At 33.0% G+C, this 57,671-nt stretch carries 44 protein-coding genes and 2 pseudogenes (1 of these 46 only partly in view); 31 read left to right on the top strand and 15 right to left on the bottom strand.

Going from position 1 to position 57,671, the window contains the following annotated elements; genetic code table 11:
• Nucleotides 1-1,153, bottom strand: partial view of an autotransporter domain-containing protein gene (locus tag ACQH1V_RS07895; RefSeq protein WP_425360397.1) — the 5' portion only. The gene continues 2,273 nt to the left of window position 1, outside the view; 1,153 of the gene's 3,426 nt are visible here — the first part of the coding sequence; the start codon lies at nucleotides 1,151-1,153; the stop codon falls past the left edge of the window.
• Between the two features lie 315 nt (nucleotides 1,154-1,468).
• Between ACQH1V_RS07895 and ACQH1V_RS07890 the strand changes: the two genes are divergently transcribed.
• The 7 genes from ACQH1V_RS07890 (at nucleotide 1,469) to ACQH1V_RS07860 (ending at nucleotide 6,453) form a co-directional block, all read left to right on the top strand.
• Nucleotides 1,469-1,867: an ATP-binding protein gene (locus ACQH1V_RS07890; RefSeq protein WP_425360908.1), complete on the top strand. Its 399-nt coding sequence runs from the start codon at nucleotides 1,469-1,471 to the stop codon at nucleotides 1,865-1,867.
• Nucleotides 1,868-2,058: 191 nt separating this feature from the next.
• Nucleotides 2,059-2,442, top strand: a complete 384-nt coding sequence (locus tag ACQH1V_RS07885) for a helix-turn-helix domain-containing protein (protein ID WP_425360396.1) — start codon at nucleotides 2,059-2,061, stop codon at nucleotides 2,440-2,442.
• A complete protein-coding gene (locus tag ACQH1V_RS07880; protein ID WP_425360907.1) occupies nucleotides 2,427-2,561 on the top strand; it encodes a winged helix-turn-helix domain-containing protein in 135 nt (44 codons plus the stop codon). Before ACQH1V_RS07885 ends, ACQH1V_RS07880 begins: the two co-directional genes overlap by 16 nt.
• Nucleotides 2,555-2,968, top strand: a complete 414-nt coding sequence (locus tag ACQH1V_RS07875) for an IS630 family transposase (RefSeq protein WP_425360395.1) — start codon at nucleotides 2,555-2,557, stop codon at nucleotides 2,966-2,968. The genes ACQH1V_RS07880 and ACQH1V_RS07875 overlap by 7 nt, the downstream gene beginning before the upstream one ends.
• Before the next feature lie 194 nt (nucleotides 2,969-3,162).
• Nucleotides 3,163-4,422 carry a recombinase family protein gene (locus ACQH1V_RS07870; RefSeq protein ID WP_425360394.1) on the top strand — a complete coding sequence of 420 codons (1,260 nt, stop codon included), beginning with the start codon at nucleotides 3,163-3,165 and terminating at the stop codon, nucleotides 4,420-4,422.
• Nucleotides 4,423-4,696: 274 nt separating this feature from the next.
• The gene (locus ACQH1V_RS07865; protein ID WP_425360393.1) at nucleotides 4,697-5,620 is read left to right on the top strand and encodes an AAA family ATPase; all 924 of its coding nucleotides are present in this window, start codon (nucleotides 4,697-4,699) and stop codon (nucleotides 5,618-5,620) included.
• Nucleotides 5,621-5,700: 80 nt separating this feature from the next.
• Nucleotides 5,701-6,453, top strand: coding sequence for an IS5 family transposase (locus ACQH1V_RS07860; RefSeq protein ID WP_425360906.1), 753 nt, complete (start codon nucleotides 5,701-5,703; stop codon nucleotides 6,451-6,453).
• Nucleotides 6,454-6,650: 197 nt separating this feature from the next.
• On the opposite strand, the gene ACQH1V_RS07855 is transcribed toward ACQH1V_RS07860, so the two are convergent.
• The gene (locus ACQH1V_RS07855; protein WP_425360392.1) at nucleotides 6,651-6,896 is read right to left on the bottom strand and encodes a transposase; all 246 of its coding nucleotides are present in this window, start codon (nucleotides 6,894-6,896) and stop codon (nucleotides 6,651-6,653) included.
• Nucleotides 6,865-7,101, bottom strand: a complete 237-nt coding sequence (locus ACQH1V_RS07850; protein WP_425360391.1) for a transposase — start codon at nucleotides 7,099-7,101, stop codon at nucleotides 6,865-6,867. The genes ACQH1V_RS07855 and ACQH1V_RS07850 overlap by 32 nt, the downstream gene beginning before the upstream one ends.
• A gap of 24 nt (nucleotides 7,102-7,125) precedes the next feature.
• On the opposite strand from ACQH1V_RS07850, the gene ACQH1V_RS07845 reads away from it, so the two are divergent.
• The gene (locus ACQH1V_RS07845) at nucleotides 7,126-7,476 is read left to right on the top strand and encodes an IS630 transposase-related protein (protein ID WP_425360020.1); all 351 of its coding nucleotides are present in this window, start codon (nucleotides 7,126-7,128) and stop codon (nucleotides 7,474-7,476) included.
• Nucleotides 7,461-7,979 carry an IS630 family transposase gene (locus tag ACQH1V_RS07840; RefSeq protein WP_425360021.1) on the top strand — a complete coding sequence of 173 codons (519 nt, stop codon included), beginning with the start codon at nucleotides 7,461-7,463 and terminating at the stop codon, nucleotides 7,977-7,979. The genes ACQH1V_RS07845 and ACQH1V_RS07840 overlap by 16 nt, the downstream gene beginning before the upstream one ends.
• Before the next feature lie 14 nt (nucleotides 7,980-7,993).
• Here the strand turns inward: ACQH1V_RS07840 and ACQH1V_RS07835 are convergent, their stop codons facing one another.
• Nucleotides 7,994-8,467: a transposase gene (locus tag ACQH1V_RS07835; RefSeq protein ID WP_425360390.1), complete on the bottom strand. Its 474-nt coding sequence runs from the start codon at nucleotides 8,465-8,467 to the stop codon at nucleotides 7,994-7,996.
• Between the two features lie 125 nt (nucleotides 8,468-8,592).
• Between ACQH1V_RS07835 and ACQH1V_RS07830 the strand changes: the two genes are divergently transcribed.
• The gene (locus ACQH1V_RS07830; protein WP_425360389.1) at nucleotides 8,593-8,964 is read left to right on the top strand and encodes a hypothetical protein; all 372 of its coding nucleotides are present in this window, start codon (nucleotides 8,593-8,595) and stop codon (nucleotides 8,962-8,964) included.
• Here the strand turns inward: ACQH1V_RS07830 and ACQH1V_RS07825 are convergent.
• Complete coding sequence (locus ACQH1V_RS07825; RefSeq protein WP_425360388.1) at nucleotides 8,961-10,766, bottom strand: AAA family ATPase; 1,806 nt, start codon at nucleotides 10,764-10,766, stop codon at nucleotides 8,961-8,963. The genes ACQH1V_RS07830 and ACQH1V_RS07825 overlap by 4 nt on opposite strands.
• A gap of 590 nt (nucleotides 10,767-11,356) precedes the next feature.
• Here ACQH1V_RS07825 and ACQH1V_RS07820 point away from each other — a divergent pair.
• The 7 genes from ACQH1V_RS07820 to ACQH1V_RS07790 all read left to right on the top strand — a co-directional run bounded on the left by ACQH1V_RS07820 (nucleotide 11,357) and on the right by ACQH1V_RS07790 (nucleotide 24,142).
• Nucleotides 11,357-11,881 carry a hypothetical protein gene (locus ACQH1V_RS07820; protein ID WP_425360387.1) on the top strand — a complete coding sequence of 175 codons (525 nt, stop codon included), beginning with the start codon at nucleotides 11,357-11,359 and terminating at the stop codon, nucleotides 11,879-11,881.
• A gap of 4 nt (nucleotides 11,882-11,885) precedes the next feature.
• On the top strand, nucleotides 11,886-13,727 hold the full coding sequence (locus tag ACQH1V_RS07815; protein WP_425360386.1) for an ankyrin repeat domain-containing protein: 1,842 nt from the start codon (nucleotides 11,886-11,888) through the stop codon (nucleotides 13,725-13,727).
• Nucleotides 13,728-14,023: 296 nt separating this feature from the next.
• Entirely contained in the window at nucleotides 14,024-21,199 is a 7,176-nt protein-coding gene (locus tag ACQH1V_RS07810) for a hemagglutinin repeat-containing protein (protein WP_425360385.1), read from the top strand.
• 168 nt (nucleotides 21,200-21,367) lie between these two features.
• Entirely contained in the window at nucleotides 21,368-22,237 is an 870-nt protein-coding gene (locus ACQH1V_RS07805) for a hypothetical protein (protein WP_425360384.1), read from the top strand.
• On the top strand, nucleotides 22,238-22,531 hold the full coding sequence (locus ACQH1V_RS07800; RefSeq protein ID WP_425360383.1) for a DUF6980 family protein: 294 nt from the start codon (nucleotides 22,238-22,240) through the stop codon (nucleotides 22,529-22,531).
• Nucleotides 22,532-22,630: 99 nt separating this feature from the next.
• Entirely contained in the window at nucleotides 22,631-22,888 is a 258-nt protein-coding gene (locus ACQH1V_RS07795) for a hypothetical protein (protein ID WP_425360382.1), read from the top strand.
• Between the two features lie 81 nt (nucleotides 22,889-22,969).
• Nucleotides 22,970-24,142 (top strand): hypothetical protein, encoded by a 1,173-nt coding sequence (locus tag ACQH1V_RS07790; RefSeq protein ID WP_425360381.1) that lies wholly within the window; start codon nucleotides 22,970-22,972, stop codon nucleotides 24,140-24,142.
• A 359-nt stretch (nucleotides 24,143-24,501) separates the two neighbouring features.
• Here the strand turns inward: ACQH1V_RS07790 and ACQH1V_RS07785 are convergent.
• Nucleotides 24,502-25,443, bottom strand: a pseudogene (locus tag ACQH1V_RS07785) (IS481 family transposase); the annotation flags it as partial.
• A 635-nt stretch (nucleotides 25,444-26,078) separates the two neighbouring features.
• Between ACQH1V_RS07785 and ACQH1V_RS07780 the strand changes: the two are divergent.
• Nucleotides 26,079-34,139 carry a MobA/MobL family protein gene (locus ACQH1V_RS07780; RefSeq protein WP_425360380.1) on the top strand — a complete coding sequence of 2,687 codons (8,061 nt, stop codon included), beginning with the start codon at nucleotides 26,079-26,081 and terminating at the stop codon, nucleotides 34,137-34,139.
• 41 nt (nucleotides 34,140-34,180) lie between these two features.
• On the top strand, nucleotides 34,181-34,342 hold the full coding sequence (locus ACQH1V_RS07775) for a hypothetical protein (RefSeq protein ID WP_425360379.1): 162 nt from the start codon (nucleotides 34,181-34,183) through the stop codon (nucleotides 34,340-34,342).
• 396 nt (nucleotides 34,343-34,738) lie between these two features.
• Here the strand turns inward: ACQH1V_RS07775 and ACQH1V_RS07770 are convergent, their stop codons facing one another.
• Complete coding sequence (locus ACQH1V_RS07770; RefSeq protein WP_425360378.1) at nucleotides 34,739-35,110, bottom strand: helix-turn-helix domain-containing protein; 372 nt, start codon at nucleotides 35,108-35,110, stop codon at nucleotides 34,739-34,741.
• A 215-nt stretch (nucleotides 35,111-35,325) separates the two neighbouring features.
• Nucleotides 35,326-35,520: a hypothetical protein gene (locus ACQH1V_RS07765; protein WP_425360377.1), complete on the bottom strand. Its 195-nt coding sequence runs from the start codon at nucleotides 35,518-35,520 to the stop codon at nucleotides 35,326-35,328.
• Here ACQH1V_RS07765 and ACQH1V_RS07760 point away from each other — a divergent pair.
• Nucleotides 35,513-35,983 (top strand): hypothetical protein, encoded by a 471-nt coding sequence (locus tag ACQH1V_RS07760; protein WP_425360376.1) that lies wholly within the window; start codon nucleotides 35,513-35,515, stop codon nucleotides 35,981-35,983. The two genes, ACQH1V_RS07765 and ACQH1V_RS07760, sit on opposite strands and share 8 nt — an antisense overlap.
• A 706-nt stretch (nucleotides 35,984-36,689) precedes the next feature.
• A complete protein-coding gene (locus ACQH1V_RS07755; RefSeq protein ID WP_425360375.1) occupies nucleotides 36,690-37,424 on the top strand; it encodes an HD domain-containing protein in 735 nt (244 codons plus the stop codon).
• Here the strand turns inward: ACQH1V_RS07755 and ACQH1V_RS07750 are convergent.
• The gene (locus ACQH1V_RS07750; RefSeq protein ID WP_425360374.1) at nucleotides 37,315-38,661 is read right to left on the bottom strand and encodes an MFS transporter; all 1,347 of its coding nucleotides are present in this window, start codon (nucleotides 38,659-38,661) and stop codon (nucleotides 37,315-37,317) included. The two genes, ACQH1V_RS07755 and ACQH1V_RS07750, sit on opposite strands and share 110 nt — an antisense overlap.
• A 299-nt stretch (nucleotides 38,662-38,960) precedes the next feature.
• Here ACQH1V_RS07750 and ACQH1V_RS07745 point away from each other — a divergent pair, with 299 nt between their 5' ends.
• On the top strand, nucleotides 38,961-39,704 hold the full coding sequence (locus ACQH1V_RS07745) for an HD domain-containing protein (protein ID WP_425360373.1): 744 nt from the start codon (nucleotides 38,961-38,963) through the stop codon (nucleotides 39,702-39,704).
• Here the strand turns inward: ACQH1V_RS07745 and ACQH1V_RS07740 are convergent.
• Entirely contained in the window at nucleotides 39,631-40,944 is a 1,314-nt protein-coding gene (locus ACQH1V_RS07740) for an MFS transporter (protein WP_425360372.1), read from the bottom strand. The genes ACQH1V_RS07745 and ACQH1V_RS07740 overlap by 74 nt on opposite strands.
• Before the next feature lie 723 nt (nucleotides 40,945-41,667).
• On the opposite strand from ACQH1V_RS07740, the gene ACQH1V_RS07735 reads away from it, so the two are divergent.
• Complete coding sequence (locus ACQH1V_RS07735) at nucleotides 41,668-41,946, top strand: RC1041 family protein (protein WP_425360371.1); 279 nt, start codon at nucleotides 41,668-41,670, stop codon at nucleotides 41,944-41,946.
• 615 nt (nucleotides 41,947-42,561) lie between these two features.
• Nucleotides 42,562-43,254 carry a hypothetical protein gene (locus ACQH1V_RS07730; protein WP_425360370.1) on the top strand — a complete coding sequence of 231 codons (693 nt, stop codon included), beginning with the start codon at nucleotides 42,562-42,564 and terminating at the stop codon, nucleotides 43,252-43,254.
• 238 nt (nucleotides 43,255-43,492) lie between these two features.
• On the opposite strand, the gene ACQH1V_RS07725 is transcribed toward ACQH1V_RS07730, so the two are convergent.
• From ACQH1V_RS07725 to ACQH1V_RS07715, 3 genes are all read right to left on the bottom strand, one after another.
• Nucleotides 43,493-45,064 carry an AAA family ATPase gene (locus ACQH1V_RS07725; RefSeq protein WP_425360369.1) on the bottom strand — a complete coding sequence of 524 codons (1,572 nt, stop codon included), beginning with the start codon at nucleotides 45,062-45,064 and terminating at the stop codon, nucleotides 43,493-43,495.
• A 138-nt stretch (nucleotides 45,065-45,202) separates the two neighbouring features.
• Nucleotides 45,203-45,403 (bottom strand): hypothetical protein, encoded by a 201-nt coding sequence (locus ACQH1V_RS07720; RefSeq protein ID WP_425360368.1) that lies wholly within the window; start codon nucleotides 45,401-45,403, stop codon nucleotides 45,203-45,205.
• Between the two features lie 268 nt (nucleotides 45,404-45,671).
• A complete protein-coding gene (locus tag ACQH1V_RS07715; protein ID WP_425360367.1) occupies nucleotides 45,672-45,941 on the bottom strand; it encodes a hypothetical protein in 270 nt (89 codons plus the stop codon).
• A 240-nt stretch (nucleotides 45,942-46,181) separates the two neighbouring features.
• On the opposite strand from ACQH1V_RS07715, the gene ACQH1V_RS07710 reads away from it, so the two are divergent.
• Nucleotides 46,182-48,683, top strand: a complete 2,502-nt coding sequence (locus tag ACQH1V_RS07710) for a hypothetical protein (protein ID WP_425360366.1) — start codon at nucleotides 46,182-46,184, stop codon at nucleotides 48,681-48,683.
• 120 nt (nucleotides 48,684-48,803) lie between these two features.
• Here the strand turns inward: ACQH1V_RS07710 and ACQH1V_RS07705 are convergent, their stop codons facing one another.
• Entirely contained in the window at nucleotides 48,804-49,037 is a 234-nt protein-coding gene (locus ACQH1V_RS07705; protein ID WP_425360365.1) for a hypothetical protein, read from the bottom strand.
• A 396-nt stretch (nucleotides 49,038-49,433) separates the two neighbouring features.
• Here ACQH1V_RS07705 and ACQH1V_RS07700 point away from each other — a divergent pair, with 396 nt between their 5' ends.
• Nucleotides 49,434-52,610, top strand: coding sequence for a hypothetical protein (locus ACQH1V_RS07700; RefSeq protein WP_425360364.1), 3,177 nt, complete (start codon nucleotides 49,434-49,436; stop codon nucleotides 52,608-52,610).
• 307 nt (nucleotides 52,611-52,917) lie between these two features.
• Here ACQH1V_RS07700 and ACQH1V_RS07695 read toward each other — a convergent pair whose 3' ends face one another.
• Entirely contained in the window at nucleotides 52,918-53,142 is a 225-nt protein-coding gene (locus ACQH1V_RS07695; RefSeq protein WP_425360363.1) for a hypothetical protein, read from the bottom strand.
• A 397-nt stretch (nucleotides 53,143-53,539) separates the two neighbouring features.
• On the opposite strand from ACQH1V_RS07695, the gene ACQH1V_RS07690 reads away from it, so the two are divergent.
• The 5 genes and pseudogenes from ACQH1V_RS07690 to ACQH1V_RS07670 all read left to right on the top strand — a co-directional run bounded on the left by ACQH1V_RS07690 (nucleotide 53,540) and on the right by ACQH1V_RS07670 (nucleotide 57,555).
• Entirely contained in the window at nucleotides 53,540-53,728 is a 189-nt protein-coding gene (locus ACQH1V_RS07690) for a hypothetical protein (protein WP_425360362.1), read from the top strand.
• Between the two features lie 16 nt (nucleotides 53,729-53,744).
• Nucleotides 53,745-54,287, top strand: coding sequence for a helix-turn-helix domain-containing protein (locus ACQH1V_RS07685; RefSeq protein ID WP_425360100.1), 543 nt, complete (start codon nucleotides 53,745-53,747; stop codon nucleotides 54,285-54,287).
• A complete protein-coding gene (locus ACQH1V_RS07680) occupies nucleotides 54,239-54,796 on the top strand; it encodes an IS630 family transposase (RefSeq protein WP_425360101.1) in 558 nt (185 codons plus the stop codon). The genes ACQH1V_RS07685 and ACQH1V_RS07680 overlap by 49 nt, the downstream gene beginning before the upstream one ends.
• Before the next feature lie 17 nt (nucleotides 54,797-54,813).
• Nucleotides 54,814-55,095: pseudogene (locus ACQH1V_RS07675) on the top strand (hypothetical protein); the annotation flags it as partial.
• Between the two features lie 93 nt (nucleotides 55,096-55,188).
• Nucleotides 55,189-57,555, top strand: coding sequence for a hypothetical protein (locus ACQH1V_RS07670; protein WP_425360361.1), 2,367 nt, complete (start codon nucleotides 55,189-55,191; stop codon nucleotides 57,553-57,555).
• The last annotated feature ends 116 nt before the right edge of the window (nucleotides 57,556-57,671 follow it).

Raw genomic sequence — 57,671 nt, 5'->3', positions numbered from 1 at the left:
TTTTTTGCTTAAACTGAGCAGTTTCGTTATTCAATTGTTGTTCAAGTTTTTGTTTAGTTTGTTGCTCTGTATTGAGCTGCCCTTGTATATTTTCTATTTTTTGCTTAAACTGAACAGTTTCGTTATTCAATTGTTGTTCAAGTTTTTGTTTAGTTTGTTGCTCTGTATTGAGCTGCCCTTGTATATCTTTTATTTTTTGCTTAAACTGAGCAGTTTCGTTATTCAATTGTTGTTCAAGTTTTTGTTTAGTTTGTTGCTCTGTATTGAGCTGCCCTTGTATATCTTTTATTTTTTGCTTAAACTGAGCAGTTTCGTTATTCAATTGTTGTTCAAGTTTTTGTTTAGTTTGTTGCTCTGTATTGAGCTGCCCTTGCATATTTTTTATTTTTTGCTTAAACTGAACAGTTTCGTTATTCAATTGTTGTTCAAGCTTTTGTTTAGTTTGTTGCTCTGTATTGAGCTGCCCTTGTATATCTTTTATTTTTTGCTTAAACTGAGCAGTTTCGTTATTCAATTGTTGTTCAAGTTTTTGTTTAGTTTGTTGCTCTGTATTGAGCTGCCCTTGCATATTTTTTATTTTTTGCTTAAACTGAACAGTTTCGTTATTCAATTGTTGTTCAAGTTTTTGTTTAGTTTGTTGCTCTGTATTGAGCTGTCCTTGTATATCTTTTATTCTTTTCTCAAACTGAGTAGTATTAATAACTGCACTCTGTTTTACATCCTTTAATTGTTGTTCAAAATTACTTTTTTCTGCCTTAATATCTTCTATTCTTTTCTTAAACTGAGTAGCTTCGTTACTCAATTGCTGTTTAAGTTTTTGCTCCTTGCTTTGAGCCGTCGCCAGCTGTCCTTGTATATCTTTTAGTTTTTGTTCAAACTGAATAACCTTATTAGTTGCTTTCTCTCTTTCATCATTCAGTTGTTGCTCAAGTGATTTTTTGCTTTCCTGCTCTTCCTTAAGCTGCTTTTCTGTTTTTCTTAGATTGTTTAACGTGAAGTTAAATAGCTGCTCATATTCTTCGTCAAGTTCCTTGTCACTTAATCCTTCTAAGTACTCATTATCAAGACTCTTACCAGGTAGTGGCATTGCTATAATATCAACATTTGTTACAAGTAGCAGTGCCATAAATACAATATTATTTTTTGATATCATAATCTATCTCCAATCATTTTGTACATTTAGTTAGCAGAAAATATCGAGTTTCCCTGTTAATTACATGAGTAACTAATGTCTACTCGAATGATTCCAAGAATTAGATTTGAAAATGAATAGTGAGTACCTGAATCTATGATATTTTTACAAAACAATTCTTGGAAGCATAAAAGCATAACAAACATAAACGACATTGAATAGTAAAAAGATACAAATAATGGCTAATGTTAAAGATTTAAATTTTAAACATCTAAATTAATTACATTCAAGGCATTTGCTTGAATAAATTGTCTTCTAGGTTCAACAATATCTCCCATTAATGTTGAAAAAATTACTTCAGCACTATCTTGTTCATGTACTAGAACACTCAGAGCTATTCAAAGTAGAATTCGAGCTGCAAAGTTTCCAGAGAAGAAAGATATAGATAATTTTATTTTTACTGATACCCCAATAAGCCAAGAGCAAATTATGCATTTATATAGTTGTGAGTTTGTTAATAGTTCTAGAAATATAGTGTTAATTGGAGGGACTGGTACCGGCAAAACGCACCTTGCTATAGCCATTAGTGCAAGGGCAGTAAGAAAGGGTTATAAATCAAAGTTCTTTAACCTTGTAGATTTAGCAAACCAACTAGGGTGTGTCGTCACGAGATTTGAGTCCACATTAGTAAAGCCCTTAAACAAAGACCCGCCATGTATGATTTTGTATTTTTAGCATATCTTGTTGCTATACCACGCCATTCTTTAAATTTTTGAAATGTATTTTCAATAATGTGCCTTAGCTTATATAGATATTTATCTATCTCTCTTTGAATCTTCCTGTTTCTTTTTGATGGTATTATACCAATTGAAATAGTTAAGGAGGTATATTATAATATGGGAATATAAACTTGAGCAGGTAGTAAAATGGCAAGAACATTAATATTACCAAAAGGTTTTCATGAGCATGATTTCATATGCCTAATGAAAAACGAGTCGCACGGAAGAAATCGCATACGCTTATTAGCAATGCATCACCTGCAATCAGGCAAGTCATTGAAAACTGTATCGATAATAGTTGGATCGCACTGGAAAACAGTACAATCTTGGCTTAGAAGATTTAGAAACTCTAGCTTTGATGGATTATTTGAATCGCATAGGAGTGGTGCGTTTAGAAAATTCAATAGCTTACAAGAATCTTTTTTGTCTGATAAAATAAATATGTTGAGTGAAAGTAAGACAGGTGGTTATATAATAGGAAAGGAATTACATAATATGTTATTTGAACATATGGTATTAAATGTAGTTTAAAAACAGTTTATAACACTATACATCGACTTGGTTTTAGCTGGATTACTTCTCGTTCAGTACACCCAAAATCTAATCAAGCAACTCAAAATACATATAAAAAAACTTCGCCAATATGCTAAAAGTATTATTACCAAAAGATATTGATTGGAGTAAGGTTGACATTTGGTCACAGGATGAAACTCGAATTGGGCAGCAAGGTAGTTTAAGTCGCATATGGGCTAAACGTGGGAGCAGACCTAGGAAAGTAAGGCAACAACAATTTATCTCAACATACATCTATGGAGCTGCTTGCCATGATACGGGCGAATCTTTTGCGTTAATTTTACCATATACCAATACTGATTCAATGAATAAGTTCTTAGATGAATTTTCTTTAACTATTGATTCTGGTAGGCATGTTGCATTATTAACAGATAATGCCGGGTGGCATGCAGCGAAAAAATTAATTATTCCAAGTAACATTACCTTGGTACCGCTTCCGCCATACGCACCGGAATTAAATGCGATGGAACAAATTTGGCAGTAGATCAAAAATCACTTACTATCTAATCAATGTTACGGTGTATACGAAGATATCGTTGCTAATGCTTGCTATGCCTGGAATCAACTTAGTAGAAATGCAACTTTAGTAAAATCAATTATGTATAGAGAGTGGATTAATATACCGCGTTAATTATTTCAATTGGTATTATTCATAGATACTCTACATCTCAAGAAAAAATGGTATGGAATCTTTTTGTGATGATGGCTCAATCTTACGTAGATAACCTTAGAGATAATGTAAATCGTAGTATTGCTCAAAAGCTCCGTCAAGGAGAGTGGATAAGTACAGCCCCTATAGGCTATTTGCATATAAAAAGCAATAATAGCAGAGATAGAGGCAAAGGTAAAATAATAGTTGACCCAGATCGTGTTCCTTTGATAAAAAAAGTATTTGAAACATATGCTACAGGTACTCATACTCTATCTGAGATGCTAGAGAAGACAAAAGAATGGGGATTACGTAATGCTAGAGGTAATCAAGGTCAGTTATGTCAATCGCATATTTATTCGATTATTACCAATCCATTTTACTATGGAGTAATGAGAATATTAAAAACTAAAAAAGAATACCCACATATCTACCCGCCTATTATTACCAAGGAGGTATTTGATGCTTGCCAGGCAGTGAGACTTGGTTGGAACAAAAAACCATTTAAATATGGAGAAAAAGAGTATATATTTAGAGGATTAATAAAATGTGTAGCTACTGGTAGGCTAGCTACTACTGAAACTAAAAAGAAAACATATGCAAATGGTAAAACTGAAGAATGGATATATTTAAGAACCTGGGATTCTAATAACCATAATAGGAGAATATACGTGAAAGAAGAAATAATATTAAAAGAAGTAGAAAAGGTTTTTGAAACACTAAGATTAGAGCCTGAGTTACTGAAAGAAGTAATATCTTATATAAAAAGCTCAGCTAACATTGAACAAGATTACCATAAGAACCGTATATCTGAATTACAATCTGAACACACAAAGATAAAAACTCGCATGGATAAGCTAACAGATTTATTTTTGGATGGCGATATTACAAAAGCAGAACATGAAGAGAAACGTGAACAGTTAATACAAAAACGTGAAGATATTGCCAGAGAAATAGCAAGTCACGACAATGCCGATGATAAATTTTCAGAATGCCTGATCAGCTTAGTAGAATTGGCTTCCGGAGCGGCAGAAGCTTTCAAAGGTTCGACTACTGAGGGAAAACGTAAATTGGTAAATTTAGTATTTGCGAACCTGGAATTGAAAGACGGGAAGCTAGACTTTAAGCTACGTCCACCGTTTTATATGTTCGTAAAATGTACCAAAATCGAAGAATGGCGCCCCCTAGTGTCTAGTTTGGTAACCTTGACAGAGTTAAGAATGGCTACCATCCAATGTTTTTACCCCTATCACTTTCACTCGATAACAATTATACATAACTTCACTTAATATAAGCCATCCCAACATTTTTATTACAAAATACTATACTAATTTTAAAAATTTCGTCTAATAGTAGGTAACTTATTTTAGTTTTCTATCATTTTTTTATTTTGAATTTTCTTTAACTATTGTAATTTTGATTAATTGCTACAATAATTTAGATTAACCCTATGTACAATGTAAGAATTTTATTTTCTGTAAATCTACTCGCTAGATTAGCTTGTTTGTGCTATTATTTACTTAATAAAGTTTATAATATATTTTCTAATATAATGAAATTAATATGACAGTAGAACTTTCTGATAATATATCAAACAGAAAAACTAATATTGTTAAAGGTAACAATAAACCACCAAGAATGAGGATAGGTACCGATGAATTCTATGACTTAGTAGTAAATAGTGATGTATTTGTTGATAAAAGCCTGATGATCAAAGATTTGCTAAAAGATAGTGGTAAAGTTATCCTAATCACCAGACCAAGGCGTTGGGGTAAAAGTTTGAATATGAACATGCTACAGAAATTTTTTGAGATAGAGGTGGATGAGAGAGGTAAGCCTTTACCTGAAGAGGATAGAGTAAATAACAAGCTATTTACCGGTGGTACAGTAGATTTAGGGTTTGACGAAGCTAAAGAGCTAAAACCTTTGAAAATTGCGAGTGATGCAAATAGCATGAAACGTCAAGGTCAATTTCCTGTGATTTTGCTCAATTTTAAAGATGTTAAAGGTAGTAGTTATAAGGAAATAGAACTGGGTATAAAGGATCAAATTATAGAATTATTTGCAAGTCATCATTACTTAAATTATCATGTGACAGAAAATACAGGATTATTAAATAATGTAGAGAAAGAAAAGCTAAGGCGATATTTTGATGGGAAGCTTAATAAAAATGATTTAAAAAATAGTTTACGCTTTTTAAGTAAGTTACTCTTTAAGTATTTTAATCAAAAAGTGTATATATTGATCGATGAATATGACACACCAATCAATAGTGCTTATATCGAATTTGGTGATAAACTAAAAGAGTTTAATGATGTACTAAAAATATTCCGTGGAATTTTTGGTAGCAGTTTAAAAACTAATACTTGTGTGGAAAAAGGGGTAATAACTGGCATATTACGGATTGCTAAAGCTAATTTATTTTCGGATTTGAATAATGTTCGTGAATATACCTTACTAGGTTCTGTTGACAAAATTTTATGTTAAGTTATCAGAGTAGAATAAAGAAGTTGCAATAGTAAGAAGAAATGGTAGTTTCTAGTTATCGAAACCAAGAAACTACCGATATGAAGTATTACATAGAAGACCAAGCATGGGAAGCAATTTTATCATTTTTTAAGAAAAAAAAAGCTATACACAACAAGAATGAGGAAAAAATAAGACAGTTTATTGAAGCAATATGGTTTATTGCTAGAACAGGTTGTCAATGGCGTCTTCTGCCTGATTATTATGGTTGTTGGTACAGTGTTTATCGCAGATTTAAGAGATGGGTTGACAAAGGTATATGGGAAGCTTTAATGGATCATGTTAAAGTAGATGTAGATATGGAATCAATGATGATTGATGCAACTATTGTAAGAGCACATGCTTGCTCATCTGGATATATTAAAGGTAATCAAGAGGAAGCAGCTTTAGGTAGAAGCAAAGGTGGTTTTAGTACTAAAATTCATGCCCTCGTTGATGCATTGGGTAACCCACTGAAGTTTATACTAACTGCTGGGCAAAGAAATGATATCACTCAGGCTGAAAATCTTACTAAAGATGTTCAGAATACGACGGTGATAGGCGATAAAGGATATGATAGTAGTGCGTTTGTAGAAAGCTTAGAAAATAAGGGGCGTGAGGTTGTTATCCCACCAAAATCTAATCGTAAAGTACAACGTGAATATGATAAACATATTTATAAAGAACGCCATTTAATTGAATGTTTCTTTGGTAAAATCAAACATTTTAGGCGTATATTTTCTAGGTTTGATAAAGCCCCAGCCACCTTTTTAGCCTTTCTAAATTTTGTTGGAGCTTTAATATGGTTACGTTAAAAATTTTGTCAACAGAACCTAGCCTGAATATTGCATGAAGGAGGTATTTATAAAAATAAAATGGCAATATCGCTTAGTGGTCATGGATATGTTAATTTTCACTTAAATTATGTCTAGATATGCAATTTTTCCTGATTTAAGATAGAATCCCCCCTTACCCCCATTTTTTATTGTACCGGGGACAGTACCATATTAGCTTATTCTATAGCTAATTTTTTCATAACACTATCCCATATATGTTGGTAAGGATAAGATGAAGACAACAAGAATTTAATGCTCCTAGTACTACGAATAATTACAGCACCAATTTTGAACAATTTTAAACGCACCGTTCCTACCAAGGCTTTAGCTAATTCAGTACCTTGTAAAAACTTATCACGTATATATTCTACTATAGTTAAACCCATAAAATTAGGTGACAAAGAACATAGTAATAATTTCAAATAATTTGCTGGTTTCTGTTACCTTATTTTTAATCCATCGTTTCATATTAGCCCAAAACTTCTCTATGGGATTTAAGTCTGGTGAATATGGCGGTAAAAAAATAAGCTTGCAACCAACTGATTCTATTAATTCCTTTGTTTTCTTTGATTTATGGAAACTAGCATTATCCATCACTATAGTTAAACCCGTTGAATTAGATGACATTATATGGTATAAATAAGAGAAAAAATGTCAACAAGCCCATATAGTAAAGATTTAAGAAAAAAAGTAATAAGTTATATAGAAAAAGGTAATAGTCAAAGAGCGGCTGCCAAGATATTCGATATACATAAAAATACAATTAGTCGCTGGAACGTAAGGAAGAGAAAGGAAGGAACGATATTAGCAAAAGCTAGAGTAGGTTTTAAAAGTAAAGTTGATAAGCAAAAGTTAGCAAATTTTGTAAGAAATAATCCAAATATGAGATTACAAGATATTGGTAAAGAGTTTGGAATTGCGAGGTCTCAAACTGGAAGGATATTAAAACAGCTAGGTTTTAGTTATAAAAAAAAACCTTTACCTACATGGAGTCAAGTGTAGACAGACGAGCTGAATATTTAGAAGAGATCAATAAATATGATAAAGGGCAAATAGTGCATATTGATGAAAGCGGTATAGATACAGGTATTTGCCAAGATAGAGGCTGGAGTAAAACAGGAGAATTACTGATTGGAAAGAAGAGTGGGAAACACTATCAAAGAACTAATATCATAGCTGGCTTGGTAAACAATCAATCAATAGCTCCTTTTGTTTTTAATGGAACGTGCAATACAGAGTTATTTAATAATTGGGTTGAGAAGTTTTTAATTAAAGAGTTAAAAGCAGGACAAGTTGTAGTGATGGATAATGCTAGTTTCCATAAATCAAAGAAAACAAAGGAATTAATAGAATCAGTTGGTTGCAAGCTTATTTTTTTACCGCCATATTCACCAGACTTAAATCCCATAGAGAAGTTTTGGGCTAATATGAAACGATGGATTAAAAATAAGGTAACAGAAACCAGCAAATTATTTGAAATTATTACTATGTTCTTTGTCACCTAATTTTATGGGTTTAACTATAATTGTTTCGGCACGGTTTTATGAGATTCGACAAACTTGTCAATCATCACCTTATGAGCTTTAAGAGCAAATCCACGATCTGCTTTATTTTCTAAACGACATAAAGTAGAGCTACTAGCCATATCGTCCAGTGTGTCTATACTTGTTTGCAAAGCTGGACATTTTCTTAAATTATCGTGATCATTTAAATCTTCATAACCAAGAGCAATACCATAAATACGCTGTTTGAGCATTGTTAAAATAGTATGAGTAATTTTATCAGAATCTCGCTTATCAGGAAAAATCTTAGCCAGTTCATTAGTTAGACCAAGTCTTTTATCTGCTTCTCTTAGCAATAATACACCTCCATCGCTACTAATATTACCTCCTGCAAAATTTATTTCTATTTGACGATTTTTTACTTTCGATTGGTAAATTAATCCTGTACAATTTGTCATGGCAAAACCCTCTGTGTAATGTTCTTTTAACACTTATATTATATAGTATTACAAGGGTTTTGTCTCTATTCTTTCATGCAATATTCAGGTTAAAGAAAGAACATACTGAAAACGAAAAAAGATTGAACTCGTTAATAGATTTATGACTTAATGGTGAATTGAGTACAGAAGAATTTCAAGCAAAAAAACAACAATTAAAAGATCGTCAATATGAAATTAATCGATTATTGAAAATTTATGATGAAGCAGATGACAAATTTACTGATACCGTCTCAACCTTGATAACTCTAGCTTCTGAAGCCTATAAAACTTTTCAAGGTTCTGAAATGCCTCAAAAACGCAAAATGATAAAATTCGTATTTCAGAACCTGAAGCTTAGAGGCAAAAAACTTGAGACCTCTCTACGTTTCCCGTTCGATATTTTTGAAAAAACGACAACTTGTACCGAATGGCGGAGTGTAGTGAACAATTTCCGAACCCAATCAGATACTAAATTGCTCATAATTCAAACGCTTACGCTCTATTATTAGAGCTTCGTTACTTCATATTCTAACTCCATATTTTTTCCGCAAAATGCCATCGAAATTTTTAATATTTGTTTTACATGTGAATGCTCTTTTATTTTACTATCATATTTTTTATTAATAATTTGTTGTAAACCAGATTTAGCTATATCTGCTAGCTCTTCTGAGGATTTAGCGATTTTATACTCGATAATCATCGCTTTATCACCTTTACCAATTTTTGGAATCATTACAACGTCAGCTCTGCCATCCCCTGATTCTTGTTCACTCGATATTATATAATTAGAACCTAGCATATTAATAAAGCCGAGCATAAAGCCACTATAAAATAATTCGGCTTTTTTCTCTCCTGTTTGATGAAAACTAGTAGAATTAAGTAACAATTCCTGCAGACGCTCCTTAAACTCCTCTATTCTACCATCTGGTAATAAAGTAACGAAAGAATAATATCCCGAATTATCAATATCTAATTGTTTACTAACCCATTGCACCATTCTTTTTTGGTAGATATATTTTACCTCATAATTAGGGATAGATAGTTCGTAAATATCTTGTTCTGACATCTTGGCTGTAGGATTTAGATAACCACTAAATAATAATAAGCTAAATAACCCTTCTGGTTGGTTAATATCAGCAAAATTTATATGTTTAGTAATAGAAGAAGTAATCGTTTCACCTGCAACTAAAGCCTGAATATCTCTTTGTCTCTCATCTGAGAGTAACACATGATCAATCCAATCAGTTCCACCACTATCAATCCAATAATGATCAAGCTTGCCCTTCTGAGCTAAACATCTCATAATTGACCAAGGATTATAAATGACTTCTCCACCAAAATTATAGCCATTATACCAATTTTTAATTTGTTCTGGATTGGTTTCAAGAGGTACTTTGGTTAATAATTCATCAATTTCTGCTTGAGTAAAGCCATAGATGTCTGTAAAATTCTCATCTAGTAAACTACATTCAGTTAAATTATTCAAATCTGAAAACAAATTAGCCTTAGCAACACGCAATATGCCGGTAATAACACCTTTTTGTAATGAATCATTGGTTTTAAGACTATTACCAAATATTGCCCGGAATAGTTTAAGTACCTGATTAAATTCTTCTTTATGACCAAATTCCATGTAGGAACTATTAATTGGTGTATCATATTCGTCGATTAATATATAGACTTTCTGATTAAAATGTTTATAAAGTAAGTCGCTTAGAAATTTTAAACTATTTTTAATGTCATCTTCTATTAACTTGCCTGTAAAATATCTTTGTAATATTTCCTTTTGTGCATCAATCAATAATTTTTCATCTTGTTTTATATAACGCTCTAAATAACGATGCTTGGCAAATAAATTAATTATTTGACTTTTAATTCCAACCTCAATTTCTTCATAACTACTACCCCTAACGCCCTTAAAAGTTATAAGAATAACTGGGAATTGACCTTGACGTTTCATAGAGTTTGCTACATTAGCAATTTTTAATGGCTTTAGTTCTTTAGTCTCATCAAAGCCTAAATCCACTGCTCCTCCACTAAACAGTTTATGATTAACTCTTTGTTCTTGCAGCAAGGGTATCCCATACTCATCCACCTCTATCTCAAAAAATCTCCGCACCATATCCATATTCAAGCTCTTCCCCCAACGCCTTGGGCGAGTAATGAGCGTGACTGCTCCACTATCTTCTAATAATTCTTTGATCATTAGACTCTTATCAACAAATACATCACTATTTAGCAATAATGTCTTGAAGTCATCGGTACCAACAAACATTCTTGGCTGATAATTATTGTGGGTTTTTTCTTTCATATTTTACTCAATCAACTAAAATTCACTCTTATGTCTAATAATTTATAACAACTCATGAACATGGTATTTAATCATAACTTGCTTATATATTTCATTATAACATAATAATAACTTGCACTAACTATTTATCAGTAAAAAATTATAAATTTTTTAACTTCTTATCCAAAATTCGCGTAATAAAGTATTTTAGGGATTTTTTTGCCTAAGGAGTCGTAAGAAAATAATGTGTATAAATTAAATTCTACCTACAACTAAAATTATATAATCATTGCATAATTGCCACTAAACTAAATATTTCACTAATTTTTTATAAAATATACTTTACATACCAAAATATATTTTATACCTTATTAAAATATATGGATTTTTAGAAATAATATAGCAACCACAAATTAGTTTCTTGATATTGTTATAAGTTCCTAAATGTCATTGCAAGGAGGGCATAAGACCGACAAAGCAATCCAGGAAAATGGTTAAAAATGGATTGCTTCGCTACTGCTTGCAATGACGGAAAAGCTATCTAGAACTTTAACGGGCAGCTATATAAGTAGTTTCGGAGATTATTGAAGTAAAAAAATTAAAGAGGTTTTATGGCAAAAGAAAGATTAAGTGAATACGAATTAAGCACAAGAAAAGAAGTATTAAGAAGATTAGAAATAGTAAAAAATAAATTTAATAGTTTAAGCGATGCTCCAGTGATGGATATTGATGGAGATTACCGTACTTTACAAAATATGGAGGATAATGCAATATCTTCTTATGGTAAGCATTACTCACATTCTCGTAAGTTGTCTTCACAATTCTCACAAGCTTACAAGGCTCTTGCTAATGAGGAAAATAATCTTTATTATGCTCAAAAGGATCTTGCTAGTAAGCAAAGTACTCTTAATAGTACTCAATATAGTCTTAGTAATATTCAATGTAATCTCACTAGTAAGCAAAATAATCTTGCAACATTACAAAGCAAACTTAATGGTCAACAGGCTTTAGTAAGTAAAATACATGGATATTTGAGCGATTATCAAGAGAATTCAGCATCTACCACAGGAATGGTGGAAAATGATCAGCTAGCTGCTAAGCTGATTGGTGAATTAGCACAATTAAATTTGGAGTAAATTTATGAAAATACGAGATCTTATCAACAAAAAAATTCAAGAGGTTGAGAAAGGGGCTGAGAAGTGTGAATTATTAACACCAAATTCCCGCCTGCTGGACGAGATTTTATATAACATCACCGCAATGCTTGACATGGTTTCGGATATTACTAGATATCAAAATGATAGAGATGAGTTGGTAACACGCAATTCCCAAGATAGCCAGCAGCTTGCTCAGGTGAATCGGGAAGTTTCTCAAAAAAGCCAAGAGGTTTCTTGGAAGAATCAGGAAGTTTCTCAAAAGAACCAAGAAATCGCTCAAAAGAATCGGGAGATTACCGAAGTACAGCAAAAAATAGCAGGGTTGCAGTCACAGGAGAATAGTTTGCAAAGCCAGATAAATAGTTTCCAAATTGGTGATAATATTAAGGCATTAAATGCTAAACAAAAAGCTCATATTCTACAGAAACTTTGGGGCAATGGTGATGCAGATTCTGTTTCAGTAATTAATGCTATCAAACAATATGGTTTTGATCCGCATTATGTACATAAAAATGGTCAATCTCTGACCCAATTGGCTTTGAGCAGGAATGATGTTGCTTTATTTGATTTGTTAATAGCTAATAAAATTGATTTCAATATTAGCAATGCCAATCTAACTATCTTCAAGTTAGTGTTAAATTCAGGTAATAGCAATTTCATTAATAAAATGTTTGCCACAGGGCAAGATTTTACTAAATCGCTCTTAGATGTGGTACTAAAAGATGATGCAGTGATGCTTGACAAAATATTTAGTCATAAAGCAGAATTAAGCCAGGTTAGCTATTCAGGTTACAGCCTATTACAATTGGCATTAAAGCATGGTTGCTATAAATCAGCAGAACAAATATTACGATCTAATCCTCAGGCGATCAATCAACTAACAACCAAGGGGTTGTCTGCGTTACAACTAGCTGTGCTAACGGATGATAAGCCAGGGATAGAGTTGTTGAAAAAGTTTGGAGCAAATTTTGAGCTTGAGTTAAAAAATGCTATTAGCAAAAATTATGGAAAGAACGTTACTAAGATATTAGAGGCTAACCCGGAATTGCTAAATAAATTAGAAGCCCAAGGTAATAGTCCTTTATACCATGCTTTGTTACAAAATAAGCTGGCAATAGCAGAGTCTTTGTTGAATAAGGGAGCCGATAGTAAAATAGTTATGCAAAAGGCTTTGGTAGAAAATAATTCACAGATGATTAAGGATTTAATTGCTTTAAATGCTGATAGTACACAACTAATAATAAATGACAATAAAACTGCCCTATATCTTGCATTAGAACAAGATAAAACAGAGATTGCTAAATTGTTGTTAAAAACCAGCGATTTAATGTCAGTGGTCAAATTGTCAGCAGATAAGGCACAAGCTAATATTGCCGTAAAATTAATTAAGTTGCAACCTAGTTTATTAGCCAATTTAGCCCAAATAGAGAATAGTAAGGTAATCGAGAAGTTGCTTGAGGATTCTGGGTTTATATCGCTTGTAGAATCTTTAGCAGACAATAATGGTAATAATTTACTGCATCTTGCTTGTCAAAATAATAACCATCAATTAGCTATACAGATTTTAGAAAAAAATCATATTGATGTTAATAAACAGAATAGTGAAGGTAAAACAGCTTTCCATATATTGTTAGAGAGTTCAGCAAGTTTTGCAGAAAAAGCCCAGTTAGCTGAGGCTCTTTTAAACCACCATCCTGATATTCATTTATCAGATACTAGTGGGCATACGTCAATCGACTTAGCTGTAGAGCATGATGCAGGGGTACTAGCTATGTTCTATCAGCAAAATTTGATGGGGGATAGTGTTCACACAGAGCTTAATTAAATTTATAACTCACCTTACGCATAAACTCCGTGGTGATTTAAAAATTGTGGAAAAATAACCGGCGTCTATTAGCGAGGAGCCACACTACAATACACCGTCATTGCGAGACCACGTAGTGGTTGAAGCAATCCATTTCTAATCATTTTCTTGGATTGCTTCGTCGGCTTATGCCTCCTCGCAATGACGCTAGTTATTTTTCTGCAACCTTTAAATGCAATGTGTAAGGTGTATTTACAATTTATTCGTATCTCAATAAGTAGTTTTAATAACTTTTGAGATAGTGGGGTAGTAGCGAGATGTTTGATTTCTATGTAAGCAGTGATAAAGCAGTTTTAGAGTTACATAATGAAGATATTGATTATATAAGGATTTATAATAATTTAATAGACCCTACTGATACTATTTATTGTATCTTACCTTTCTCACGAGATAATAAGCCATTATATTGGCATAGTACTACTACGCTTACAGGTCCTCCTGCCGATTTAGTAATTCTTACCCAAAACCTCAATCGTAGTAGTTTATCTGTTGAAGATGCAGATTTCAGGCAGTTTCGTAGTATTACAGTTAGTGATAATAAGTTTTATCGGGATGGTGATAGGTTTTTGGTAATTCAACAAGACGAACATAATAACAATTCTGTTACTTTTAGAAATTGTCAGGCTTTGAATGCTGATTTTTTCTGTAATAAACTTACCTGGATAGGTGGTAGGGTAAAAAATAATTTATCTGTTGAATTACATGGTTTAAATAGTGAGCTAACAATAAAAGGTAATGATGAAACAAGAGCGGTCATCGGCACTCTAATTATACCAGAAAATATTAAGCCACTAAGAGTTTGTTTAGAAAATGTTGCTATTATAACTAATTTTTCTTGCGAAAATGTAAAAACCCTATCGCTTAAGAATGTTAAGTCTGGTAGTGGAGTTTGTAAATTAATAGCTGAAGAAATAGAAGAATTATCTAATTTTCAGAATCTCAGTACTGAGTTTATTGTTAAGTCAGAAATAGCTAATATTGGATCATTTATCTCACCGATAGGCAAGGTCTATATTGATGTTTATTCATTCATTGAATTTAGGGCTGATGGTGATGGTAGGTTTCAAGGGCTAGACCTAAATATTGATGTGAGTCGAGCAATCGAGAAAAAGATCGAAATGCCCTATGGTATCGTTAAATTTGACAAGATCAATATTAAAGGAGCCAGCGTCATTGATATTCCAGGCATTTTAATAGCTGAGCAGATGGAAATCATTAATTGCCTACAATTAAATCTCAACGAATCAAGAATAGGACATTTAAAATATCAAGCGGCTCAAGGAAAAGTATTTTTTGGTAAACATTCTGCTAAAACCACAACAATTGATAGTTTGTGGTTAATAGGTAATATCGTAGCTAATTTTCAAGGACCTACCGAACTATTTGATCTAGATAGTGAAGGAAGGAGTCATATAGTTATCTTCAGCGATTATAAAGGAAAATTTATCAAACTAAACCTTAATCTTGATGCCAGACGAGATAATATTAGTTCTGATAGGGATGGTTATTTTGGTTTGCACATCCAGAATGCTGGTAATAAGAAAGTTGAAATAGATGCAATTTTAGCCAAGTTAAATAGTTTTAATATTAGTGGTAGTGTGAAACTCGGACAGATTATTTGCCAGCCTATTGATAGTAAATATAACTTAATTCAAATTAATGTTCAGTATCTATCTCACATTAGCATTGATGGTTTTTTTGCTGGATTTGATCATAATATAGTTATTGAAAAAGCTACTGGAAAAATTAGCTTAGTTCAATCAATGGATAGAGCTTTATCTACTAGCCAAATTATTGCTGGTATTAATTGTGCAATGCAAGATTTTTTAACTATCAGGGCTGGTCAAGGTTTAAGCTTTCATGGCAATATTAAAGTTATCGATGGTAATATTGAGTTATATAGCCTCTTTGGCGTATTATCAGCAAGAGGCTCACTCACAGCTAAACAAATCAAACTTTTAGCTATTGAAGGAAGTCTTGATATTAGTGCTCATTTTAATACCAATAGTTTAGTTACTTATTCTAAGACAGACTCTTACATACGAGATACTATCATCAATGCTATTCAATTTCTAGCTCACACAATAGGACATTACATCCAAACTGGTAGTAATGTTACCACCAGTAAGACTGTGATTGTCAGTGAGAATGGTGATATTATGCTGAGAGCTTCATCGATGCAATCGGCTCTATTAGAAATGACCAGTGGTAAGGATATTGGAGTAGATAAATCTAATATCCAAGCAACTGATCAAAGGTATAGAAGTGATAATACTTATATAATGGATAGTAATATTTCTGGACAGACTAGTAGTATCCAATCTCAGAAAGATATTGGTATTATTAGAACTAATATTATTGTTCAACAAGTTACTAATCAAACTGCTCAAGACTTAATGGTAGTGGAGTCTAATGTTACCAGTCGTCAAATGGCAAATGTAGCGGGTAGAGATATTGCGGTTAGTGATTCACAGGTAAGTAGCCGCCTGTTAAAGGTTGTCAGTGATAGAGATACTAGAGTAGATAGCTCTAATATCCAAGTAACTGACCAAAGCTATAGAACTGATAATATTTATATAACCGATAGTAGTATTTCTGGACAGACTAGTAGTATTCAATCTCAGAAAGATATTGATATTGTTAGATCTAATGTTATTGAACAGCGAGTTACTAATCAAGCTGGTCAAGATTTAAGAATAGTGGAGTCTAATATTACCAGTAGTCAAATGAAAAATGTGGTGAGTAGAGATACTAGAGTAGATAGATCTAATACACAGGTAACTGATCAAAGCTATAGAAGTGATAATATTTATATAACCGATAGTAATATTTCTGGACAGACTAGTAGTTTCCAATCTCGGAAAGATATTGCTATTGTTAGATCTAATATTATTGAACAGCAAGTTACTAATCAAGCTGGTCAAGATTTAAGAATAGTGGAGTCTAATATTGCCAGTCGTCAAATGGAAAATGTGGCAGGTAGAGATATTGGAGTAGATAAATCTAATATTATTGGTCAGCAAGTTACTAATCAAGCTGGTCAAGATTTAAGAATAGTGGAGTCTAATATTGCCAGCCGTCAAATGGAAAATGTAGCGGGTAGAGATATTTCGGTTAGTGATTCATCTATCATTAGTAGATTATTAGTCAATTATGCTGAGGGTAATGTAATGTTCAGTAACTCTCAAGTCTTTGCCTCTCAAATGTTTACCGATGCTCAGAAAAATATTACTATTGATGGTAGTAAAATCTTATCTGATAATAATTTATTTTTTAGAAGCATAGCTAATTATTTAGCAATTAATAGTGATATATCATTAAGCCAGTTTCCAACTAATTTATTCTTATATAATTCTAGTGCTAGAGATAGTAATGGCAACTTGCTAGTAAGATGTGGCTTCCCATTTAAAGAAATAGAAGCACTTGGTTTAGTAGATTCTAGAGGTTACAGTAGCCCTTCTTCTAATGAGTTTCAGTACCATTTAATTAATAGTAGTAAAATTGATCTTAGCATTTTTCAGGCAATAGCTGAGCAAAACCCTCAAAGCATTATTATTGATGCCCATACTGGAGCAATAATTGGTAGCAGGTTAAGTGCTAAAGATCATCAGGTAATTATTAAGACGAAAGATGGTTTAGAATTACTGCCATTATCATTATACAATGCTACGATGTTTAGTGGTGGATTTAATGATCTTGGTATCAAATCCGTCATTAGCAAGATTGAAGCTGGAGCAATAGATATTGATGCTGGAAGTTATCTCAAAAGCGTAGGGGCATTATTAAGAGCTAATTCAGGTAGCTTAAAAGCAGATTACATAATGGATCAATCGTTTATTAAGGAATCGGCTGCTCGGCATGCTAGTTTACAAGCATTAAAACCATGGCTTAAGGCACCAGAATTATATGATATGATTGTAAATGACCAAATAGTGCCTACTAGGTTAGAATTCTCAGAAATCACTAAAATTGATCTTGGTAAGGGTAAGATTGATTTATTCTATCCTTATAGCAGCAAGCGAGTAGATTTAAGGCAGAGAGAAGGTGATGTAACCATAGATCGTGACGTAGATTTTCCTTATGAAGTAATGGCAGTGCATGTGGATTCAGGGAAGATATTCTTTGGTATTCCTAAGGTAGAGCAGTATTTTATTAGAAAATTTAGTTGGTTTGGCAGTAAGACTAAAATGTATGAACGCCATGTTACTGATCATGTGCATGTTACTGGACAAAATTTATTTTTCGGGGCATCAGGTGACATTGAAGTACATGGTACAATTCAGGCAAGTGGTGAGTTGGGGCTAAAAAGCAGTGATGGTGATATTAAGCTATCAGCTGACGAGATAGAGGTCAATAAAACTATCAAATGGAAATCCTTTTTTGGGAGAGATTTAACCTTTAACTTTAAAGAACCAGTCATCAAACAATCAGTTCTGAGAGCAGAAAATGCTTATATGATGGCAAATAATATTGAAGTTATCGGTAGCTTAATCACTATAAAAGATCATTTGCAAATAGTCAGTCAGAATAATATCAAGGTACTACCTATTGCCTTAATGACCAGCTATTGTCATCATGCTGGTAAAACTACTACCAGTGAGGTCGCTATAAAGCATGTAGTATCGGAAATTAATGCCGGCATATTAAATATAGACGCAGGTAGAGCTGTGGAATTTATTAGCACCTTAATTGAAGCGGAAGAGATGAATCTGCATGCTAAGGATCTAAAAATTGGTCATGTGAAAGATATATTTGATAAGCAGGTGGAATTTAAAGGTAAAAAGAAATTTTTTGGAGGTAGAACTCACTGGAGTAGTCACGATCACACTGAAACAGTTCTGCCAACAGTGATCAATGCTGGTAATCAAAGAATTGTTATTGATCAGGATGCTACTATAGAAACTGCCCAGATTTTTGCTGAACAGGATATATTAATGCAAGTTGGCGGTAACCTAACTGTCAAAGATGGTTATAATCTGCATATCCATGACTATCACAAGAAATCCTATAGTCTATGGTCATCTGATGGTAATTCGATGACATTTAATAGCACCAAAAATGTCAGAGAGTTTAATGAAGGGCATGATAGCGTACCAACTATTATCTGTGCTGGTGGTACTTTCTATGGAATAGTTGGTGGGCAAATGCATATTCTAGGCAGCAAGATTATTGGGCAGGATATTCATCTAGTAGTACCCAATGGTTTAAAGCTAGAAGCCTCAAAATATACTGATAAATCACTAATTTTCTGTAGTGAATCTGGTTTTAAGGTTGGTTTTTACCACAAAGGTAAGAGTGAAGGTGGGTTTAGAGCAGCGGCAACTGTAGATAGTGATCAGCAAAAATTATGGGATCAGCATTTAAACTCTTCTGAATTAGTAGCCTCTAATGCCCTAACTATTATGGCAAAAGACGGAACATTTGAGCAAATTTCTTCGGATATATCTGCTAAAATTATTCAAGTAGAAGCACGTAACTGGCAAGCAAAAACCTATGATACTGAGACTATCACCAAACATATTGAGCAGCATGCTGAATTAGGAATAAAGCTTGCTGTTAAGCAAAATGTCACCAACGTTATAGATAAAGTTAAAATGTTGGTTACCAAGAAAGGTAGCCATGTTGTTGATAATCTTGATCGAGTTTTTAAAGCCTACGATGCATATAAATCATTAGCCATGTTACCAACTAATGCAGTAAATGTTGGGTTGTATGCATATTTATCTGCCAGTCAGAGTGAAGAAATGACCTGTTCTACCGTAGCCGTAGATAATATTATTAATGGTGAAACGATCATTGCCCATGTTAAAGATGATATTCGTTTTCAAGGCGTGAAGATGACAGCGAAAGATGTCGATTTTGCTGCTACTAATTTTACCTTTGAAACTAGTAGTGATAAATATAACTATCAATATGATTTTAGCTCTATTGATCTTGAGATTGATTTAGATACTGGGGTAAATAGCAGTTTATCGGCATCTACTCAAAATGTCGAATCAACTAGTACTATCCACCATCCTAATTACATCAAAGCCAGTGGTAATTTAAAAATCACCCTGTCAGGTGATGGCAAATTCAAAGGTGTCACTTTAGAAGGGATGAAAGTTGATATCAAAGCTAATAATCTAGTTGTTGAATCAGTACAAGATATAGTATCTGAGAGATTAATGGGAGCTAACCTAAATATCGGTTTTAACAAAGAATATAACTTTACAGGATTTGGCGGTGGAGTAGAAAGCGGGTTTAAGGAAAAAGCTTGGACTAGCCAAGTAGCACGTATCATCGGCTCACAACTAGTAAATATCATAGTAAAAGAAACATTAGAAATTGCTGGTGGTTTGATTGCTAATGGTGAAGAAGATAAAAATGGTAAGCTGACTGATAAAGGTAATTTAAGTGTCAATTGTGGCAGGATGGTGGTTAAAACTATCCATGATTATGATCAAGGATTGACCCTGGGCATTGGGGCAAATTTTCAAGTAAAGCACACTGAGGAAGAAACTGGTAAAGGTAAAAGAGATGTTTCTTTTCATCATGCACCGGTAAAAGTTCAGTTTAAAGATCATCAGCAAGTTGTCAGCAGCACCATAAGTAAGGGACAAGTTACTAGTGGCTCTATCAGCGGTGATCAGTTAAACCGTGATATATCTCAACATAAACAAATTACCAAAGAAGAGCAAGCCAGTTTTGATAGCACAGTGCATGGTGATATGTTGGAAACTGTGCTTGGTACCAAAGAAGCAGCAAAGAGACCACCAGATATTACAAAAATCCCTAAAGATGAATTAAGCAAGACTCTACCGAAAATGATAGGGCATTATTTTTCTGGTATATTTGATAATATAAAACAAGCAGCTAAGGATGTGATCATCAAAGGGGCAAAAACGGCAAATATCTTTGGTGCTGAAATAAATACCAAACAATTAGGAAAAAACCTTGATAGAGGTAATGACTGGCATTTTGGTTCAAAGCTCAGTCCAGCTGAGATTCAAGAGTTTGAGAAGCAATTTGCAGCAAACTACCAAAATCTGGAAGGATTGGAAGAGCTGGCACAAGATGGAGAAGATGAGCAGGTTACTAAAAATAAACAGAAATATTTCATTTTCTTCCAAAATTTAAAAGACGAAGTAACCCAGGCTGAGGCAAATGGTGGTAGTAAAGCTGATTTGCAAGCGATGTTACATATTTCGCAAGTACTTTACAAAAAAGAACAAAGTGATGCCATCAAAGAAGGTAGACCAATAAAAGATTTTGGGGAATTTGCTCAGCATCTAAACCAACATATCTACAACGATTCAATCTTTGCTGGCAAAGTCCACGATAATATAGTTAAAATTTTACTAAAAACCCAATTAGTGGTCGAACAAAAATATGCTATAATAGGTGGGGGAGACAAAATTGAACAGGCTAATGGGGCTGAAGGTAAGGAATAACAAGTTGCTAAAACTAGAGACCACCCTGAACTACCAATTCATCCAGAACGTAGTGAAGAACCTAGTCAAACTAAGGATAATCAACCATTCGACTCAGACATACCAGCTAGCAACAAGTCAGCTGCTGAATCAACTGAGTTTAAATGGACTGAAGATGGGATAACAAAGTTGCTTGCCACCAGTCAAACTAAGGATGAGCTAGATGTTAAGTTACAGAAGATTATTCAAGATAACCCAGAAATCAACCAGAAAATAGAGGAGCATGGAGGATATGATAATTTAAAACAACGATTGGTAGAAATAGCGATAGCCACCAATCAACAGCAAAATGAGTCTAAAGATTCTGGTTGGTGGTATGGTATTAAGGAATTATTTGGTATATCGGAAGCTGAGGCAAGTTCTGTTGCACGTCGTGGTATAGGGCTTCTTGGTAGTGCAGAAATTGGTAAGAATGAGGCAGTTGTAGATGGTACCCCTGCGTTTAGTAGGACACCGGCTAATCCTAAAGACGAGGCTATTAAATGGCTAGTTGAACACATGGATGGTGGAATGCTGTTAACTACACTTATTGCCCTTACTGCACCGCCAATAAATGAGTTTAATGTATCAAATGACTTTGAAAAAAGAAAACATGATGATAGTAGTAATAAACCATCTACAAGCAAACAACAGCAGAAGGTGTCTGCTACTTTCTTTATGCCATCAGATCCAAATGATTTCGAACCTGATGATGATAAGAAGAATAAAGATAAAGAGCAAAACTCCTTTGATCCAAGCAAAGAAGGAAATCATGATAAAATAAGAAGAGACGTTAGATATGGTAAGCTTTATAGAGATGCAAACAATGATAAAATATGGTATTCAAAAGAAATAAGTGGAGATAGGGCCCATGCTGGAGAACATTGGAAACAATTTATAAAAAAAGGCGGGGAGCTAATACATGAGGCAGATATAGATTTAACAGGAAAAGTAATAGATAAATGGAAAAGTAGAACAGGAGCTGTAATTAAATTTAAGGATACTATCGGTATAAAATAAATGAAACATTGTTGTAAAAAAATGGAGTATTATGCCACACAAAGTAATACTCTACTAGAATATAGTCCGGAAACTAGATCTTATGATCTTTGGCTGCATAATGACTCTCGTGGAACAAGACAACCCATTAGTTATTGTCCATGGTGTGGGAAAATTCTGCCAAAAGATTTGGGTGAAGAATGGGCTGCCTGGGTAGAGGAAGAATTGGGCTTAGAAGATATTTTTGATACAGACTGGGATCAATTACCAAACAAATACAAAACCGATGAATGGTGGAAGAAGCGAGGATTATAGTGCAGTAAAAAGCAATTTTAGACAAACCTCTTCCAAAATTTAGAAGACGAAATAACCCAGGCTGAGGCAAATGGTGGTAGTAAAGCTGATTTGCAAGCAATGTTACATATTTCGCAAGTACTTTACAAAAAAGAACAAAGTGACGCCATCAAAGAAGGCAGACCAATAAAAGATTTTGGAGAATTTGTTGGACATCTAAACCAACATATCTACAACGATTCAATCTTTGCTGGCAAAGTCCACGATAATATAGTTAAAATTTTACTAAAAACCCAATTAGTGGTTGATCAAAAATATGCTATAATAAGTGGGGAGACAAAATTGAACAGACTAAGGGGGGTAGCAGGTAAGAATTGACAAGGTGCTAAGTGTAGATTACAACAAATGATGATTGGTTACAAGATCAATGATTAATTACGAATAATATATGGAGGATTTATGGTATTATCATTAAACAAGGTAAGTATTGTATCTACAAGGATACAGACTGTAGAAGAAATAATTCCTACACTAATGAATAGTCAAGGAGATGTTTACCCTAGTATTAGTGGATTATATATTAATGATAGAAAAAAATACTTTGAAGCTTTGTCTAAGATTAATATTAACCACCTATATCTTATGTTTAGTGGTATAACAGGTAAAGAAATGGAGAATTTAGTGTTATCAGTGAAAGCTAAATATATTGATTTACGGCATAATGTTACAAGTGATATATTAAAATCTGCAACATTGAACCCTAATATCGAGATTCTTGATATCAGAGGTTATGAAGTAACTGAAGCAGATAGCACAGCTATTGCACAAAGCAATATCAAAGCTCTTCTGTTATCCTCCATGCCAAGTGATAATGCAGTGATGAATTTATTACAAAGTAAACACCTTAAAAGCCTTAATATTGAATTTTATCTCTATATCCCAAATTTTGTTTATTCTCAACCGCCTTATATTATTAATAGCGATTTTACGATATCTAATATAGAATTGGGCAAGTTGATTGAGATACCTAATAAACAATTACAAGAATTCATTAAAACTCTAGAAGGTAATACAATCCTTACCACGCTTAATTTAGGTACTGTACAGAGCAATGATTTTGAAACTATATTGACCCCAAGTCTTAGTGTCCATGATGGGATAAAAGCTGATGAGGAAAAACAATTAGCAAAAATTTTGCATCGTAATAAAAAATTAGAAGAAATTGTTTCTTTCATAAAGGAAATTTCTGATAGAAATGAAACACCATTTGATTTAGCAAAAGAAGATCGAATAAAAATCAAGGAGACTTTGCTAACAATACAACAATTTTTAGCAAATCCTTCAACTATATTGCAAAATCATCTTAAAACAATTGGTTATAGTGCTGATGAAATAAAGATAATAAAATGTCATATACATAATTTTATTAATGAAGAATTTTGGAAAATTACTGGTATTGTACAATATGGTTTATCAAATGATATAAACACTAATGAAGCACAGAAAACAACAATATCTGATTTACCTGAATTAGCTTTGCACAAAATTACTTCTTACTTATCACTAACAGATATTGTAGAAAGTACTAATAATAGTATTATTATAGAAACAGCTAATCATTTTGATGATTAATGAGATTTTAGTCCTTATTAGGTATGAATGAGTAGTGAGTACATATATTTGCTTGCTTGATGTGTGTGATTCATAGACCTTGTTACAAGGTAATTGTCAGATGAAATTACGACTTGTAGGGTCTATCAGAAAGATTGTGTAAGTATGATATCAGAATTAGTCCATCTTTGATCGACATTCTCCCATTTTTGGTCATCAGTACCACAAAGTATGGCAAATTGATTTAAGGCAACTGACCAATCTTTAATTGGCATTGTCCACTTCTTTTGGGCGTTTGTCAATGCCAAAAATATTATTTTTTGAATTGATTTATCATCTGGAAATACCCCTTTATTTTTAATAGCAGCTTTAAATACCTGATCGTATTTGTAATTTTGTATAGCAAAAGTTTCTTTTGAAGAATCATAACTTTTATGTACTTTTTCTATAGAAGGAATAGTATGCTCGAGTTCTTTATATTTTTCCCATGGAACTCTGCCATGCAGAGAACTATGCGATCGATGCTTATTATAATACTCTTCCCAAATCATAAGCTTACTCTGAAGCTCTTGATCCTTAACATCAGTGCTACTATAAAATTCGTCTAAATCTGTTCTTTGTGTTCTTTCTACCTTACCATTTAAGTGAGGAGATAATGGTTTGATAGGGCGAAACTTGATCTTCTTTTTCTGCAAATATTCTTGTACCACATAAGCAAAAAATTCCTGCCCTCTATCTGTTTGAATACGTTGTATAGGAAAAGGTATACGCTCCATAACTTGATCCAAAAAATCTAAAGTATTCTCTGCAGTACGTCTTTTATATAAAGCTAAAACTTTATATCTGGTACAATCATCTATGGCAGTGTATTGATATAAATGTTTAGTAATTTTACAAACGTCCATTTGTACTCTTTCTCCAGGTACTTTACAGCTATAGCGTTTGAGTTGTTTTCGATAATGACGCTTGAAATGTAGTGGTGCTACTGCATATTTTTTAAGCACTTTATGAATGGTAGCTGTAGAAAATGAGATGCCATATAAACGTTTTAATTCACTCTGAATACGTCTAGCACCTAAATTTCTTTCTTTCCTTAAATTAATTATAAGCTTTTCATTTGTTTCACTTCTTTTTTGAAGAGGAAAAGCTTTTGGTATACTACTAATATCGTATAATCCTTTTTCACCTAGTAGTTCATAACGTTTATACCACTTACGCAAGGTAAAACGTGAAATGCCATAATGTGTACATACCTTTCCTGCATGGTTCGACTGCTTATATAGCTCAATCCAACCCAGACGAAGCTGAACTTTAGAATCCATTGCCTGTCATTATTTATATTCCTAATATTGTTATTGTTATAATCTCTATAAATCAAAATTTTAGCAACTAGATAATACTTCCTCTTACATTATTGTTGTAACAAGGTGTATAAATCATACAGGTAAAGCGGGTTTTAGATAGCTTTTCTGTCATTGCGAGACCACGTAGTGGTCGTGGCAATCCATTTTTGGTTACTTTTATGGATTGCTTCGTCGACCTACGGTCTTTCTCGCAATGACGTTGACCACATACGACTTTTAAACTATCCGGTCTAAAACCGCTTCCTCTTCTAACTTTCAACAGTTGTGGCGTAAGCCTCCGAAGCAATCCATTTTAATCATTTTTTTAGATTGCTTCGTTGCCACTAAAGTAGCTCCTCGCAATGCTTGTAAAACACATATCCATCTACTTTTTCTCCCTGCCGACACCTTGTCCATTAGCCACAAGGGAGATTCTGCTGCCTATATCAATCTTACCACACAAAATAAACTGATTTATTTACGTCCAAGGTTTTAGCATTGACAGCTGGAATTCCGATAGGCGCACTTGGGCAAACTAGGTAAACCTAGTTTGCCTGCGTTCAAAGATTCGGTTCTTGCCTTTGCTATTACCCAAAACTCACGGCTTAGATAGTATGGCAATATATCATTGTAGTAAATCAGAAGTACAAAGAAGCAAGGGACATAATGCCGTTGCAGCAAGTAGCTATATTTCAAGAAGTAAATTGCAGCTTATTACAACTGATAATAGTACAAAAGAGAAACAAACTATTAGCTATAGTTCTACCAGTAGAAAGGGACTTGCTCATAGCATAATTCTAGCTCCAGATGACGCTCCTAGTTGGGTATATGATAGACAAGAATTATGGAACAGAGCAGAAAGTGTAGAAACAAGAAAAAATGCTGAAACAGCTAGAAAGCTAATCATAGCTTTACCGAAAGAATTAACCCTACAACAAAATATTGAACTTATCGAACAATTTGCTTTAGAGTGCTTAGTTAGTCACGGCATGGTAGCAGATATAAACATTCATTATGACAGTGAAGATAATCCACATGTTCATATTCAAATGACTACCAGAAAACTAATACGTTCACTGGAAAATGACCAAGTAGTTTTTGGTGAAAAAGGACGTGATTGGGGAAGGAGAAAATTTTTATATTATTACCGAGAAAATGTAGCTCATTTCATCAATTTGTATTTAGAAAAACATGGGGCTTTAGATAGGGTATCACATTTATCTCATAAGGCACGGGGCATTGATTTAGTACCAACTATCCATGAAGGAGCAGCCCACTATATAAAAGACTCAAAATTAAGATTAATAAATGAACAAATACTAAAAAAAAATGCTGCCAAGATTAGAACAAATCCAGAGTTAGTATTTGATAAATTATCGATTAATAAGCCAGTTTTTACTAGGGAAGAAATTGCTATAGCCTTATCTGATGCGTTAACTATAGATATTGAGTTAGGGCAAACAGATAAACAATTAGATGGCGGTAATAAACAAGGATTTCAGCAACGTTTAAGAGAAATAAGCAAACAATTAGTAGTAGAAGATTTACTAACAGAAAGTTTAGTAACAGAAAATGTAAAGGAAAGTCCTAACCAAGATTTAACTATTTTAGCAGATGGTAGTAGTAAGCAAGATAGTGAGCTATCTAGCACTAGTATTGTAGAAGGTAGTAATACTACTGGTAGTATTACTACTATTGATCATAGCAGTCATAATAGTACAGGACTATCAAATGTTGAGCTATTGGATCAAGCATATTCTACTGAATTTATGCGACTCTATAGTAATTTGTTGGCGTCTGATAAGATTAGTTTAATAAATCCTAGTGATTTAAAAGGTCGTACTTTGTATGCATTAACCAAAAGGGTAAAGTTAGAACAGAGATTTATTACCACAGTAGAAGAGTTACAGCACAGTCAGAACCATAATTTGTTTATTGATGATAGGGCAATAGGTTCTATGAAAGATAAATTAATTGGCAGTATTCAAAAAGTTGGGATGGCTGTGCAGGAGGTAGTAAACAACAAGATTGGGTTACAGATCGAGCTAATCAAGGAACAAAATCATTCTTTAACAGAGGAACAACGCAAGGCAATAATAGATATTGTATGTGGTAAAGATATTAGCGTATTGGAAGGATACCCAGGAGCTGGTAAGACATTTGTCATGCGGGAAATAGTACGACAATATCAAAAAGCTGGTTATCGGGTAGTAGGGACTGCCCAAAGTAGTAGTGCTACAAAAGTTCTGGAAGGTGCTACTGGCATTGAAGCAAAGAATACAACACTATGGCGTAAAGAGTGGCAAGAAGCTAGGAGGGGGCATGAGTTCGAGTTGCCTTTACGAACTGATTATTATACAGAAAGAGAATACCAATATCCAGATAGAGTGGAGAGTAATTTTAGTCAGCAGAAAAATGTTAGTGCCGAATTAGACAATAAGACCGTATTCATCATAGATGAAGCAAGCATAATTGAGCTGGCGAATATGGATTATTTGCTAACTCAAGTATTAAAGTCAGGGGCAAAAGTCATAATAGTAGGTGATAACAATCAGCTTTCTGCTATTGGTATGGCAGGTGCTTTTAAGAAGATATGCACTATTACTGATATTAGTAAATTAACTGCAGTAATGCGTCATAAACATCCCGATGAATATACTAGGGAACTACAGAGAGAAGCTACCAAGCTAATGGGTCTTTATAAAATAGAAGAAGCATTAGCGATTTACCAAGAACTTGAAATATTTAATATTTATAAGAATGAGAAAATAACTAAAGAAGCATTGGTAGAAAATTATGTTAGTGAGTATCTAGTACAAGCCAAGAATTTAGCCAGGGATGATTTAGTATCGATTAGATCGATAGTAATAGGTGCTTATACTAATGTGTCGGTGAACTATTTTAACATAGAAGTAAGAGAAAGACTAAAACAGGCTGGTATTTTAAAGGGATTGGGTGGCAACTTTAAATCTGGTCATGAGATGGTAGAATTATTGCGAGGTGAGCAAATAGTTTTCGTCAGTAATAAGGCAGAATATAAGGGCTTTTATGGAGTACTAAATGGCGAATTAGCAACAGTTATAGATTTTACTGCTCCAGATAAATTTGGTCATGGCATAGTGAATTTGTTTGTACATAAAGCAGATGGCAGTAAAAAGATAGTCAAGATTGATACAGCTGACTCACTATATCCAGTTAGGTTTAAACATGGTTATGCGGTGACTGGTTATAAGTTGCAAGGTGAGACGGTGGATTATATGAAAGTATATTATGAATCTACTATAGGTTATGAAGCCTTTAACGTGCTAATTAGTAGGTACAGATACGAGGTAAATCTGTATGCAGCTCAAGATGTATTAGAAGATATTGTTTATAAGAGAGTGGAAGAAGATGCGGAAAAAGGACGAGTACGATTTAGTGTAGAAGGATATAGCCTACAAGGTAAAGGTAAAGAACGAAGAAAACAACCGGTGCCTAGCTGGTATATTGGTTTAACTATAGGGGTCAGTAAAAGAGTCAATAATAATTTAGCAATTAATTATCGTAAGTTTGATAAATTAAGTCCTAATGAACAAGTCATTAAGAATTATCTAGAATTTAGACAAGTAGTATTTGATTTGCACGGTAAAATGCAAGAATGGCAAGAGCAACAAGAAAGACCTATTAAACTGGCTGGATTATATGGAAGATTAACCACAACTGCTAATGTAGAGATAAAAAATGCGAGAGAAATTACTATAGATTCATATGGTTTAATACTTAATCGATCTACTCAGGAGGAAACCACTCCCTCTGAACTACCATCTAGCAAGGAATTTAAAAAAGTAGAATTACAAAAGACTCCTATTAATAAAAATAGTGAAAAAATATTATGGTCAAAATTATCAAGAGAAAAGCGAAATGAGCTTATTTGGAATCATCTCTCAGAACATGATAGGCAGATACTTGCAGCTACATATGAAGAGCTAGCAGAGAGCAAGAAGGAGTTAAAACAATGGGCTAAAATTATTTGTGATAATTATCACGGTAGTGTTAAGGATAAAGCTATTGATAATTCTGACATTAAGGATCAAGTAAGTATGGGTGATAGAATTATCCAACTTGATTTAAATTATCAGACGATTCAAAAGCATGCTGGTTATTCAGCTGATAAGTATTTTTTTAAAAAGATCAATCAAGGAGCGACCTTAATTACAAGTAACCATTGGAGAAAGATGATGGAAATTTGTTATGGTTTAAGGACGCAAAATATTACAGTACCAAATATATTAAATAGCCAAGAGATAGTTAGTACAAGCAATATTAACACTGATTGGTTAAATATTTTTACTACTAATTTAGCTGACTTGCATGAATTTATTAATGAAACTAAGTTGTCATTAATAGAAAAAACTGAGCTATTAGAGAAGACTAACGTTGAACATCAAGAGACAAAAAAAGAGTTAAAGGAAGTAACTCATTATCGGGAGCAATTATTCCCAGAATTCTTAAGCCGTATATATAAAACCCCTATACCAGAAATATTGCAGAAATGGCAAAATTTGTTAGTAGAATGTCGGTATGAACAATTAGCAGATGCCATTTCTAAAGTAAAGCAAAATCCTAATTTACTGGGTAGTTTGAGAGGTATTGGCTTTAGTACAGTTCTTGGTATTAGCCGGCGTCGGAAAGATGCTATTAGCAATTTCGAGGTCATAGCCAAAAGGTTTAGAAATTATGAACAAGGGGCAATTAAAGCACAAGAACTGCAAGACAAACTAACAGCAGGAAATTATCAGAAGTTACTTGTAAGTTTAGCAGGAGAAATAAGGTTGTTAACTGCTAGTTTGCCTAATGAATATGAACAGAGCTTTTTAGATCAGCTTGATCTTTTACAAAAGGATGGCAAATTAAATATAGAAAATTTGGCAGCAATAGTAAAAACAGACGAGCTGCGAGGTCTTCTTTATGAATATTATAGATATATTAATAATGCCAATAATAATGCAAAATTGGCTGAATCAATTGAACCATCTGACATACAAGGTGAAAATCAGAGAGAAGTAATTAGTAGCATACCAATTAAAATAGATAAAACAGAAACAATAGAAGGTAAAGTTAAAACAGAAACTAATGAAGATAAAACTAACAAATATAATAGAGTTAATGCAACTCGAAATAACAGATTAGACTTTAATGAAGTTAAGCAAAGTTTAACCGAATATAATTATCGTAATATTTTTGAGAGTTATGCTAGAAGAATTAATGGTGACAATGTAAGATTTAAAAAGACTAGTTCTGAAATTAGTCTTGGTAGTTTAACTATGAATTTAAGAACAGGGTTGTGGATTCGTCATAGCACTGGAGAAGGAGGTAATATATTTTCTTTTGTTCAGAAGGCTCTATGCTGTAGTAAATTAGAAGCGTTAGAACGAGTAGCGTTGACAGCTGGCATTAGTGCTAAAGAAAATAATTATTATAATTATCATAATGACAACGAAAGAAATAATAATAAGCAACCACAAGAGAGTAAGGGGCATGAAGAGGTAATAACGAAACCAATTAATGAATGGTATGCACAACCTTACGTGCCTGACTATGCACCTAAGTTCGATCCAAAAATTCATTTGGCTGGTCTGCTAAAAAGTAACACTGTTGATGGCATATATTATTACAGAAATAATCAAAAGCAACTGATAGGTTTAACAGTGAGATTGGTCAGTCGTCAAGATGGTAAGAAGCAAGTACTACCAGTTAGCTATTGCCACAATGAATCATTAAATCAAGAAGCATGGAAATTAAAGGGTTTTAGTGATAATGGTTATAAACCAATCTATCATATAGATAAAATAAAAGATGAGCAAAGGACTATATTGATAGTAGAAGGTGAAAAGACCTGTGATAAAGCTCAAGAATTACTGCCTGACTATATTGTACTATCATGGCTAGGTGGTAGTAATGGAGCAAGTAAAGCAAATTGGCAACAACTTACCGGTAGGGAAATAGTAATTTGGGCTGATAATGATCAAGCAGGTATCACAGCAGCTAAAACAATAGGACAGATGATTAATGAGGCTAATGGTCGTATTGGTAATGTAACCATCATTGATCCAAGTAGGTTAGAATTTAATGGCACTATCAATGAAAACATCTTACCAGAAAAATGGGATTTAGCTGAGAGATTACCAGCAGGTTTAAATATAGATAATCTCAAGGAAGCTATTAGAAACGGTCAGCAGCAAAATATTTTATTACATAATAGTCAGTCTATTGCAGCAGGACTACAGCAATTACTACCACAATCCCAAGAATTAGCGATAGGAGAAAGAATATTGTGGCAAGCTAGAAGTGTTGGTACTCTACTTACAAGAGAACAAATAATACAAGAAGCTACAACAGAATTTAACTGGCAAAAAAAGCTTACCTCACCAGAAGCTAAATACTATATGAAATATGCTGAAACTACAGGAAAGGACGGTAGTAAACATGAATTTTTAGGATTACAAGATGGTATATATCGAGATACATTAGTTGCTATAGCCAAAAATGGTAAAATTAAGGATAAAGAATCTTTAAAACTACCAGAATTAATACATGAATTGCAAAGTGAGTATGAGCAAAAGCACAGGATTAGTCAGGTTGGTTCTCACCATAGCTTCGGTGATGATGAGCATTATCAATCTCACATCAAAAGTTTAGAGTTGTACGGTAGCGATAGAATAGAGCTATATCACATTATGGTTAGGGACGTAAGCTTGTTACATCAAGAGCAATTAAGTGGGCTAAGAGGTAGAATAATTAAAAGTCAGCAAAAAGTCATTGAGCAGAAAATATACGAGCAAATAAAAACTTACCAAGTAAAGCAAGCTAGAGGTCAGACAAGCAATAAATTAGACTATGATGATAAAGTAAAAATAGCTAGCAAAATCTATGATAATCTTTGTAGTAGTAAATTGTGGCAAAGTTTAGTAGTACAAGATATAACCTACATGCAAAAATTACAACAAGAACTACAGCCAGAAGTACAAAGGACTAAAAAGCAAGAGTTTAATGATTTGCCACAACCTACACCTATAAAACCAATTAAGATAAAAAATAATAGACCTCTTTCAAAACTCGCTTATGCTGAGGAATTTGAAGGAGACGCGGAACGCAGAACCGCAGCGTACTCTAGCGTACGTGAGGATTCGAGTACCGCATCGACGTACAAATTACCAGCAGAAGTAGAGTTTTGCAAGAGGTCTAGTTATGAGGAAAGAATAGAAAAGATAGTAGAGAAATATAAAGGACAAAACCATGATTCTGAATTGATAAATAAATGGACTGAAGAATTAGCAGAACTAAAAACATATAATGCAGGTAGTTTAAGTAATATTATTAAGATAGGGGAAAGAAAAGGCTTAGAGCAAGCATTGAAAGAAATAGTGAGTATTAATGCTTATAAGAATAAAGAATTAAGGGTGCTATTTGAAGTATATAAGGATAGGATAGATGAAATACAGAAATTTAATGATAAGTTAACTATAGAATATCTAAAACATAAAATAAAACCATTAAAATATAATGATATGGTAAAGGTAGTAGAGAAAATGCGGGTTGATAGTTTTAGAGATTGGATAATACCACAATTTAATAAAATAGAAAAGGAACGGCAAGAAACACAAGAAGTTAACGGATTATTGAATAGCCTCGAGCAAGATAGGGAATTAAGCTTAAAGATATCTAAGGAATATCAGAGCTTAACTTATAATGTATCAGAGGAAATGAAGGGGAAGAGCATAAATGATAAAAGTAGAGTGTACGACAGTCAGCCTGATCTATTAGATAATATAAAAAGAGATAGTTTATATATAGCAAAATACAATATATGGGAAAAAGAATTATTAATTAAAGAATTAAAGCGAAATACGTCAGAGCTAAAGGGTAGGGTAGCACCATTAATGTTTAAATTTAGTCAGCTTCATTGTAAGAAGCAAGTTGCTCAAGATATAAAGGTAATAGAAGAACAAGGGGTATTAATTAAAGACAATAAACAATTTAAAACTGTTCAAGGTTATTTAGATGATTTAATGAATAATAAGGAAATAAGACCTTATATAAAAGGAACTAATATTGATGGGATGACCAAAAATCATGAAAATCATGGAAAGTATATTAAATCACTGTTTACTAAGTATCAGAGTAAAATAGAGACAATAGTTAAACTACAGCCAAAATATAATATAGAACAACTAAAAGATAAGATGAAATTAGAAGATGAAAAGGGAGTAGTTAACTTATTAGGGGCAGAATGGCTAAAAGCATTCAAAGATTATGTAACACCCAGAAGAGTTGTAATTAACAAAGAGAGGAGAGAAGAAGCAAAATCAGTGAGTGAAGTCTTACAGCTATTAAAAAAAGAAAAAGATTTTTGTCTTGATATGTATAAGCAATATAAAGAGGTAGTAGAGTATTATAACAAAAAGGAGCAAGATCATTATTTCCTGACGATAGCTAACTTGCATAAGGAGCAACCTGAACTACTAAGCAATTTAGCGAGAGATATAAATAATGTCAGTAGATTTAAGATAGGAGGAATTTATACAGGAGATACTATAGAAACAGATGACAAGCTAGTAGAAAAGATAAAAGATACAACACAGGTAGGGGGATACTGGCTAAGCAACTATATAAGGCATGTCAAGCACATGTATTAAAAGAGATAAGTCCTGAGATAAAAGAGCTAAATAGTCATGCAGTGGTAAAGATTAACGATAATACTTATGATGAGATAGACTATTTAAAATATAGGATGAATGATAAGCTACTTGCCCCATATTTGAAAAATACAACAATAGAAAAAAGACTAACAGAGATATGTAGGCAACAGCAACATTTAGAACAACAAAAACAATTATAGTTGGAAATGTATAAGAGTAAAGTTGATTTCAAAATTCAACTTATAGTTGATATATAAATTGTTTTTTACATTAAGAAATTTTTAGTTTCCTAAAAGTTAGCTTTTTTATATCAAAAACTTACTCAGAAAATCAAAAATTCTCAAATTTTGTACAATTTTTTTGTTAAAATTTTAATTTTTGACGAAATAACTATGAGGCTGTCTACGATAACTAATTAATTATATTTTGAGCTATTTTTCGGCGAGAATATATGATTTTTGAAGGAATAGTGTACTTATTTCAAGAAAATCATGTTTATTTGCAGCCAAAAAGAGCCAAATATAGCATTACTTTAGTTATTGTAGGTGTAGCCTCCTAGATACCAATAACTGTATCAGTGCTTTTCCCTTGCTATGCTACTCTTTAATCAGCGAATGTATCAATGCATTAACAGCCTGTTGATATTCTGGGTTACGGATTTTCATAAAATTCCTCGACACCTCTATACACAAACGCTGATGCTGAGTTTGGACAGGCTCAATATTTTTAATATCTTCTAAACCTTCATAAAAATAACCAATATTTTTTTCTAATGCCTTAGCAATAAGAATTAACCTACCTATTGATATTCTATTGAAACCAGTCTCATATTTTTGTAATTGTTGAAGTGTTACATCTATTGTCTTTGCAAGTTGCTGACGTGACAAACCTTTAGCAAGCCTTAGAGAATAGATTTTTTGTCCTATCAATTTATCAATTTTGCTTATATAGTCATTGTTTCTTGCCATAATTAATTATAGTATTTTAAGTTCATATCATTCTGTATGGCTTACGTTTATCTGATAGAGAATTAAGCTTATTCTTCAAACCCATCAATATCTTATTACATTTTTCAAATTTTGGAAGGATTAAAATTAACAAGCGAATACAATTGTCCTTGTAGATGTAATATAATAACTCAAGTATGACACTACTCAATAATACAAAAAATATCAACCAAAGATTAATTTGTAAAAACTTTATTATTATATTGACTAGGATAGAACTTATATGCAAAATATAAATTTAACAGTTCAACTGGTAATGGTATTTTCTTTGATATCCATTTTAGTAAAATTACTAATGGTTGTTTAAAAGTAGAACATAGGGAAGGATAGTTACTAACAATACAAAAAATAAAATTTAATTTTATGGACATACACAACATAAATATTTGTGATGAAAATATTAGGTTTGAATTTACTCTTTCCGTACCTCCACTAGACATGTCTGAACTTAAAGGATATGTGGAGAAGTTTGAATGTCAGGCGTTATATTTAATCTATGATGATGATGATAGTGAGGGCTATGAAAAAGTAATTGGTAAATTAGATGGTTATCGTTTTTCTCTTCACTCTTGTTACTGGGATTATGACGAAGACAATGAAGATGCTCTCCTTCCTTTAGATATACTTGATATGATAGATGATAATGTAGCGAAGTTATTATGTTTATTTTATAATAATTGTGATGTTAAAGATAAATATCGTAAAAAATTGAAAAGTATAATTGATACGGATGATTTACCCGGACCGCCTAATATTGTTTTAATTAACCTTGTTGAAGTGTTAGCTGAATATAGAGGTAGGAAATTTGGTGAAGCATTGATATCTGAATGCTGAAGAAAAAAGACCCCAAAATAATATTGCTAGGCTAATTAATAGTTATGCTGAAGGGTTTATTGATAAAACAGAATTTGAGCCTAGGATCAAGAAAATGAAACTGCATCTTATTCATATAGGACAACAAATAAAACAATTTACAGACCAAGGTCAGTTGCAAGTAGAATTACAGAGTTTAATTACTTGTACAAAAGCATTTTCTGCAATAGTATAAGGAAATTAAATGAAGCTAATTGGCAAACAAAACGTAATATTATAAAAGTTTTAATAAAGAAAATAGAAATTGATGAAAATTAGGTAAATGTTATGTTTAGAATACCATCACCTATGCAAATTGATAATAACCAGAACTTTTTGGTAAGTTGCGGTAGCGTAAGAATTTACAATAATAACTAGTTAATTAATATTCCTTTAGATTATTGCAATTTATAGGAATTCTGACCAATTGTGTTCTTGCTAATCTCAGATGTATCTTGCAGAGCTAAAAATATTATTTTTTAATATTATCACCTTACCATGTTTTGTCATTTTTAACTTAGCATAGCATTAAAGTTTTATAATAATTTGAGAAAATAAAAGACGGGGTTGTAACTTAAATATAACAGAATATTTATTATTTTAAGAAGTATATAATAAATTATTTGGTAGTATTTTAACTTCTAGTTTAATATACTTTAACAAATAAAATAATGTAATAGGTAGTTATATGGAAGATATTAATGATTGGGAAGTAAAATACGAAAATTGTAAATATGCTGAGATGTTACTAAGTAAACTATCTGAGCTAAACCAGCAGGTAGCTATACCAGTAGATATCGATATGGTTAAAAAAGGTATCTATTATGCCAAAAAATATCATGGTAGCCAAATGCGACAATCTGGTGACCCATATTATTCTCACCCGATAGAGGTGGCGTGCATGGTTGCTGAATATACCGCACTAATGCCAAAATATTTCAGGACTGATATGATCATTACCAGTTTACTGCATGATACTATTGAAGATACTCCTCTTACTGAGGACATGATTGCTAGGGTCTTTAGTAAGCAAATTGCCAGCCAGGTGGAAGATTTGACTAGGGTGAAATCTTATGGCAAGATTAGTGCAGCAGAAACGTTGAATATGTTATTCCAACAAAAGAAATATGATGTAGCACTTATTAAAATTTTCGATCGAATTCACAACTTACAAACTCTAAGTGCTAAATCACCGAAGAAAGCCAAGAATGTTATAGAAGAAACCATGATAAACTTTGTAACTTTATCTATGCATTTAAGAATACCTACAATAACAAAAAAAATTGTTGAACTATGCTGTCAATATCTGTCTATTACACAACCTTTTTTACAGCAGCAGGGAGTAATTTTTGAGGATAATTTCCCTCCTCTTTTTCCAATTTTTCATAATGAGATAGCCCAAATGCAAAACCTAGAGCTGTAGGTAACATAATAATTAACAATCCCCAATGACCAAAATAATCTATCAAATAAACAAAGCCAAAAGAAGTAATTACGTGCATTAAGGCACGGGATATAGCAAATGACAAGCTAATAAAAGTAAAACGCTTAAATACGGGGAAATATTTAAAGAAAATTGGAGTAGCAGGAGAATAATCCGTACGAAATATAATAAAAAATGATTGAATTAAAAACAATTCTAACGGAGTTTTTATATTAAATAATAAATAAGGACAGACTAAAATAAACCCCCAGAATACCATTAACCTTGCCTTAACAATCTTTAATGGGTAAATTTTATAACTTAAATAAACTAGTAATACTGTACTACTAAAATGTACTATAGAAACCGTAAAATTATGAAATATGACTTCTTCACTATTATAACCAAAAGAATTTTTTAGAATATTACCGCAATAAAAATAAAGAAAGTAAAAGCATACAGGCCATGTGCAATCCATTAAAAATAAAGAAAGTGCTGTTATTTTATTAATTTTTTGCGTGTAAACAGGGTTATTAACTAATTTTTCCTCATTTACACTAGTTTGTTTGAAGAATTGTTTTAATTGTTTTTTAGCATTAGCAAAGTCAGATGATTCCCTTAAAGCCGTCCTGGCTAAAGTCCCAATGATTGCAATACAAGCTCCAATAATAAAGGCATATCTCCAATTAAAGTGATTAGATGTAACTAGAGTAGCTACAGCTAAGGCTCCCATACCTCCAGTTGCAGATAGACAACCAATTAGTGCTACTGCTAGATATTGAACTGGTGGTTGTGTTGTCTCAGTCATATAGAGTTCTGCTCCTATTATTTCCCCCATCGAAGACATGCCTTGAATGATACGACATATAGTTATAACTACAGAGGAGGTAATGCCTATTTGAGCATAAGTAGGGAGCATTGCTATGATAATACAACATAGAGCCATCATGGTAGTTGTAATTATAATTGTTGTTTTACGACCTATATTGTCTCCTATCCAACCAAATATTATTGCACCAATAGGTCGGAAAACAAAAGTAGAGCAAAAGGCAAGGGCTGAAAGAAGTTTAGTAGTATGAGGATCAAATTTGGGAAAAAATAGCTCATTTAGAAGAACTGTCATATGAACATAGAGCATCAGGTCAAAGTATTCCAAGAACGTTCCTATTGAGAGTAATCCCACTGCTTCTTTTTGTTCTCTAGTTAGGCTTTTTTGTTCTTGCTGATACCCTATCATTTATTCGCCTTTACTTATAATTTAGTGTTATACATACTTAATGGTTTGGTTAATTGATAGCAAGGAAAACATAATGTAGAAAATTAAAATAACAAATTTCTAGTTGTAACAATATCACGATCGTAACATGGCATTAAAGTTTTATAGCAACTTGAAAAAACAAAAGATGGGGTTGTAACTTAAATAGAACAAAGTATAAAAATTACTATTTTTTTAAACCAATATATAATAAACTGTTACAAGAATTTTTGTTTTAGTTAATATATACTTTATTATTAAAGTAATGTAGTGGTATTTAAATGGAAGATATTAATGATTGGCAAGTAAAATACGAAAATTGTAAATATGCTGATAGGTTACTAAGTAAATTATCTGAGCTAAACCAGCAAGTAACTATACCTGTAAATATTAATGAGATTACAAAAGGTATCTATTACGCCAAAAAGTATCATGGTAGCCAAATGCGACAATCCGGCGATCCATATTACTCCCATCCGATAGAGGTGGCGTACATGGTTGCCGAATATGCCGTACTAAAGATACCAAAATACTACAGAACTGACATGATCATTACTAGTTTACTGCATGATACTATTGAAGACACAACTCTTACCGAAAACATGATTGGTAGAGTTTTTGGTAAGCAAATTGCTAGTCAAGTGAAAGATTTAACCAGGGTTAAATCCTATGGAAAGATCAGTGCAGCAGAGATAATAGAGTTACTATTTCAACAAAAGAAAAAAGATGTATTATTTATTAAGTTATTTGACAGACTTCATAACATGCAAACTATTGGTGCCAAATCTCCTGAAAAGATTAATAAGATAAGAAAAGAAACTATGGAATGTTTTTTGACACTTGCAGCACACCTTGGAATAGGAAACATAGAAAAAGAAATGATTAAGCTTTGTGCAGATACAAAAGATGGTTCACCACTAGAACTTCCTGATTTTCCAATGGGAAATGATCCTATACTTCCTTCTCTAATTTTTCAAAATGATGTAATCCAAAGGCAAATCCTATATTTATTGGCAATAAAATAATAAGTACCCCCCAATGTCCAAAACACTTTGTTATATAAACAAACCCAAAGGAAGTAACAACATATATAAAAGCACGTGATAGAGAGTAAGAAACACTGGTATAAGTAAAACGTTTGAAAACTGGAAAATGTTTAAAAAATATTGGTACTGCTGGAACGCTACAAGATATGAGTATAATAAAAATTGATTGAAATATTAACAAATTATGAGTATTACCAATATTATTTAATAAATACGGACAAATTAAGGTTAATAAGGAAAATATTACTAATTTTGTTTTAACAATCTTTAACGGGTGTATGTGATAACTTAAATACATTAACCATAAAACACTTATTAATTGTACTATTGAAAGAATAAAATTGTGTTTTATAACTTGTGTAGAGCTGTAACCAAAAGTATTTGTAAGAATACTACCACAATAGAAATAAGCAAAATAAAAACATGCAGGCCATGAACACTGTATTAAAAATAGAGAAATAGCAGTTTTTTTATTTGCTTTTTCTTTCCAAATAATGCTACTTTCTATTATAGCAGGATTTTGACTAGTTTTTTCCAGTGCCAATTTTATTCGACGTTTGGCATCAGCAAATTCTGGTGTTTCTCGCAAAGTTGTTCTTGCTGCTATACCAATCACCGCAACTATTGCCCCTATAAAAAAAGCGTATCGCCAATTTATACCATTAGAAGTTATCAAAGAAGCAAAACCTACCGCTGTCATCATACCTAAAGCAATAAAAACTGAGACTGACGCTACTGCTGGATATTGGATAGGGGGAGAAGTAGCTTCAGTTAAATAAAGCTCAGCTCCTATTGCTTCTCCCATAGATGCCATTCCTTGAATAACACGACAAAAAGTAACTAATACAGTAGCAATTATTCCCTTTTCTGCATAAGTAGGAATGATAGCCATAATAATACAAGAAAGAGACATCATAAAAGTTGTGATGATAACTGTGGATTTACGACCTATATTATCGCCTAACCAACCGAATATTAAAGCTCCAAACGGTCTAAAAAAAAATGTAGAACAAAAAGCAGTAGCAGAATAAATAGCAGCAGTAGATGGATCAGTTTTAGGAAAAAACAACTCATTAAGAAGTACAGCCATATGGACATATAACATTAAGTCAAAATATTCTAGAAATGTACCAATTGAAAGCAGTCCAACAGCTTCTTTTTGTTCTCTAGTTAAACTAGTATGGATAATCCTGGTATTCTCTTGAACAACTTCACTCATAATTGACCTGGTTTTGTTGTTGACTTCTGATAACTCATATTTCTCCAGTGATTAATTTCTGTATTTTGCGTTAATATATTTAGTATATAACATTTTATCGCTGCACTAAGTGGTATAAGAAGAATAATTTCTACCCGTACGTCATTACGAGACCACGTAGTGATCGTGGCAATCCACGCTTATTGGATTGCTTCATCGGCTACACGCCTCCTTGCAATGACGTTTTTACCCTGTCATACCTGCGTAGGAGGGAATCTGGATACCTGCATACGCTATATTATGACACAAAACAAGATTGCTTCGCCCTAGCTTCATGCCTCCTCGCATGACGCCGGTTATTTTTTGCAACTTTTAAACTGCCATGATGGACTCTAAAACCGCTTCTTTCTCTAACTTTCGACAGTTGTGGTATTTTTTCCTCACGAATATTTTTTATAAGTTTAAATTTTGTTAGTAATAGTTACAATTTTAATTAAATATAACCTGCATTAAATAGTCAACTAATTTTTTATTAAAAAAACATAGTAATATCTCTTTATATTTCTTTCAGAGGTGATTAGTGTAATAATATTCTCTCTATAGCTAAATTATTGATATATCAAAGTTTTACAACTAATCAGCAACCCAATAATCATTTACAATGAATTCAATTTAAATTAATATATAATTTTTTATAGTTTAATCGCTAAGCCGTTGTAAATAATATTTGATAAAAGGTATAAAATGCTAGAAAACAGCTCAGAGCAAGATAATTCAGTTCAAGATGATGTATGGCGTAATGAATTAGGGGAAACATACGAGGAGCAAGAGGATCGTTTAGATCGTGAAGAATCTATTAGAAAACGCAATGCTATTATATTTGTTTTTATTCCGATGTTAATAGGGTTTTTAATATTTACTCATTTTTTTCTTAATTACATAGAAGAAAAGAACAAACTGGCGAGACAACAACAATCAACTATCATTAATAGTAGTCAAGATACAAAGAAAGAGAATAATTAAATTATATTCAAAATCGGGAATAGTAATTTACATATCAAGTTAACAGCACTTATCCCATATTAGGAGAGAAGTACAGTTATAATAAGTTATATAATAGGGAAATGGTATTAGCCCAGATATTGCATGATAGATATATTACAAGGGGTTCAGAGAATAGATTTTTTGTCCTATCAATTTATCAATTTTGCTTATATAGTAATTGTTTCTTGCCATAATTAATTATAGTATTTTAAGTTCATATCGTTCTGTATGGCTTACGTTTATCTGATAGAGAATTAAGCTTATTCTTCAAACCCATCAATATCTTATTACATTTTTCAAATTTTGAAAGGATTAAAATTAACAAGCGAATACAATTGTCCTTGTAGATGTAATATAATAACTCAAGTATGACTCTACTCAATAATACAAAAAATATCAACCAAAGATTAATTTGTAAAAACTTTATTATTATATTGACTAGGATAGAACTTATATGCAAAATATAAATTTAACAGTTCAACTGGTAATGGTATTTTTTTTGTTATCCATTTTAGTAAAATTACTAATGGTTGCTTAAAAATAGAACATAGGGAAGGATAGTTACTAACAATACAAAAAATAAAATTTAATTTTATGGACATAGACAACATAAATATTTGTGATGAAAATATTAGGTTTGAATTTACTATTTCCGTACCTCCACTAGACATGTCTGAACTTAGAGGATATGTGGAGAAGTTTGAATGTCAGGCGTTATATTTAATCTATGATGATGATGATAGTGAGGGCTATGAAAAAGTAATTGGTAAATTAGATGGTTATCGTTTTTCTCTTCACTCTTGTTACTGGGATTATGACGAAGACAATGAAGATGCTCTCCTTCCTTTAGATATACTTGATATGATAGATGATAATGTAGCGAAGTTATTATGTTTATTTTATAATAATTGTGATGTTAAAGATAAATATCGTAAAAAATTGAAAAGTATAATTGATACGGATGATTTACCCGGACCGCCTAATATTGTTTTAATTAACCTTGTTGAAGTGTTAGCTGAATATAGAGGTAGGAAATTTGGTGAAGCATTGATATCTAACACTCTCTATACAATAGGAAAGGCAAATGATTTAGTAATAGTTGATTATATGCCATTGCAATTAGCATATCAAGACTCAAAGAAACCAAACAATGAATGGGACGAGGAAATGAGACTTAACAAGCTTGAACAAGATAAAGAAATAGCAAGAAATAAACTCAGGAAGTATTATAAAAAACTTGGTTTTAAATTATTAAATAAAGAAGGGTTACTATTTTTAATTATATGAGTCAAATGTTTTAGAAGTGAGCAGAGTAATAACTCAAATGAATCAATTTATATGATAGGCTTGTTAACAGTTTTAAACCGAAGAAAGTTGCGATAGTTGCTTGTATGCGAAGTTACTTGAAGTTTGCCATAAACTTATTCAACAAAAACGTACTTTTATTATTAGATAATATATATAAAAGATAATTGCTGTGATTTAAAGCAAATTGTAGAGCGTTTAAAATAAATGATTGACTCTACTAATTTTTGAGACAATGGCTGATGTCTAACATCCGTTCTACTTTAAACACCCTATATTCTTGACGTTTTAAGCAGAATGCTTTAACCCCAATATAGGTTTTTCCTAAATACTGCATTTTACCAATGGTAGTAGGTTGAATTAACCTATTTGACTTTTCATCGTTAGCTTTTAAGTAAGTAACATTAATAGTGGATTTATTTTTTATAGCTTCTTGGATTATTTTAATCTTGTCTTCTGTAGGACATAAAATTGCAGACTTTTTGTATTGATAATTAGTGACAAATTTTACTACGTTAAAATCCATCCAGATATGTTTTTTGGAAATTTTCTTTTTTAGTACTAAACCTTCTAAACTAGTGCATCTACTAAGAGCAACATACATTTGCCCATGAGCAAATGTACCTTTTCCGATATCTAAAATAACTTTGTCAAAAGTCTTCCCCTGACTTTTATGTATGGTAATTGCCCATGCTAACATCACAGGATATTGGGTAAAAGTGCCAGTGATGTTAGATTTTAATTCGGTACCTTCTAGATAAAAGTTATATGACTCCCAACTATACGGCGTGACGCTAACTTTTTTGCCTGTTTCAAGTAAAATTATAAGTTTAGGAATTTCATAATCTCTATCTATGTTCATTATTTTACCGATAGTGCCATTAATAAAGCGTCCGTTAATATCATTGTTAAGCATCATTACTTGAGAACCAAGCTTTAGTTTTAGATCAATGAGAGTAGGTAACTGTTCTTTAGCAAAATTACCTTCTACTCTACCTGTAAAGGTAAATTCTTTGCCTTTAATAACACTCAGTCTTTGTGAGTTGATAAGTTCAGCATTAGCATTGGTGGTGGTTAAATAAATATAAAAATCATCTATATCAGGTTCAAAATCTTCATTATAGCATTCATTAATTATTTCTATATCAGTATCAATAATAGAATTATTACGGATTGCATTTAATAATTGAATAAATTTTAGATCACTTTGCCGGTAAATCTTACCAAGCTCGATAAACTCCATTTCTAACCCTTCAAAGCAATGTGCACTGAAAAAATAAGGGGTAGAATAGTAGGACTTAAATATTAGTTTTTCTTTACTTGGTACTACTGGTGGTAATTGATAAAGATCACCGATAAATATTATTTGCAAGCCGCCGAAAGGTTTGTCTATTTTTTTGCCATTCAGGCGGAGAAATTTATCAATACAATCAAGTAGATCAGCTCTAACCATCGAAATCTCATCGATAATTATTGCATCTAGAGTTCTGTAAATGTCTTCTTTTTTATTACCTAAATCTTTCCTTCTTGTCTTAATTGATTCCAGAGTTACATCTGGTTTAAAACCAAAAAATGAATGAATAGTTTGACCTTTAATATTAACTGCAGCCGTACCTGTAGGAGCTAATACTGCAACTTTCTTTTGAGTATTTTTTCTAAAGTAAGTTAATAACGTAGATTTTCCTGTTCCTGCTTTACCAGTAATAAAAACATTCTTAGTATTTGATTCCATGAAATTAAGAGATTTGACAAATTGCTCATTCAACTCAATGTTTTTAGTATTACTTAGCACATCAGCTCATTAATATTGGTTAATAATAATCTTGAAAATACATATCTTGTAAAATATCATAATAGTTTCTAATTTCATAGAATTATATCTATTGGGTAGTCTAGTGTCTAGGGTCTGTGAACAAAAATAGGCTTTGTTCTAAATTACTGTTTTATCTTCTGCCGCAATATCTGATAGGTGCAAACCATAGCACCCTACAATTTTTATTCTATAAGTATTAAATAGCATAAAAACGTCATTGCGAGGAGGCGTAAGCCTACGAAGCAATCCATATAGTCTTGATGTATCTATACTAATTCTCATGGATTGCTTCGTCGCTACTAAAGTAGCTCCTCGCAATGACGCTTAGCAATAAGCTTTTTTACTCATCATAAGGAAATAAATAAAAAATTGTAGAGCGCAAACTAGCTAGTGAGGTTAGGCTTTGGCTTAAATCTTTACTACTCTCAAGGCTAAGGCTACTTAGGTTGTCATCACTCTTATTATGTGCAACTCTGCTTTATCCACCTGGCTCGGTATAAAAATCTTTCCGCCCAAATGAAATTTATAGTCAATTTAGGAAAAATTGGGGCTAGGAGCGACGAGCGACAACGTCCCCAACTTCTCATCAATTGACTATAGCAATATCTGGTAAATGATCGCTATTACTCGCGTAAACATTTCTCATGATTTTTTTAAGATTTTCGATATCTTGTAACTTATTAAATTTGACAGTAATTTTTCTCATATAAATCCCCTGTAGTATCTGCATTTCAAGGGAATTATTATACCATAAAAAATCACAATTTGCATCATATTTCGTGATATTTTTACCTCGTGTTTTTAATTGTATAATTACCACTAAATTTGATATTCCACAAATTTCTTTAAAAATCACTTTACATGTTAAAATATATTAATATTATACAAAGCATATTAGACTTTAATAGTAAAGATTACTTTATTATACCATAGAATAGAACTCGTGTGAGTCTAAAGAACGCCATTGCTAGACCACGTAGTGGTCGTGGCAATCCATTTCTAATCATTTTTCTGGATTGGCTTTGTCACCGCTAAGCAGCCCCTAGCAACGACGTCATACTAATCTAGTTAACTATAAATAAAAGAGAGAAAAACAATGCCCTTAGAACAATATATTATAGACCAAATAACAAGTAACTCTATTACTACTCTTGACCTTCATGGTAAGCAGATAGGAGATGCTGGAGCACAGGATATAGCAGAAGCCTTAAAGGTTAATAAAGCTATTACTGATTTTCGCATTGATTGTAGTAACCCGATAGGACCTGTGGGAGTGAGGTATCTAGCAGACGCTTTAAAGATCAATAAATCTATTGTTAGTTTTTACGCTAATTTTAACAATATAGGAGATATTGTAGCAAATGAGATAAAAGCAGCCCTACAGATTAATAAAGACTTTCCTGCAGAAGCCAAAAAAGAGGCTCTAGCAAAACAAATAGCCGAACAGGCAAGGCAAAAAGAGGCTGAGAGACTTGCGAAGGAGGCAAAGATTAGAGAGCAAGAGGAAGCTGAGGCAGCCAAAGAAGCGGCTAGATTAAAAGCTATAGAGGAAGCAAAGCTTAGAGAGCAAGAGGAAGCTAAGGCAATAAAAGAAGCAGCTGAATTAAAAGCTATAGAGGAAGCAAAAGTAAAAGAATATATCCCCAATATACCGGCTGTAAAATTATTTGAGGTAGTAGGTGAGGATAATCAGTTTAACGATGATGATCAGGCTGTTATCAAGGAAGTATCAGAGCTAATCCGAGAAGGTAACGACCGCCTGCAGGAACATGGCAAGCAAGGGATATTGCTACTTGGTAATACTGGGGCTGGCAAGAGTACACTAGCTCACTTGCTTAGTGGCAGAAAACTGCAAGCTATTAGGGATGATGAAACTGCCGAACTGGTTATTGAGGCGATGCAGCCTCTTACTGATATTGTCATTGGTCATAAACTGGCTTCCGAGACTAAGATTCCTAATAAATGTTTTGTTAAAGACCTAATCATTTGGGATTGCCCTGGCTTTAATGATACCGAACCTGTCCAGGAAATTGCTAACAGCTTCTATATTAAAAGGCTTTTTGAGACTACAGATCAATTAAAATTTGTGTTGGTAATAGTTGAATCAGATTTAAGGAGTAAAAGAGGCAATGATTTCCTTGAAACTTTGTCTAATTTTATGAAAAGTTTTAATGATATTGGCTCTATAGAGGGTAGCATATCTTTAGTAGTTACCCAGGTACCAAAAGGCAAGGATACACAGCATATCCAAAAATCTATAGAAAAAATATTAAAAGATAACCAAGGGACAACAAATGACCACAAAGACCTGATTAGTAAGCTCAAATCAATACATCTATTCTATAAACCAACTGAAGAAGGTGAGTTAACTGTACCTGACTTACTTGCGGAAATAGACAAATCATCCACATATTCTGACGCTAATAGTGATATGGTCGACATAGCTATTTCAAAGAAAGCTATGGAGTGTTCATCGCATCTGTTAAATACTGCGAGTAATAATTTTAATCAACTATTAGAGGTGATAGTTAAAGCTATTGCTGATGCAACTCACTGCTTAAATGTTAATCCACTCAATGCATTTTCCGAAAATTATGCGATTGTCAAAAATTTGGTTCCGTCATCAATTAATTACAATGAACTAAAGCAACATAGCGAAGGTGAATATTTTCCAGAATTGGAATTATTATCAAGATTACAAAAAGTGCTTAACTATAATCAAATAGATAACATACCAGATGCCTTAATGATCTTGCAGATAGCAGTGGAGCTTTTTGCTGAATATGCTGAGTCTGATAATTCTCAGCTTCAGAATCGGATACAAGATTACGGTTATTGCTTACAGCAGCAATATGAATATGTGAAATTCTTCGCTAATGTCTGTGGAACTAAATTACCTGATCATGCAAAGATTGCAGAGTTAATAACAGCTTGCCACGCTAAGGTAACAGAAAATCTTGAGTACCAAGTTAGTAGTTTGAAGATTGATGAGGAGCAATCTAACCCAGAATATTATCATAAAGCTATAAAATATCTAGAAAATTATCAAGACTCTCCTGCCTGTAAGAATCTTAAGGCTATAGCCTATAGTTGCTTAGCTAGTATTGCTGAGCATGACAGTGCCAATGAAACTGCATTTGCTTACTATGCAAAAGCTATAGATGCCAATAGCCACCTACCAAAAATATATGAAGAACTAGGGCAACTATTTTTTAACAAAGGTGAATATGCTAAGGCAATTGACTGCTACAAAGTAGTGAATAATGCATTTAAGATAAAAGTCTGTTTTAAAAAATGGCTAAAACAAGATCAAGAGAATCCCGATATAATGTTAAAACAGGCTGAGTATTTTGAGTCTATAGGTTTATTTGAGCAAGCCAAAACATGTTACCAGCATGTATTCAGCCTAAGTCATGATAACGCTGTTAAGGCTGCGGCTTACAAGAAAATTGCTAACATTATGCTTAACGCCGCTGCTCAAGGGCAAGATTTTGCCACCAAAGCAGAGGAGCAGGATTTTTACAATTATGACCTGGTAAATGAAGCATTTACCAAAAATTTACTTGGCGAGGTAGTTGAAAAATGTGATTTGTACTGATTTAATTTAGCATCGCTCAATTTACAAACGTCATTGCGAGATCACGTAGTGGTTGTCCACATTCATTAGATTGCTTCAATGCTACTAAAGTAGCTTCTCGCAATGACGCCAAGCTATTTTCTATATGACTTTTAAATGCCATGCGTAAGGTGAGGTTATAATTTCAGTGCCGTTGGCAGTTATTATGTGCAACTCTGCTTTATCCACCTGACTCGGTGTAAAAATCTTTCCGCCCAAATGAAATTTAGCAATATCTGGTAAATGATCGCTATTACTCGCGTAAACATTTTTCATGATTTTTTTAAGATTTTCGATATCTTGTAATTTGTTAAATTTGACAGTAATTTTTCTCATATAAATCCCCTGTAGTATCTGTATTCCAAGGGAATTATTATACCATAAAAAATCACAATTTGCACCATATTTTGTGATATTTTTACCTCGTATTTTTAGTATATTTTAAAATTATAAGCCAATATCAACTTGGTTATATTCACCCCCCTAGTTTTTCCATTAACCAAACACTAATAGTCGAAAAAGTGATGCTAAAAAAATCACAACTCTTATTAAAAAAATAGCGATAAGTAGTTATTTAGTTGTTTAACAAATTATTATTATTTAATCTTTTGGATAAGTTGATATGGCTATTGATTAAAAACAATTAATCAGCATGTCTAACCATGGAATAACAACACTTCACTGATAACTAAAGTACTAATCACTTTTGACAAAAATAAAAGAGAGGAAAAAATGCCATTAGAACAAGCTATTATACAACAAATAAGAAATAACACTATTGCTACTCTTGACCTTAATGATAAGCAGATAGGAGATGCTGAAGCAAAGAAGCTAGCAGAAGCCTTAAAGGTTAATAACTATATTACTACTATTTACCTTCAACATAACAAGATAGGAGATGCTGAAGCAAAGGAGCTAGCAGAAGCCTTAAAGATTAATCAATCTATTACTACTATTAACCTTGATGTTAACCAGATAGGAAAGGCTGGAGCACAGGCTATAGCAGAAGCCTTGAAGATTAATCAATCTATTACTACTCTTAACCTTAATGGTAACCAGATAGGAGATGCCGGAGCAAAAGATATAGCAGAAGCCTTAGAGATTAATCGATCTATTACTAGCCTTAACCTTAATAGTAACCAGATAGGAGATGCCGGAGCAAAAGATATAGCAAAAGCCTTAGAGATTAATCGATCTATTACTACCCTTAACCTTAATGGTAACCAGATAGGAGATGCTGGAGTACAGGCTTTAGCAGAAGTCCTAAAGACTAATAACACTATTACTAATATTTACCTTAGTACTAACCAGATAGGAGATGCTGAAGTACAGGCTATAGCACAAGCCTTACAGGTTAACAAATCTATTACTAATCTTTACCTTAATAATAACCAGATAGGAGATGCTGGAGCGAAGGATATAGCAGAAGCCTTAAAGGACAATCACTCTATTACTACTCTTTATCTTAATAATAACCAGATAGGAGATGCTGGAGCGAAGGATATAGCACAAGGCTTAAAGGATAATCACTCTATTACTAATCTTTACCTTGGTGATAACAAGATAGGAGATGCTGGAGTACAGGCTTTAGCAGAAGGTTTAAAGGATAATAAATCTATTACTATTCTTGACCTTCAATCTAACAAGATAGGAGATGCTGGAGCGAAGGCTATAGCAGAAGCCTTAAAGGATAATCACTCTATTACTACTCTTTACCTTCAATCTAACAAGATAGGAGATGCTGGAGCGAAAGAGATAGCAACAGAATTACAGATTAATAAAGATCCTATTAAAAAAGCTGATAAGATACTAAAACAGCAACAACAAGCAGAGGCAGCTGAACAAGCTAGACAAGAGGCTGAGAGACTAGAGCAAGAGGAGGCTAGATTAAAAGCTATAGAGGAAGCAAAAGTAAAAGAATATATCCCCAATATACCGGCTGTAAAATTATTTGAGGTAGTGGGTGGGGATAATCAGTTTAACGATGATGATCAGGCTACTATCAAGGAAGTATCAGAGCTAATTCGAGACGGTAACGACCGTCTGCAGGAACATGGCAAGCAAGGGATATTGCTACTTGGTAATACCGGGGCTGGCAAGAGTACGCTCGCTCATTTATTTAGTGGCAAAAAACTGCAAGCAATTAGGGATGATGCAACTAACAAACTGGTTATTGATGCGATGCAGCCACTTGCTGATATTGTCATTGGTCATAAAATGACTTCTGAGACTAAAATTCCTAATAAATGTCTGGCTAAAAAGCTACCCATTTGGGATTGTCCTGGCTTTAATGATACTGACCCTGTCCAAGAAATTGCTAACAGCTTCTATATTAAAAGGCTCTTTGAGACCACAGATCAGCTAAAATTTGTGTTGGTGGTAGATGAATCAGATTTAAGCAGTAAGAGAGGTAGTGATTTCCTTGAAACGTTATATAATTTTATAAAAAGTTTTAAGGATATTGAATCTATAGAGGGTAGCATATCTTTAGTAGTTACCCATGTAGAAAAAGGCACAAATATTCAGCATATCAAAAACTCTATAGATGCAATATTAAGAGATAATCAAATATTAAAATATATTCAAGGGGCAACAGAGAAATGTAAGGCACTGATTAATAAGCTCAAAGTTGATGGCTCAATACATCTATTCTATAAACCAACTGAAGAAGGTGAGTTAACTGTACCTGACTTACTTGCTGCAATAGACGAATCATCCCAATACTCTGATGCTAAAGGTGAGATGGTTAACATAGCTATTTCAAAGAAAGCTACGGAGTGTTCATCGCATCTGTTAAATACTGCGAGTAATAATTTTAACCAACTATTAGAGGTGATAGTGAAGGCTATTGCTGATGCCACTCACTGCTTAAATGTTAATCCACTCAATGCATTTTCTGAAAATTATGCGATTGTCAAAGATTTGGTTCCGTCATCAATTAATTACAATGAGCTAAAGCAACATAGTGAAGGTGAATATTTTCCAGAGTTGGAGTTATTATCAAGATTGCAAAAAGTGCTTAACTATAATCAAATAGATAAGATACCAGATGCCTTAATGATTTTGCAGATAGCAGTGGAACTTTTTGCTGAATATGCTGAGTCTGATAATTCTCAGCTTCAGAATCAGATACAAGATTACGGTTATTGCTTACAGCAGCAATATGAGTATGTGAAATTTTTCGCTAATGTCTGTGGAGCTAAATTACCTGATCATACAAAGATTGCGGAGTTAATAACAGCTTGCCATACTAAAGTAACAGAAAATCTAGAGTATCAAGTTAGTAGTTTGAAGATTGATGAGAACCAATCTGACCCAGAATATTATCATAAAGCTATCAAATATCTAGAAAATTATCAGGACTCTCCTGCCTGCAAGAATCTTAAGGCTATAGCCTATAGTTGCTTAGCTAGTATTGCTGAGCATGATGGTGCTAATGAAGCTGCCTTGACTTACTATGCAAAAGCTATAGATGCCAATAGCCACCTACCAAAAATATATGAAGAACTAGGACAACTACTTTTTAACAAGGGTGAATATGCTAAGGCAATTGACTGTTATAAAGTAGTAAATAATGCATTTGAGATAAAAGCCTGTTTTAAAGCATGGCTGAAACAAGATAAAAAAAATCCTGATATAATGCTAAAGCAAGCTGAATATTTTGAGTCTGTATATTTATTTGAGCAAGCCAAAAAATATTATCTCAATTCATTCAGCCTAAGTCATGATGACAATTTTAAGGCTGCCGCTTTAGAAAAAATTGCTAAGATTATGGATAATGCTACTGCTCAAAGGCAAAATTTTTCCACCAGAGTACAGGAACATGATTTTTACAATTATGACATGGTAAATGAAGAATTCACCAAAAATTTACTTGGCGATGTAGTTGAAAAATGTGATTTGTACTGATTTAATTTAGCATCGCTCAATTTACAAACGTCATTGCGAGACCACGTAGTTGTTGTCCACATTCATTAGATTGCTTCAATGCTACTAAAGTAGCTTCTCGCAATGACGCCAAGCTATTTTCTATATGACTTTTAAATGCCATGCGTAAGGTGAGGTTATAATTTCAGTGCCGTTGGTAGTTGTTATGTGCAACTCTGCTTTATCCACCTGGTTAGGTGTAAAAATCTTTCCGCCCAAATGAAATTTATAGTCAATTTAGGAAAAATTGGGGCTAGGAACGACAAGCGACAACGTCCCCAACTTCTCATCAATTGACTATAGCAATATCTGGTAAATGATCACTACTACTCGCGTAAACATTTTTCATGACTTTTTTAAGATTTTCGATATCTTGTAACTTGTTAAATTTAACAGTAATTTTTCTCATATAAATCCCCTGTAGTATCTGTATTCCAAGGGAATTATTATACCATAAAAAATCACAATTTGCATCATATTTCGTGATATTTTTACCTCGTGTTTTTAATTGCATAATTGCCACTAAATTTGATATTCCACAAATTTCTTTAAAAATCACTTTACATGTTAAAATATATTAATATTATACAAAGCATATTAGACTTTAATAGTAAAGATTACTTTATTATACCATAGAATAGAACTCGTGTGAGTCTAAAGAACGTCATTGCGAGGAGATACTTTGTAACACTACGTCATTGCGAGAAGGCGTAAGCCAACGAAGCAATCCATTTTTATGTCATCCCTACGAAGGCAGGTATCTATAATATTTCAGGGTTTTTTGGACATTATTTTAGATCCCGCACCGAAGCAGGTATGACACAAAACAGGCTTGCTTGGTCACCGTTAAGCAGCCCCTAGCAACGACGTCATACTAATCTAGTTAACTATAAATAAAAGAGAGAAAAACAATGCCCTTAGAAAAATATGTTATAGACCAAATAGCTACTAACTCTATTACTCCTCCTGTCCTTTATAATATACAGATAGACGATACTAAAGCGAAAGAGCTAGCAGAAGCTCTAAAGACTAATCACAATATTATACCAAATCACTATCTATTTAATAATATAGATGCTATAGTGTGTTATTTAAGATAGTATAGTGTTAATTAAGATGTCTAGAGGGTATAAGGTATTAGAAGTTAATGTAGAAGAAGTGAAACAATTAATGAATGAAGCAAAGACTAAAGAAGAATTTAGACGTTATCAATCAATCTATCTAAGAGTGAGTGAAAAAATGCCGACATCATTGATTGCTAAAGTTACAGGATTATCAGAAAGTCATGTTCACAGAACCCATAGTCAATGTCGGAAAAAAGGCTTAAAGGCACTATGTAGCAGGAAGAAAGGTGGGAGATACAGAAGTTATCTAACTCAAGAGCAAGAACGTGAGATGCTTAAAAAGATAGAACAGAATGCCGTTAATGGTGGGATAGTAGAAATTAGCAAGGTGCATAAGATTTTTGAGGAAACGGTTGGTAGTAAAATAGCACGTTACACAGCTTATAGGCTGCTTCATAGGCATGGGTGGCGTAAAATTGCACCAAGACCATACCATCCTAAACAAAAGAAGGATGCGGTAGAAACTTTTAAAAAAAGTGGCCTGATATGGTTAAAGAAGCAAGAGTATCAGCAGCAACTGAAGGCAAGGAATTAAAGATATTCTTCCAAGATGAGGCACGTTTTGGTCGTATAGATTCATTAAGGCGTTGCTGGGTTCCGGCTGGAATCAGGCCTTTACTTAAGAAACAAATTATTCGTGAATATACTTATACTTATGGGGCAATTTGTCCATTTGACGGTGCTAGTTGTTTCCTTATTTTGCCTTTAATGAACCAAGATTGGATGATGTTAATGCTACAAGAAATGGCAAAGCGTTATAAGGATAATTTTCTTTTAGTAGTATGCGATGGAGCTGCTGCACATAAACTCGATAAAGAATTATTACCTAATAATATTAAACTAGCTTACTTGCCACCATATAGCCCACAATTAAACCCACAAGAAAATATATGGGATGATATGAGGGAAAAATTCTTTTATAACCTAGCTTTTGATTCAATGAATGCTATAGAAAATCAACTAATCACAGCATGTAATTATTATGAAAATAATCCTGCAATTGTCAAATCTATATGTGCTTGGAATTGGATAGTATCTTGTTAATTAGATAGTGATTTGGTATTACTCATCTTTACCTTTACAATAACCAGATAGGAGATACTGGAGCACAGGCTATAGCAAAAGCTTTAAAGACTAATCACAATATTACTCGTCTTCAGCTTTACAATAACCAAATAGGAGATGCTGGAGCAAAGGCTATAGCAGAAGTCTTAAAGACTAACCACAATATTACTTATCTTGACCTTTATGCTAACCAGATAGGAGATGCTGGAGCACAGGCTCTAGCAGAAGCCTTAAAGGATAATCACTCTATTACTAATCTTTATCTTAATAATAACAAGATAGGAGATGCTGGAGTACAGGCTATAGCAGAAGCCTTAAAGGATAATAAAGCTATTACTAATTTTTACATTGATTCTAACCCGATAGGGCCTGTGGGAGTTAGGTATCTAGCAGACGCCTTAAAGATTAATAAATCTATTACTAATTTTCAGACTAATTTTAACAATCTAGGAGATATTGTAAAGAAAGAGATAGAAACAGCCCTACAGATTAATGCAAACTTTCCTGCAGAAGCCAAAAAAGAGGCTCTAGCAAAACAAATAGCCGAACAGGCAAAGCAAAAAGAGGATGAAAGACTTGCGAAGGAAGCAAAGATTAGAGAGCAAGAGGAAGCTGAGGCAGCCAAAGAAGCGGCTAGATTAAAAGCTATAGAGGAGGCAAAACAGCAAGAAGCTGAGAGACTTGAGCAGGAAACAAAGCTTAGAGAACAAGAGGAAGCCAAGGCGGCAAAAGAAGTGGCTAGATTAAAAGCTATAGAGGAGGCAAAAGTAAAGGAATATATACCAAATATACCGGCTGTAAAATTATTTGAGGTGGCAGGTGAGGATAATCAGTTTGATAATAATGACCAGGCTACTATCAAGGAAGTATCAGAGCTAATCCGAGAAGGTAACGACCGCCTGCAGGAACATGGTAAGCAAGGGATATTGCTGCTTGGTAATACTGGGGCTGGCAAGAGTACACTAGCTCACTTGCTTAGTGGCAGAAAACTGCAAGCTATTAGGGATGATGAAACTGCCGAACTGGTTATTGAGGCGATGCAGCCTCTTACTGATATTGTCATTGGTCATAAACTGGCTTCCGAGACTAAGATTCCTAATAAATGTTTTGTTAAAGACCTAATCATTTGGGATTGCCCTGGCTTTAATGATACCGAGCCTGTCCAGGAAATTGCTAACAGCTTCTATATTAAAAGGCTTTTTGAGACTACAGATCAATTAAAATTTGTGTTGGTAATAGTTGAATCAGATTTAAGGAGTAAAAGAGGCAATGATTTCCTTGAAACTTTGTCTAATTTTATGAAAAGTTTTAATGATATTGGCTCTATAGAGGGTAGCATATCTTTAGTAGTTACCCAGGTATCAAAAGGCAAGGATACACAGCATATCCAAAAATCTATAGAAAAAATATTAAAAGATAACCAAGGGACAACAAATGACCACAAAGACCTGATTAGTAAGCTCAAATCAATACATCTATTCTATAAACCAACTGAAGAAGGTGAGTTAACTGTACCTGACTTACTTGCGGAAATAGACAAATCATCCACATATTCTGACGCTAATAGTAATATGGTTAACATAGCTATTTCAAAGAAAGCTACGGAGTGTTCATCGCATCTGTTAAATACTGCAAGTAATAATTTTAACCAATTATTAGAAGTTATAGTGAAGGCTATTGCTGATGCAACTCACTGCTTAAATGTTAATCCACTCAATGCATTTTCCGAAAATTATGCGATTGTCAAAGATTGGGTTCCGTCATCAATTAATTACAATGAACTAAAGCAACATAGCGAAGGTGAATATTTTCCAGAATTGGAATTATTATCAAGATTACAAAAAGTGCTTAACTATAATCAAATAGATAACATACCAGATGCCTTAATGATCTTGCAGATAGCAGTGGAGCTTTTTGCTGAATATGCTGAGTCTGATAATTCTCAGCTTCAGAATCGGATACAAGATTACGGTTATTGCTTACAGCAGCAATATGAATATGTGAAATTCTTCGCTAATGTCTGTGGAACTAAATTACCTGATCATGCAAAGATTGCAGAGTTAATAACAGCTTGCCACGCTAAGGTAACAGAAAATCTTGAGTACCAAGTTAGTAGTTTGAAGATTGATGAGGAGCAATCTAACCCAGAATATTATCATAAAGCTATAAAATATCTAGAAAATTATCAAGACTCTCCTGCCTGCAAGAATATTAAATCTATAGCCTATAGTTGCTTAGCTAGTATTGCTGAGCATGATGGTGCTAATGAAGCTGCATTGGCTTACTATGCAAAAGCTATAGAGGCGAATAGTCATTTACCAAAAATATACGAGAAACTAGGGCAACTATTTTTTAACAAGGGTGAATATGATAAGGCAATTGACTGCTATAAAGTAGTTAATAATGAATTTATGATAAAAACATGTTTTAAAAAATGGCTAAAACAAGATCAAAACAATCCTGATATAATGCTAAAGCAGGCTGAGTATTTTGAGTCTATAGGTTTATTTGAAAAAGCCAAAACATATTATCACCATGCATTCAGCCTAAGTAATGATGAAAATTTTAAGGCTGCAGCTTATAAGAAAATTGGTAACATTATGGTTAATGCTGCTGCTCAGGGGCAAGATTTTATTACCAAAGCAGAGGAACATAATTTGTACAATTTTCCCTTGGTAAATGAAGAATTTACCAAAAATTTACTTGGCGACGTAGTTGAAAAATGTGATTTGTATTGATAAAGATGACGAAGTAGTTTTATTGCAAGTATACGTTGTTTGATAAATTATTATTTAATCTTAGATGGATCAACTGTATAATAATTAGTTATACGATCAGAAAATTGTTTTAACAA

It is taken from the genome of Candidatus Tisiphia endosymbiont of Ceraclea dissimilis (assembly GCF_964030735.1).
In the GTDB taxonomy this organism is placed as follows: domain Bacteria; phylum Pseudomonadota; class Alphaproteobacteria; order Rickettsiales; family Rickettsiaceae; genus Tisiphia.
The sequence above is the reverse complement of the archived record's forward strand: the minus strand, read 5'-3'. Positions and strand labels throughout refer to the sequence as shown.

Bases quoted from the DNA above. Each gene is read 5' to 3' on its own strand.
- ACQH1V_RS07885 (WP_425360396.1), top strand. From the start codon at position 2,059: ATGGCAAGAACATTAATATTACCAAAAGGTTTTCATGAGCATGATTTC.
- ACQH1V_RS07875 (WP_425360395.1), top strand. From the start codon at position 2,555: ATGCTAAAAGTATTATTACCAAAAGATATTGATTGGAGTAAGGTTGAC.
- ACQH1V_RS07870 (WP_425360394.1), top strand. From the start codon at position 3,163: ATGGTATGGAATCTTTTTGTGATGATGGCTCAATCTTACGTAGATAAC.
- ACQH1V_RS07865 (WP_425360393.1), top strand. From the start codon at position 4,697: ATGACAGTAGAACTTTCTGATAATATATCAAACAGAAAAACTAATATT.
- ACQH1V_RS07860 (WP_425360906.1), top strand. From the start codon at position 5,701: ATGAAGTATTACATAGAAGACCAAGCATGGGAAGCAATTTTATCATTT.
- ACQH1V_RS07850 (WP_425360391.1), bottom strand. From the start codon at position 7,101: ATGTCATCTAATTCAACGGGTTTAACTATAGTGATGGATAATGCTAGT.
- ACQH1V_RS07845 (WP_425360020.1), top strand. From the start codon at position 7,126: ATGTCAACAAGCCCATATAGTAAAGATTTAAGAAAAAAAGTAATAAGT.
- ACQH1V_RS07840 (WP_425360021.1), top strand. From the start codon at position 7,461: ATGGAGTCAAGTGTAGACAGACGAGCTGAATATTTAGAAGAGATCAAT.
- ACQH1V_RS07825 (WP_425360388.1), bottom strand. From the start codon at position 10,766: ATGAAAGAAAAAACCCACAATAATTATCAGCCAAGAATGTTTGTTGGT.
- ACQH1V_RS07820 (WP_425360387.1), top strand. From the start codon at position 11,357: ATGGCAAAAGAAAGATTAAGTGAATACGAATTAAGCACAAGAAAAGAA.
- ACQH1V_RS07815 (WP_425360386.1), top strand. From the start codon at position 11,886: ATGAAAATACGAGATCTTATCAACAAAAAAATTCAAGAGGTTGAGAAA.
- ACQH1V_RS07810 (WP_425360385.1), top strand. From the start codon at position 14,024: ATGTTTGATTTCTATGTAAGCAGTGATAAAGCAGTTTTAGAGTTACAT.
- ACQH1V_RS07800 (WP_425360383.1), top strand. From the start codon at position 22,238: ATGAAACATTGTTGTAAAAAAATGGAGTATTATGCCACACAAAGTAAT.
- ACQH1V_RS07795 (WP_425360382.1), top strand. From the start codon at position 22,631: ATGTTACATATTTCGCAAGTACTTTACAAAAAAGAACAAAGTGACGCC.
- ACQH1V_RS07790 (WP_425360381.1), top strand. From the start codon at position 22,970: ATGGTATTATCATTAAACAAGGTAAGTATTGTATCTACAAGGATACAG.
- ACQH1V_RS07780 (WP_425360380.1), top strand. From the start codon at position 26,079: ATGGCAATATATCATTGTAGTAAATCAGAAGTACAAAGAAGCAAGGGA.
- ACQH1V_RS07770 (WP_425360378.1), bottom strand. From the start codon at position 35,110: ATGGCAAGAAACAATGACTATATAAGCAAAATTGATAAATTGATAGGA.
- ACQH1V_RS07760 (WP_425360376.1), top strand. From the start codon at position 35,513: ATGGACATACACAACATAAATATTTGTGATGAAAATATTAGGTTTGAA.
- ACQH1V_RS07765 (WP_425360377.1), bottom strand. From the start codon at position 35,520: ATGTCCATAAAATTAAATTTTATTTTTTGTATTGTTAGTAACTATCCT.
- ACQH1V_RS07755 (WP_425360375.1), top strand. From the start codon at position 36,690: ATGGAAGATATTAATGATTGGGAAGTAAAATACGAAAATTGTAAATAT.
- ACQH1V_RS07750 (WP_425360374.1), bottom strand. From the start codon at position 38,661: ATGATAGGGTATCAGCAAGAACAAAAAAGCCTAACTAGAGAACAAAAA.
- ACQH1V_RS07745 (WP_425360373.1), top strand. From the start codon at position 38,961: ATGGAAGATATTAATGATTGGCAAGTAAAATACGAAAATTGTAAATAT.
- ACQH1V_RS07740 (WP_425360372.1), bottom strand. From the start codon at position 40,944: ATGAGTGAAGTTGTTCAAGAGAATACCAGGATTATCCATACTAGTTTA.
- ACQH1V_RS07735 (WP_425360371.1), top strand. From the start codon at position 41,668: ATGCTAGAAAACAGCTCAGAGCAAGATAATTCAGTTCAAGATGATGTA.
- ACQH1V_RS07730 (WP_425360370.1), top strand. From the start codon at position 42,562: ATGGACATAGACAACATAAATATTTGTGATGAAAATATTAGGTTTGAA.
- ACQH1V_RS07710 (WP_425360366.1), top strand. From the start codon at position 46,182: ATGCCCTTAGAACAATATATTATAGACCAAATAACAAGTAACTCTATT.
- ACQH1V_RS07705 (WP_425360365.1), bottom strand. From the start codon at position 49,037: ATGAGAAAAATTACTGTCAAATTTAACAAATTACAAGATATCGAAAAT.
- ACQH1V_RS07700 (WP_425360364.1), top strand. From the start codon at position 49,434: ATGCCATTAGAACAAGCTATTATACAACAAATAAGAAATAACACTATT.
- ACQH1V_RS07695 (WP_425360363.1), bottom strand. From the start codon at position 53,142: ATGCAATTAAAAACACGAGGTAAAAATATCACGAAATATGATGCAAAT.
- ACQH1V_RS07690 (WP_425360362.1), top strand. From the start codon at position 53,540: ATGCCCTTAGAAAAATATGTTATAGACCAAATAGCTACTAACTCTATT.
- ACQH1V_RS07685 (WP_425360100.1), top strand. From the start codon at position 53,745: ATGTCTAGAGGGTATAAGGTATTAGAAGTTAATGTAGAAGAAGTGAAA.
- ACQH1V_RS07680 (WP_425360101.1), top strand. From the start codon at position 54,239: ATGGTTAAAGAAGCAAGAGTATCAGCAGCAACTGAAGGCAAGGAATTA.